We start from the raw sequence: 56,379 nt of genomic DNA on the forward strand, positions 1-56,379 counted from the left end.
CTTGGCGCGAATGACGTCCACTGCCGCAAATTCGCTCATGCCTGATCTTCCCAACGCTGCGGGATGCCCTCCGGGGCCTCTCCCTCGCCCGCCCAGGACAGACCGCCCTCGGCATCCACCACCACGACCCGCGGACTACGGACGAGACCCCACGCCACGGCGGCCGCCGCGGTCGGCAGGTTCGGGCCCTCCTCCAGGATGCCCTTCTCCTCGGTCGAGCCGGGCTCGCCCGACGAGCGCTCCCAGTAGCCGGTCCAGATCGTCGCCCCGCCGGACAGGTCGGGGTGGACGAAGACCGTGCCGCGTCCACGCCACTTGGCCAGCTCGGCGGGCACCTCGGCGCCACCGACCGGGCCGGTGACCCGCTCCATGTCCTCGTAGCCGAACGCGTGCGGCAGCAGCTCGGTCATCCGCAGCGGCCGGGGCACCGCCTCGACCAGCAGCTCCGGGCCGCCGTGCTCCCACAGCAGCTGGCGACAGCGGCCGCACGGCATCAGCGGGGCGCCGGTGGCGTCCACGCAGGAGATCGCCACCAGGCGACCGCCGCCGGTCGCGTGCAGCGAGCTGACCAGGCCGCACTCGGCGCACAGGGTCATCCCGATGGACGCGTTCTCCACGTTGCAGCCGACGATCACCCGGCCGTCGTCGACCAGGCCGGCCACCCCGACGGGGAAGTCGGATATCGGCGTGTACGCCCGCCGCATCGTCTCGATGGCGGCGGCGCGCAGGGCCGCCCAGTCGATCTCCATGTCACCGATTCTGCCGGGTTTGAAATGACTCGTTGCACTCAGCCCTTGATGTACGGCTGTCCGTCCGCGGCCGGAGCCCGCACCCGCCCGACCAGGCCGGCCACCGCGATCAGGGTCGCCAGGTAGGGCAGCATGTTCAGGAACTGGCTGGGCACCGGGCTGCCGATCGCGCTCAGGTAGGTGGCCAGCTTCTGCGCGAAGCCGAAGAACAGCGCCGCCCCGAACGCCCCGAACGGGGTGAACCGGCCGAAGATCAGCGCGGCCAGGGCGATGAAGCCCGCGCCGGCCGTCATGTTCTTCGTGAAGCTGCCGGTCGCCACGAGCGTGAAGTACGCCCCGCCGATGCCCGCCACCACGCCGCCGAGCAGCACGTTCAGGTAGCGCAGGCCGCGCACCCGGATGCCCACCGTGTCGGCCGCGGTCGGGTGCTCGCCGACCGCCCGGGTACGCAGGCCCCAGCGGGTCCGGCTGAGCCCGAAGTGAACCACCACGACCAGCACGAGCGCGACCCAGACCAGCAGGTTCGCCTCGAAGAACACCGGCCCGACGACCGGGATGTCGGCCAGGCCCGGGATCCGCCACTCCGGCATCTGCGGCGGCTGGTTGTACTCCTGCGCGTTGGGCTGCATCAGCCGCTCGTAGAGGAAGCCGGTGATGCCGAGCGCGAAGAGGTTCAGCACGATACCGACGACCACCTGGTCCACCAGGTAGCGGATCGCCATGACGGCCAGGATGGCCGCGATGATCACACCGCCGACGGCCGCGCTGAGCAGGCCCGCCCAGACGCTGCCGGCCATCGTGCCGACCAGGGCGCCGGCGAAGGCGCCCATCAGGAACTGGCCCTCGATCGCCACGTTGACCACACCGGTCCGCTCACCCAGCACACCCGCCAGGGCGCCCAGGATGAGCGGCAGCGCCAGCTCCAGCGTGCCGTCGGTGGTGTCCACCAGCGGCATGAACTCGCCCGCCACCTGCCAGCAGAGGAAGGACAGGAGGAAGGACAGGATGCCGGCCACCAGGAACACGTTGGACCAGCGCTTGAGCAGGCCGGCGAAGAGCACCCCGCCGGCCGCCGCGGTGAGCAGCCCGAACAGCACCGCGCCGAACTGGCCGTTGATGGCGAGCGCGGCGCCCGCGGAGTCCTCGCTCAGGGTGAAGCGGGCGTCCTCGCTCGGCGCCAGCGAACCGAACACCACGGCGGCCAGGCCGCCGATCAGGATCAGCGCCAGGCCCAGGTGGCGCTGCCGGGTCCAGAACGGCTCCGGCGCGGCGACCTCGGCCATCTCCTCCACAGTCGTGGTCGACATGTCCTCAGCCCTTCGCCAGCGAGGCGCCGAGCCCGGTGGCCCGGGAGGCGCGCAGTCGGAAGATCGCCTTCACCAGGGCGGGGGCGGCGATGAAGATGACGATGAGCGCCTGCAGCACGGTGACCAGCTCGAGCGAGATGCCGGAGAAGGACTGCATCCGGTTTCCGCCGGCCCGCAGCGCGCCGAACAGCAGCGCCGCGAACAGGGTGCCCCACGGCCGGGTGCGGCCCAGCAGGGCGACCAGCAGGCCGTCGAAGCCGATGTTGCCGGCCACCGACGGGGTGAGCGCGTGCGCGGTACCCAGTACCTGGGTGGCGCCGCCGAACCCGGCCAGGCCGCCGGCGACCGCCATCAGCAGCACGTACGTCTTGGCGACGCTGATGCCCGCGGTCTTCGCGGCGTGCGGGTTGGCGCCCACCGCCCGGATCTCGAATCCGAAGGCCGACCTGTTCAGCAGCCAGGCCACCCCGGCCGTGGTCAGCACGGCCAGGACGATGCCCAGGTGCACCCGCAGGACTCCGCCGGGCGACGGCAGGTGGGCGGACTCGGCGACCGCCTTGCTGATCGCGTCGCTGCGGCCCGGGGCCTGGATGCCCTGCTGGATGACCAGCCAGGCCAGGAAGAGACCGGCCGTGTAGTTGAGCATGATCGTGGTGATCACCTCGTGCGCCCCGGTACGCGCCTTGAGCAGGCCGGGGATGAAGCCCCACAACGCCCCGCCGAGGACGCCGGCGACCACCGCGATGATCAGGTTGAGCACGAGCGGCAGGCCGAAGGTGAAGCCGGCGATCCCGGCCGCGATGCAGCCGAGCACCGCCTGGCCCTGCGCGCCGATGTTGAACAGACCGCCCCGGAACGCGAGCGCCACCGAGAGGCCGGTGAAGACCAGCGGCGCGGCGTAGGTGAGCGTCTCCGAGATCGGGGCGAACGCCTGCTGCCAGGTGGCCTGCCCGGAGAACCAGGCGGAGAACACCGCGGGGTCACCGAGAGCGCCCTTGAGCAGGTCCGCGTAGGCCGTGCTGACCAGCAGCCAACTCGCCGAGACAGCGTCGCCCGGGCGGGCCGTGAAGTAGCCGAACTTCGCCAGGACGGTGGAGTCCGAGATGATGATCAGGACCCCGCCGATGACCACGGCCATGAGCATCGACAGGGCCGTGAGCGTGAAGTTGTTCGCCGACCAGAACCTCTTCACTTCGCCCCCTCCGGCGTGTCGCCGGTGATGCCGGCCATGAGCAGACCGATCTCCTCACGCGGTGTGTCCGGCGAGACGATGGCCAGGATGCGGCCGCGGTACATCACCGCGATCCGGTCCGCGAGGCCGACCACCTCGTCCAGCTCACTCGAGACCACCAGCACCGCGGTGCCCTGGTCGCGCTCGTGGATGATCCGGCTGTGGATGAACTCGATCGAGCCGACGTCCACACCTCGGGTGGGCTGCGACGCGATGAACAGGCGCAGCGGGCGGGACATCTCCCGGGCCACCACGACCTTCTGCTGGTTACCGCCGGACAGGGCGCCGACCAGGCTCGCCGGTGACTGGCACCGGATGTCGAACTGCTCGACGCGGTGCTTGGCATTGCTCGCCACGGAGCCGCCGTCGATCCGGAAGGCGTTGCCGAACGGGGCCCGGTCGTACATGTCGAGGATCAGGTTCTCCGCGACGGAGAACTCCTTGACGACACCGTCGTGGCTGCGGTCCTCGGGGACGTAGCCGACACCGGAGCGCAGGATCCGCTTGGTGGTCCGGCCGACCAGGTCCTCGCCCTCCAGGTGGACCGCGCCGGCCCGCACCTCGCGCAGGCCCATCACGGCCTCGACCAGCTCGGTCTGGCCGTTGCCCTGGACGCCCGCGATACCGAGCACCTCGCCGGCCCGGACCTCCAGGTCGACCCCGTCGACGGCACGCACACCGCGGTCGTCGTCGACCACCAGGCCGGAGATCTTGAGGATGCTGTCGCCCGGCTCGGCGGGCGCCTTCTCCACCTCGAGGCTCACGGCGCGGCCGACCATCAGGGCGGCCAGCTCCTCCTCGCTGGTGTCCGGGGAGGCGGTCCCGACGACCTGGCCGCGCCGGATCACGGTGATCCGGTCGGCGATCGCCTTGACCTCTTTGAGCTTGTGGGTGATGAAGACGATGGACTTGCCCATGGCGGTGAGCGAGCGCATCACCGTGAGCAGTTCCTCGGTCTCCTGCGGGGTGAGCACCGCGGTCGGCTCGTCCAGGATGAGCAGGTCGACCTCGCGGGTCAGCGCCTTGACGATCTCGACCCGCTGCTGGGCGCCGACCGGAAGGTCCTCGATCAGCGCGTCCGGGTCGACCGGCAGGCCGTACCTCTCGGAGGTCTCGATGACGTCCCGGCGGGACCGGCGGCGGTCGAGCCAGCCGAGCGGGCCGCCGCGCACCTCCTCCGCACCGAGCGCGATGTTCTCCGCCACGGAGAAGACAGGTACGAGCATGAAGTGCTGGTGCACCATGCCGATGCCGGCCGCGATGGCGTCTCGCGGGCTCTTGAAGACGCGGGGCTCGTCGTTGACGACGATCTGCCCCTCGTCCGGCTGGAGCAGGCCGTACAGCTGGTTCATCAGCGTCGACTTGCCCGCGCCGTTCTCCCCCAGCAGGGCGTGCACCTCGCCGGGTTCGACGGTGATGTCGATGTGGTCGTTGGCCACCAGGTCGCCGAAGCGCTTGGTGATGCCGCGCAGTTCCAGTTTCAGCGGAATCTCCCGGGGTTCGGTGACTGATCCTGGTGGACGGGGGAATGCGAGCCGCCGCTCGGCCACGGGTTTTGCCCGTGGCCGCGCGGCGGCCGAATGCTACTACCCGAAGGTCACTTAGGCGCGTTGGCCGACTCGACCTTGACGGTGCCGGCGATGATGTCCGCCTTCAGCTTGTCCAGCTCGGCCTTCAGGGCCGGGTCGACCTTGCTGTCGAACTGGTTGAACGGGGCGAGCGAGACGCCGTCGTTCTCCAGGGTGCCCAGGTAGCCCGGGCTCGCCGCGAGGGCCTCGCCCTTGGCGCCCTTGACGACGGCCTGCTTCACCGCGTCCTCGATGTTCTTGACGACGGTGCTCAGGAACACCTCGCAGTACTGCGCGGCGCTGGTGCAGCCGTCCTGGTCGACCCAGATGACCGCGAGCTTGCCGTTGGAGTCCTTGGCGACCTGCGCGGTGCCCAGGCCGGTGCCGCCGGCGACCGGCATGATCACGTCGGCACCCTGGCCGACCAGGGTGTCGGCGATGCTCTTGCCCTTGCTCTGGTCGATGAAGCTGTCGGCGAAGCTGCCGTTCTGGGCGGCCTTGTCCCAGCCGAGGACCTTGACGTCCTTGCCCTTGGCCTTGTTGTAATGGGCCACACCGTCGGCGAAGCCGTCCATGAAGATGGTCACCGGCGGGATCTTCATGCCGCCGTAGGTGGCCACCTTGCCCGACTTCGAGTAGCCCGCGGCCAGGTAGCCGGCGAGGAACGCCGCCTGGTGGGTCGCGAACTGCATCGGGTAGACGTTGGTGCTGCCGCTGGAGCTGTCGACGATGCCGAACTGCGAGTTCGGGCTGTCCTTGGCCACCTTCGTGGTCGACTCGCCCATCAGGCCGCCGACCGCGAGGATGAAGTTGCAGCCCTGGCTCACGAAGCCACGCAGGCCCGGCTCGTAGTCGGCCTCGGAGGAGGACGCCACGTACTTCGGGTCGACGTTGGGGGCCTCGGTCTTGGCGGCCTGGAGGCCGGCCCACGCGGAGGCGTTGAACGACTTGTCGTCGATACCGCCGAGGTCGGTAACCATGCAGGCCTTGTAGGCGGCGACCGCGGGCGTGCTGGAGCCGGTCGAGCCGGTCTCCTCCGGGGCCTCACCACATGCGGCGGCAGCGAGCGTCAGCCCACCTGCCGCGAGAATCGCCACGATCCGCTTCCCACGTACTGGGCGCAAGACGCCCTCCTTCCGCTGCACACCGAGGTTCCTGTATCTCGGGTGAATCTTCAGGCGGGAGCGTATCCCCGGGCCCGGACCCCGTCAGGACATCGGTACGGACTGTTGGCGCACCGTTATAGCTCCGCAACCACCATGCCCGCGGGTCGCTCCTTTCGGCTGGATCAGGAGGGAATTGCGCCTCTACCAGGAAACAGGAAGTTAATCTGCGGCCCGCCGCCAGGCCTTGACCCCGAGCACGCCCACCCCGGTCCCGATCGCCAGCGAGGCGGCGATCAGCACCGCGTGCACCCACAGGAACGAGGTCGGCGAGCCGTCGGCGAACGACCGCTCGTCCTTCCAGATGGCCAGCCCGAAACGCGGCCAGATCAGCCAGGTCCACACGCCGACCGCGATCAGGAACGCCGCCCACCGCTTGTTGATCACCACGGGGTGAGTATCTCAACCGGCCAATCGCGCCGCGATCCGCCGCCAGCCGGCCAGCACCTCGGCCGGCTCCGGCGGGGCGCCCGGCTGCTCGCGGGCCAGCTGCGGAGGGAAGTCCTCCTCCTCCCCGGTCCGGGCCAGCTCGATCTCCCGACGGATCGCGTCCACCCCGTCCAGCGGCAGCAGCGGCTCCACCACGGCCATCAGATCGTCGTCGGCCACCACGGCACGGGCCAGGGCCAGGGCGTGGGCGTGCTCGTACGGCCCGCAGACCACCGGTTCCCAGTCCTCCAGGTCACCGAGCGAACCGAAGGTGATGACCCACGGTCGATCGGCGATCGGCGAGCCGGGCGGCAGATGCAACGTCACCAGTGTCCCCACCGGCCCATCATCGCGGGCGGGAGTGCCGAATCCAGGCGTTTTGCCCCACCGGGGCGGTCTTGTCGTCTGCCGACAGATCGACCACCCGGCCGTGTGGGCTGGTCGCCGCCCAGGCCGCCCCGAAGAGCAGCAGCTGGTTGAAGACATAGAGGTAGACCAGCGCACCGACGGCCGAGCCGACCAGGCCGTACGCCGGATTCCGCTCGACCAGCGCGACGAACGACCTGCCCACCGTGTTGAGCAGCATGATGCCGATGCCCACCTGGAGCACCGGCGGCGTCATCCGGCGGGCGGTCATCCGCAGCCGGGGCACCGCGGCCAGCAGCGCCGCCGCCAGCAGCATGTTGACCGCCAGGGTGAGGGCCCAGCTGGCGATCGACAGCAGGGTGGCGAACCCGCCGCCGGCCAGCCAGTTCAGCAGGGTCTCCAGCCCGTACACGGCGAGCTGGGAGAGGGCGAGCAGCAGCAGCATGCCGATCAGCACGATCAGGTCGACGACCTGGCGTACGCCTATGTAGCCGGGCTGCTCGCGCAACTGCCAGATGAGCCGCTGCGAGGACCGGATCGACTCGACCCAGCCGATGCCGGTGAAGGTCAGGCCGACCAGGCCGACGATGCCGACCGTCCTCTTGCTGTCCAGGATCGCCTGCACGTCGAGGAAGGGCAGGTTCTCGGCCAGGAAGTCGCGCACCAGGTCGAACAGTTCGCTGTTGTTCGTGAGCAGGAAACCGAAGACCGAGTACCCGATCAGCAGCAGGGCGAAGACCGCGAAGAATCCGTAGTAGGCGATCGCCGCGGCCAGCCGGCCACCCTGGACGCTCTGGTACCGCAGGATGGCCCGGCACAGATGGTCGAAGTACGGCGATCGGTACCGCACCGCGGTGATCCGGGCCGTGGTCGCGTCGAAGGCCCGGTCGATCGGGTTCACCGGCAGACCGTAACCGACCGGTCAGCTTCCGAGCGGGAAGTCCCGCCGGGGCCGCCACGGGCCCTCGCCGCCGTGCGAGAAGAGCGTGAACGAGGCGACCTCGAACCTGGCCGAGAAGCCGGCCAGGTCCTCGAACACCGCGTCCAGCGCGCCGGCCGGCACGTCCTGCGCCACGGTCACGTGCGGGTGGTACGGGAAGCGGGTGTCCCGTCGCACGTCCTCCGACCGGGTGATCGCCTCGGCCAGCAGCTCGCACTCGCTGATGCCCTGCGCCAGCGCCACGAACACCACGTCGGTGACCGGCCGGAACGTGCCGGTCCCGCGCAGGTGGACGGTGAACGCCGGCTGCGCCGAGGCGATCTCCTCCAGGTGCTTCTCGATCGCCGGCAGCGCGTCGGCGGCCACCTCGGTGGGCCCGAGGAGGGTGACGTGCGCCGGCGTCCAGGCGGCCTGCGGGTCGCCGGCCTCGGCGCGCCGGCGGGTCAGCGCCGAACCCCAGGGTTCGGGGATGTCGATGGCGACGCCGATACGGGTGACGGCCGGGTCGGACACCGGGTCAGGCCCCGCGCACGGGGCTGAGGAAACCCACGTTCCGGTACGCCGTGGCGAGCGTGGCCGCGGACACCGCCCGCGCCTTCTCCGCCCCGATCGCCAGGACCTTGTCGAGCTGGGCCGGGTCGTCGAGGTAGAGCCGGGTGCGCTCCTGGATCGGCTTGACGAACTCGACCAGCACCTCGGCCAGGTCCTTCTTGAGGTCGCCGTAGCCGCGTCCCTCGTACGCCTCGAGAAGCTCGTCTATCGCCCGGCTGGTGAGGGCCGCGTAGATGGTCAGCAGGTTGCTGATGCCGGGCTTGTTCACCTCGTCGTAGAGGATCTCCCGCCCGGTGTCGGTGACCGCCGACTTGATCTTCTTGGCCGAGCGGGCCGGGTCCTCCAGCAGCTCGATGAGACCGTTCGGCGAGGAGGCCGACTTCGACATCTTGCTCGTCGGGTCCTGGAGGTCGGTGATCTTCGCGGTGTCCTTCACGATGTACGCCGAGGGCACGTTGAACGTCTTGCCGAACCGGGTGTTGAAGCGCTGCGCCAGGTCGCGGGTCAGCTCCAGGTGCTGCCGCTGGTCCTCGCCGACCGGCACCTGGTCGGCCTGGTAGAGCAGGATGTCGGCGGCCTGGAGGATCGGGTAGGTGAACAGCCCCACGGTGGTGCTGTCCTGCCCGGCCTTGGCCGACTTGTCCTTGAACTGGACCATCCGGCCGGCCTCGCCGAACCCGGTGATGCAGCTCAGCACCCAGCCGAGCTGCGCGTGCTCGGGCACGTGGGACTGCACGAAGAGGGTGCAGCGCTCCGGGTCGAGACCGAGCGCGAGCAACTGAGCGGCGGAGATCCGGCTACGGTTACGAAGAGTCTCCGGATCGTGGCCCATGGTGATCGCGTGCAGGTCGACGACGCAGTAGAAGGCGTCGTGCGTGTCCTGCATCGACACCCAGTTGCGCACCGCGCCCAGGTAGTTGCCGAGGTGGAAGGAATCGGCGGTCGGCTGAATGCCGGAAAGCACACGCGGGCGGCGGGCAACGTCGGACATGGCCGCCATTGTGTCAGCACCGGGCCTCGAACCGCGAATCCTCTCAGCGGGTGGCACGATGTTCGAACCTGTTGACCTATGAGCGATTCTGGGGAATTCTATGATCGTCTGACTACGGAAAGGGCCTGAACCGTGAAATTGCTCGTCACCGGCGGCGCCGGCTACGTGGGCAGTGTGACCAGCAGGCTACTGCTGGACGCGGGCCACGAGGTCGTCGTGCTGGACAATCTGCGGACCGGTTTCCGGCAGGCGGTCGCCCCCGGCGCCACCTTCGTGGAGGCGGACATCGCCGACGCCGCCCGGGTGCTCACCCCGGACGCCGGCTTCGACGCGGTCCTGCACTTCGCCGGCCTGATCGCGGCCGGTGAGTCGATGGCCAAGCCGGAGCTGTACTGGCACGAGAACATGGTGAAGTCGCTGGCCCTGCTGGACGCGGTGCGCGCCGCGCGGGTGCCGCGGTTCATCTTCTCGTCCACCGCGGCGGTCTACGGCAACCCGGTCGAGCTGCCCATCACCGAGTCCGCGATCAAGGCGCCGACCAGCACGTACGGCTCCACCAAGCTGGCCTTCGACCTGGCGCTGACCTCGGAGACGTTCGCGCACGGCCTGGCCGCCGTCTCGCTGCGCTACTTCAACGTGGCGGGGGCGTACATCAGCGACGGTCACGAGATCGGCGAACGGCACGACCCGGAGACCCACCTCATCCCGATCACCCTCCAGGTGGCCGCGGGGAAGCGGGAGAAGCTCCAGCTGTTCGGCGACGACTACCCGACCACCGACGGAACCTGCGTCCGCGACTACATCCACGTCGAGGACCTGGCCCGGGCCCACCTGCTGGCACTGGACGCGACGGTCGCCGGCGAGCACCGCATCTACAACCTGGGCAACGGCAACGGGTTCTCCAACCGGCAGGTCGTCGAGGCGGCCCGCGAGGTCACCGGGGCGGCCATCCCGGTCGAGATCGCCCCGCGGCGCGACGGCGACCCGGCCACCCTGGTCGCCTCGTCGGCCCGGGCCCGCGACGAGCTGGGCTGGACGCCCCGGAAGAACACCCTGGCCGACATGATCGGCGACGCCTGGACCTTCTACCGAAAGCACGTGGCATGAGCGTTTCAGCGGCTGCCACGGCGGCCTTCACCGAGGCGTACGGGACCGAGCCGGCCGGACTGTGGGCGGCGCCGGGCCGGGTCAACCTGATCGGCGAGCACACCGACTACAACGACGGTTTCGTGCTGCCCTTCGCGCTGCCGCAGCGCACCGTGGCGGCGGTCGGCCCGGCGCCGGACGGCCGCTGGTCGGTCTGCTCCACGCTGACCCCCGATCCGGTGACCTTCGGGGTCACCGAACCGGGTGAGGTCACCGGCTGGGGCGCGTACGTCGCCGGGGTGGTCTGGGCGCTGCGGGACGCCGGCTTCGAGGTGCCGCCGGTCCGGATCGCCCTCGCCTCGGACGTGCCGCTCGGCTCCGGGCTGTCCTCGTCGGCCGCGCTCGAGTCGTCCGTGCTGACCGCCCTGATCGACCTGGGCGGGCTGGACGTGCCGCTGGAGCGCCGGCCGGCCCTCGCCCAGCGCGCCGAGAACGTGTACGTCGGCGCGCCCACCGGCATCCTCGACCAGTCCGCGTCGATCCGCTGCCAGGAGGGCCGGGCGCTGTTCCTGGACTGCCGCAGCTACCGGATCGAGCAGATCCCGTTCGACCTGGCCGCCGAGGGCCTGGCCATCCTGGTGATCAACAGCAACGCGCCGCACCAGCACGTCGACGGGGAGTACGGCGAACGCCGCAAGAGCTGTGAGGCGGCGGCCGCGGCCCTCGGGGTGCCCGCTCTGCGCGACGTGTCCACCGCCGAGCTGGACGACGCCCTCCGGCGGCTGGACGACGACGTGCTGCGCCGCCGGGCCCGGCACATCGTCACCGAGAACCAGCGCGTGCTGGACACCGTCTCGCTGCTGCGGTCCGGCCGGGTCCGCGAGATCGGCCCGCTGCTGACCGCCTCGCACGCCTCGATGCGCGACGACTTCGAGATCACCGTCGCCCAGGTGGACGTCGCCGTACAGTCGGCTCTGGAGGCCGGGGCGTACGGCGCCCGGATGACCGGCGGCGGCTTCGGCGGCTGCGTGCTGGCCCTGATCGACGCCGACCGTGCCGAGGCGACGGCGGCCGCGGTCGCCGGCGCGTACGAGGAACGGGGTTTCACCGCACCGACCAGCTGGGTCGCGGTGGCCGGGCCGGGCGCCACCGCGCTCTGACGCCGGGACCGTCCCCGGGAGTGCCCGAGCGGCCTTCCGGGGCCACCCGTCCGGGGTTGCGTCGGCTTTCGCCTGATCACCCGCACGAGCGAGACCAGGGGCTCGGAAATCGGGCACGGGACTATCGTGTCCGGCATGGGGGTCAGCCCACCGTATCTTCGCGGTGACACCGAGCAAGGTGTCACCGTCAGCGTCGACTCCACGGAGGACGCCGCGGTCTCCCTCCTCACGGTGCGCGGACCGTGGGACGCGCAGCTGCGCTGGACCGCGTCGACGACGCTCCGCCGGTGTTTCACCGACCATCCGGACGGGCTCATCGTGGACCTGTCCGGGCTGCTCGACCCGCACAGCGAGAGCGCCTCGACCTGGATGACGGCCCGCCGGCTGGCGGCCGGCCTGCAACCGCCGGTGCACCTGGCCCTCTGTGTGCCCCCGGAGCTGCCGCTCGCCGACCGCATGCAGGGTCTGGACGCCGGGCGCTACCTGCCGGTCTACGCCAAGATCGGCCAGGCCCGGGTGGCCCTGGCCGGCCGGATCCCCGGCGACGAGCGGCTGAGCGCCACGCTACGGCCCGATCCGGACGCCCCCAGCGTGGCCCGCAACCTGGTGAGCGACGCCTGCCTGGGCTGGGGGCTGGTGGAGCTGCTGCACCCCAGCCGGCTGGTCATGTCGGAGCTGGTGACGAACGCGGTGGAGCATGCCGGCACCGACATCCGGGTGGTGGTGAGCCGCCGGGGCGCCGGGGTGCATCTGTCGGTGGCCGACAGCGACCCGCGCCTGCCCCGGCTGATCCGCCCCTCCTCGCCGCGCCCGGACCTGCCGCTCGACGAGCGGGGTCGCGGGCTGCGGACGGTTCAGGCGACCGCCGCCCAGTGGGGAGCCCTGCCGACCGAGGCCGGCAAGGTCGTCTGGGCGACGGTCCGGCTCAGCGAGCCTCGATGATCATTCCGGCGCCGACCGTACGGTTGGTGCTCTCGTCGATCAGGATGAAGCCACCGGTGGTCCGGTTGCGGCGGTACTCGTCGGCCAGCAGCGGCACCGTGGTGCGCAGCTTGACCCGGCCGATCTCGTTGAGCTTGAGCTCGCCGGCCGCCTCGTCCCGGTGCAGCGTGTTCACGTCCAGCCGGTACTGCAGACCGCGGACCACGGCACGCGCCGACCGGGTGGTGTGCTTGATCGAGTACTTGCCGCCGACCCGCAGCGGGGCCGACTCGTCCATCCAGCAGATCATCGCCTCGACGTCCTGAGCGGGCGTCGGGGCGTTGTGCGGGCGGCAGATCATGTCACCGCGCGAGATGTCGATCTCGTCGGCCAGGCGGACCGTCACCGACATCGGCGGGAACGCCTCGGCCACCGGGCCGTCGGCGGTCTCGATCGAGGAGATGGTGCTGGTCAGGCCGGAGGGCAGGACCATCACGTCGTCGCCCGGCTTGAGGATGCCGGAGGCCACCTGCCCGGCGTAGCCGCGGTAGTCGGTGACCGTGGTGGACTGCGGCCGGATCACGTACTGCACCGGGAAGCGCACGTCGACCAGGTTGCGGTCGCTGGCGATGTGCACATGCTCCAGGTGGTGCAGCAGGGACGGGCCCTCGTACCACGGGGTGTTCTCCGACCGGCTGGCGATGTTGTCGCCGTTGAGCGCGGAGATCGGGATGATGCTCAGGTCCGGCGCGTCGAGCTTGGCCGCGAACGAGGTGAACTCGTCGGCGATCCGGTCGAAGACCTCCTGGCTCCAGTCCACCAGGTCCATCTTGTTGACGCACAGCACCAGGTGCGGCACCCGCAGCAGGCTGGTCAGGAAGGCATGCCGCCGGGACTGCTCGACCAGGCCCTTGCGCGCGTCGACCAGGATCAGCGCCAGGTCCGCGGTGGACGCGCCGGTCACCATGTTCCGGGTGTACTGAATGTGCCCCGGGGTGTCGGCGATGATGAACTTCCGCCGCGGCGTGGCGAAGTAGCGGTACGCCACGTCGATCGTGATGCCCTGCTCCCGCTCGGCACGCAGGCCGTCGGTGAGCAGAGCCAGGTTGGTGTACTCGTCGCCGCGGGACGCGCTGGCGCTCTCCACCGCCTCGAGCTGGTCCTCGAAGATCGTCTTGGTGTCGAACAGCAGCCGGCCGATGAGCGTGGACTTGCCGTCGTCGACGCTGCCCGCCGTGGCGAACCGGAGCAGGTCCATGCCGCGGGAGGAAGCGGCGTCAGGCTCGAGAACTGCCTGGCTCATCAGAAGTAACCCTCTCGCTTGCGGTCTTCCATCGCGGCCTCGCTGACCTTGTCGTCGCCACGGGTGGCGCCGCGCTCGGTGATCCGGGTCGCCGCGACCTCGTCGATCACCTTCTCGACCGTGTCGGCCTCGGAGAGCACGGCCGCGGTCTGCGACGCGTCGCCGACCGTCCGGTACCGCACCCGGCGGACCTCGGAGGTCTCGCCGTCCCGCAGCCGGATGAACTCGTTGACCGCGTAGAACATCCCGTTGCGCTCGACGACCTCCCGGTCGTGGGCGTAGTAGATGCTCGGGAGCGGGATGTTCTCCTTGGCGATGTAGTGCCAGACGTCCAGCTCGGTCCAGTTGGAGAGCGGGAAGACCCGGATCGACTCGCCCGGGTGGTGCCGCCCGTTGTACAGCGCCCACAGCTCGGGCCGCTGGTTCTTCGGGTCCCACTGGCCGAACTCGTCGCGGAAGCTGAACATCCGCTCCTTGGCGCGGGCCTTCTCCTCGTCGCGGCGGGCGCCGCCGAAGAGGGCGTCGAACCGGTACTTCTCCACGGCGGCGAGCAGGACCGGCGTCTGGATCCGGTTGCGGGTGCCGTCCGGCAGCTCGCGGACCAGGCCGGTGTCGATCGCCTCCTGCACGCTGGCGACCACCAGGTTCAGGCCGAGCGAGGCGACGCGACGGTCCCGGTACTCCAGGACCTCCGCGAAGTTGTGGCCGGTGTCGATGTGCATGACCGGGAACGGGATGCGCGCGGGCGCGAACGCCTTCTCCGCTAGGCGCAACATCACGATCGAGTCTTTACCGCCGGAGAAGAGCAGCACAGGGCGCTCGAACTCGGCCATGACCTCACGCATGACGAAGATGCTCTCCGCTTCGAGAGCATCCAGATGCGATACGCGATAGGGCTTCGTCTGGCTCATGGGTTCTGTCCCCAGACCTTTCTCCGGTATCAGCCGGGCAGGGCAGACGTCATTCTGACGGAAGGTGCCTCTGCAGTGCAGCAAGCAACCGAGGAGCGAGATCTTTCCGACAAACCACCAGGTCAGGCAACTTGGGGTCTGCCTGGTTATAGGTGAGCGGGGTGCCGTCGATACGGCTCGCGTGCAGGCCAGTGGCCAACGCCACAGCCACCGGGGCGGCGGAGTCCCACTCGTACTGACCACCCGCGTGCACGTAGGCGTCCGCGTCGCCGTTGATCACCGCGGCGATCTTCACCCCGGCCGAGCCCATCGGCACCAGCTCGGCGCCGATCTCCTCGGCCAGAGCGGTGACGAAGGCGGGCGGGCGGGTCCGGCTCGCCGCGATCCGGATCGCCCCACCGGTCGCCGCTTCCAGGGGCATCGGGGGGTACGCCGGCGCGTGGTCGGTGGCCAGGGTGCAGTGCCGGGCCGGCATGGCCACGGCGCCCGCGGTCAGCCGGGCCGGCGCCGACGAGTCGGCGGTCCACAGGGCCACGTGTACGGCCCAGTCGTCCCGCCCCTCCTCGGAGAACTCGCGGGTCCCGTCGAGCGGGTCGACGATCCAGACCCGGTTCGCGTCGAGCCGGTCCGGCCGGGTCAGGGTGGGCTCGCCCTCGATCCAGGCGGTCCGGGAGTGCTCGTCCTCCTCGGAGAGCACCGCGTCAGCCGGGCGCCAGCGGGCCAGCTCGGCCCGGAGCAGCTCGTGGGCGGCCTGGTCGCCGGCCGTCTTGAGGGCTTTGCCGTCCGAGTACCCGGTGTCCTGGCGGACCTGGAGCAGCACCTGTCCGGCGCGGTCCGCGAGCCAGCGGGCGAAGGCGGAGTCGTTCACCGGGGGCGCTCCGCCCTCGCCGGCTTCCCGTGGCCCGGCAATGCGTGCCGACGTCTTCGTCTGCTCGCCCATCGTCTCGCTCCTTCGCTCCGTGTGCGAACTCAGTACGCCCCCGACGACCGCACCACCGCGGTCACCGTCCTGAGCAGGATCACCAGATCCAGGCTCAACGACCAGTTCTCCACATAGCGCAGGTCGAGCCGGACCGCCTCCTCCCAGGAGAGATCCGACCGCCCGGACACCTGCCAGAGGCCGGTCATCCCCGGCTTGACGGCAAGCCGGCGCCGCACGTCGTCGGCGTAGGCAGCGACCTCGGTCGGCAGCGGCGGCCTCGGACCGACCAGCGACATCTGGCCCGACAGGACGTTGAGCAGCTGCGGCAGCTCGTCGAGCGAGAACCGGCGCAACCACTGTCCGACCGGGGTGACTCGCGGGTCGTCGCGGATTTTGAAGAGCACACCATCGTGCTCGTTGAGATGCCTCAGCTCGGCAAGCCGGGCTTCGGCATCGAGGTACATGCTGCGGAACTTGAAGATCCGGAACAACCGGCCGTCACGTCCCACGCGCACCTGGCGAAAGAGTACCGGCCCGCGCGAGGTAAGGCCTACGCAGAGCGCCACGGTCAAGAGCACCGGGCTCAGAAAAATCAGAAGGAGGATCGCCCCGACCCTATCTACCAGGTCCTTGACCAGACGCGAGCCACCGTGCAGCCGGGGATGCTCGACGTGCAGCATGGGCAGCCCGTCGAACGGCCGGATCGTGGTCCGCGCCCCGGCGACGTCCACCAGCGCACTGGACACCACCAGGTCCACCTCGTCGCGCTCCAGCCGCCACGCCAGCCGGCGCACCGCGGCGCCGTCCAGCTCCGGGCAGCTCAGCACCACCACGGTGTCGGCATCGGCCAGTTCCACCGCGGTCGCCACGTCGTCGAAGGTGCCGAAGACCGGCAGATCGGTCAGCCCGACCCCGTCGGCACCGGGCGGCAGGCACGCGCCGACCACTTCGAGACCGTGGTAGCGCTCACGGCGCAGCTGGAGGGTCATGCCGATGATCGAGAGCTCGTGGCCGACCACGATCACCCGGCGCAGGTTCTCGCCCCGGGACCGGGCCAGATGCAGCCGCTTGCGCAGCACGAACCGCAACACCACGATCGCGACGATGGCCAGCGGGCACGCCACCAGGACGTAGGACCTGGCCAGATCAAGATTCAGGGCGTACGACACGACGGCCGCCCCGCCGACCAGACCGGCACCGCCGCGCAGCACGCGCTGGTACTCGTCGGAGCCGACGAACAGATAACGGCGCTCGTACGCCCGCGCCGCGACCAGCACCAGGAGCAGCGCCAGCGGCATGAGCGCCGACCACACCAGGTACTGCCGGTTGTACGCGGTGACATGGTCACCGAACCGGGTGAAGAAGGTGCCCGCCCCGGCCATCACGCCGGCGGTCAGGTCGGAGAGGACCAGCGACCGTACGTAGCGGCGCTCCCAGTCCTGCCGGCGGGACATGGCCGCGTGCCGGCCGCGGGCCCGCTGGAACGGGCGGACCGCCGTCGACCGGTTGCGGCCGGCCGGCTCGTGCCGCTGGACCGCCTGGTTCCGGGCCGGCACCGGCTCACCCCGGACGGCCTGTGGCGGGGCGTTCTCCACACCGGCCGCCGGTCCGGGGATCCGGGTGTTGAGGCCGCTGCGCCGCTCGGGCGCACGCTGTGGCCCCTGGTTCAGTCCGACGCCCCGCCCATCGACCGCCGGCAGGGTCACCGTGGGTTCGATCAACGCGTCCGCACGGTCCTCGGACACGTCCTGCGGCACCTCGAACCTCCCGTCACGTCAGCCAGCGCACCTGTTCGTGCGTCCGATTGACCAACGGGTCGGAGGCGGAACGCGTCACGGGATCGTTAGATGGACAAATCAGACACCATGGTACTTGTTCTGCGCCCATTCGACGCCTTCTTGGACGATCGCCTCCACCATGTCGGCCGCCCGGTCCACCAGGAAGTCCAGCTCCTTGCGCTCCGCCCCGGAGAAGTCGGAGAGCACGTAGTCGGCCGGATCCTGCCGCCCGGGGGGCCGTCCGATGCCGAAGCGCACGCGCGCGTACTCCTTGGTCGCGAGCGACTTGGACATCGAGCGGAGTCCGTTGTGACCGCCCTCGCCTCCACCCCTTTTCGCCCGAACCTGCCCGAACGGCACATCCAGCTCATCATGCACCGCGATCACCTGCGCCACCGGGACTTTGAAGAACTGCGACAGCGCCACCACCGGAGCACCGGAGAGGTTCATGTAGGTGAGCGGCTTCAGCAGGATCACCTTGGGCCCACCGAAGCCCAGCCTGCCCTCGGCGGCCTCCGCCTGCGCCCGCTTCGCCCGCCCGAACTTGCCACCGGTCCGGGAGGCCAGCAGGTCGGCCACCATGAACCCCACGTTGTGCCGGTTGCCGGCGTACTCCCGGCCCGGATTGCCCAGGCCGACCACCAGCCAGGGTGCCTCGTCGCTCATCCCTCTCGCCTCCCGCCGCATACACATCAGGGAAAGTGCCGGCCGGCACTTTCCCTGATATCTGGCTTACCGCTGCTGCGCGACAGAATTACTCCGCGCTCTCGCCCTCAGCGCCCTCAGCCGACTCCTCGGTGGCCTCGGCGTTGGTCTGCGCGGCGCTGATCACCGCGAGCACCAGCTCCGGGTCGGCGGCCAGCTCGACGCCCTTGGGCAGCTTCACGTCGCCGGCGGTGACGTGCGAGCCGGCCTCCAGGCCGTCGATCGAGACCTCGAGCTCGGTCGGCAGGTGCAGCGCCTCGGCGATCACGGCGACGGTGGTCGACTCGTTGACGATCAGGGTGTTCTTGGCGGCCTCGCCGGTCAGGTGCACCGGGATGTCGACCTGGACCTTCTCGCCACGCTTCACGATCAGCAGGTCCACGTGCTCGTACGTGTCCTTGATCGGGTCACGCTGGATCGCCTTCGGCAGCGCCAGGGTGGCGCCCGAGTTGCCGGCGATGTCGATCGTGAAGACCTGGTTCATGCCGCCGTGGCGGATGGCGGCCGCGAACTCACGGGCCGGCAGGGCGATGTGCTGCGGCGCCTCGCCGTGGCCGTACAGCACGGCGGGCACGAGACCGGCCCGGCGCGTGCGACGGGCACCACCCTTGCCGAACTCGGTACGGGGCTCGGCGCTGATCTTTACCTCGGACACGGGGAAACTCCTGAAACTCTTCGATGCGGGCTGCGGCTAAGTCTGCGGCTGCGGTATCCGGCAGTGCTGCGGTGGTGGCCGCCGACGGCGCGTGGCCGTCGAAGGCTTTAAGTGTTCCTGGCGCTGCCGGGCAAGGGGCGCGCTGGGCACAGGCCCGGAGCACCGCGTCGATGACGGCACCTCGAGTGGACTGCGAAACCTCAGCAGACCACGAGGCACCCTCGCCGTGGCAACCGCACCAGCTTACCTGGCACGATCGTGCATCAGTCAGCGGGTCCGTCCGGCTGGCGGCGTCCGCGAAAAAACAATGCTCCTGATGCAAGTTGCACCACATGCGAAAGCGCCCGCCGAGTCGACGGGCGCCTCACGAACCACACAGGTCAGCTCAAGCCACCGAACAAAGTGGTCACCGAGCCGTCGTCGAACACCTCACGGATCGCCCGGGCCAGCAGCGGGGCGATGGAGAGCACAGTGATCTTGTCGAGCTGCTTCTCCGGGGCGAGCGGCAACGTGTTCGTCACCACCAGCTCGCTGATCCTGCTGTTCTTCAGCCGCTCGGTGGCCGGGTCGGAGAGCAGCGCGTGCGTGGAGGCCACGATCACGTCGGCCGCGCCCTCCTCGAACAGGATGTCGGCCGCCTTGGCGATCGTGCCGCCGGTGTCGATCATGTCGTCGACGATCAGGCAGACACGGCCCTCCACCTCACCGACCACGCGGTTCGCCACCACCTGGTTGGGCTTCAGCGGGTCCCGGGTCTTGTGGATGAAGGCCAGCGGGCAGCCGCCCAGCCGGTCGGTCCAGCGCTCGGCCACCCGCACCCGGCCGGAGTCCGGTGCGACCACGGTCATCGGGCGGCCCGCGTACTTCTTCTGCACGTAGTCGGCCAGCGTGTCCATGGCGAACAGGTGGTCCACCGGGCCGTCGAAGAAGCCCTGGATCTGGGCGGTGTGCAGGTCCACCGTGAGGATCCGGTTCGCGCCCGCGGTCTTCAGCAGGTCGGCCACCAGGCGGGCGGAGATCGGCTCCCGGCCGCGGTGCTTCTTGTCCTGCCGCGAGTACGGGTAGAACGGCAGCACCACGGTGATCCGCTTGGCCGAACCACGCTTGAGTGCGTCGATCATGATGAGGGTCTCCATGACCCACCGGTTGACGCCCTCGGTCACCGACTGGACGACGAACGCGTCCGAACCGCGGACCGACTCCTTGAAACGAACGAAGATCTCACCGTTGGCGAACTCGTACGAGTCCGACGGGGTCGGTGCCACACCGAGCACCTGGCCGATCTCCTCAGCCAGTTCCGGGAAACCCCGGCCGGAGAAGAGCATCAGACTCTTACGGTTCTCGGCGACGATGCTGCCCATCGGCTCGCTGCTCCCGTGGATTAGGGGATGAGGTTCGCAGTGAAGTATCCCTTGCGGGAACGTAACCGCCACGTTTCGAGGGCCTCGCGTGGGATGGCTCACCCCCGCTGGATCACTCCTGCTCAGGGGTGGTATTTGCGGCCCTGGCGGCGGCGTCGGCGGAGGCCGTCCCGGGACGGGCACGCGCCACCCAGCCCTCCACGTTGCGCTGTGGCGCGCGGGTGATCCCGAGGTTGCCGGCCGGGACGTTCTTCTGCACCGCGCTGCCTGCCGCCACGTACGCCCCCGGGCCGATCTCGACCGGCGCGATGAGCACGGTGTCCGACCCGACGAAGGCCGCCTCGCCCACGGTGGTGTGACTCTTCTTCACCCCGTCGTAGTTGGCGAAGATCGTGCCGGCGCCGATGTTGGCCTTGGCCCCGATCGTGGCGTCACCCACGTACGTCAGGTGCGGCACCTTGGCGCCCACGCCGAGCTCGGCGTTCTTCGCCTCGACGAAGCCACCGATCTTGGACTTCTCACCCAGACGGGTGCCCGGGCGCAGGTACGAGTACGGCCCCACGGTCGCCGAGGGGCCGATCTCCGCCCCGATCGAGTGAGTCCGCAGAACCGTTGCGCCGGCCGCCACCGTGGTGTCGACGAGCGTGGTGTCCGGCCCGATCACCGCGCCGGTCGCGACCGAGCTGGTGCCGAGGATCTGCGAGTTCTGATCGACGGTCGCGTCCGGCTCGATCGTGGCGGTCACGTCGATCCAGGTGGTCGCCGGATCGAGAATCAGCACACCGGAGCGCATCCAGGCCTCGTTCACCCGGTCCCGCATCAGCACCCGCAGCCGGGCCAGCTCGGCGCGGTCGTTGCAGCCGAGGGTCTCGTACGCGAACTCGGCCACCTCGATCGCCACCGGGTGCCCCTGGGCGGCCAGGATCCCGAAGACGTCGGTCAGGTACTCCTCGCCCTGGGCGTTGTCGGTGGACAGCTTGCCCAGCGCCTCGCGCAGCAGCACCGCGTCGAACGCGTAGATCCCCGAGTTGATCTCGCGGATCCGCCGCTGCTCCTCGGTGGCGTCCTTCTGCTCGACGATCCGCTCCAGGTTGCCGTCGACGCCCCGGACGATCCGGCCCAGGCCGCCCGGCTCGGCCACCTCGGCGCTCAGCACGGTCGCCGCGGCGCCGGCCTTCTCGTGGGTGGCCAGCAGCGCCTCCACCGTCTCCGGGCGCAGCAGCGGCACGTCGCCGCTGAGCACCACCACGGTGCCGGTCAGGTCGGGCGTGGCGTCCAGCGCGATCCGCACCGCGTGGCCGGTGCCGTTCTGCTCGGCCTGCAGCACCGGGGTCGCCGCCGGGGCGGCCTCGGCCAGGAACGCGCCGACCTGGTCGGCCTTGTGGCCGACGACCACCACGGTGCGGTCGGTGTGAATGGCCTGGGCGACGGCCAGGACGTGCCCGAGCAGGGTGCGCCCGAGCAGCGGCTGGAGGACCTTGGGCGTCTGGGACTTCATCCGCTTGCCCTCACCGGCGGCGAGGACGACGACGGTACGGCTGGGGGCCTGGCTCACGCGGTAACTCCATCGATCGCAGTGGCATCTTGCATAGGTGGCGTCATGTCCACCCGCAGCCATCGGGGCTCACCACAGAAATTGCTCGGCCGCCAGGACTCGAACCCGGAACATCTGGACCAAAACCAGAGGTGTTGCCAATTACACCACGGCCGAATGTTGCTGGAGACAGACTAGCGTCCCGCTGAGCGATCGCGATAAGCGGACGAAGCCTGTCGAGTTGACGACAGGACCGGACTGGCAGGATGAACCGGGTGAGTGAGCACGGGGACGCCACCGACCGGCAGAGACGCGTCCGGATGTCGGCCGCCCAGCGCCGGGAGCAGCTGATCACGATCGGGCGACAGCTGTTCGCCGAGCGCGGTTACGACGCCACCAGCGTCGAGGAGGTCGCGGCCCGGTCGAAGGTGTCGAAGCCGGTGGTCTACGAGCACTTCGGCGGCAAGGAGGGCCTGTACGCGGTGGTCGTCGACCGCGAGGTGCGGGCCCTGCTGGACCGGATCACCACGGCGCTCACCGCGGGGCATCCGCGCGAGTTGCTGGAGCAGGCCGCGCTGGCGCTGCTCGACTACATCGACCAGGAGCCGCACGGCTTCCAGGTGCTGGTCCGCGAGTCGCCGGTGCTGTCCGCCTCGGGAAATCTCCAGAGCGTGCTGAGCGATGTGGCGCACCAGGTGGAGCACATCCTCGGCGCCGAGTTCAAGAACCGGGGCCTCGATCCGAGGTACGCCGCGCTCTACTCGCAGGCGCTGGTCGGGATGGTGGCGCTGGTGGGTCAGTGGTGGCGGGAGGAGCGCAAGCCCAAGAAGGAGATCGTCGCCGCGCACCTGGTCAATCTGGCCTGGAACGGCCTGTCCCATCTGGAGGCCAAACCAGGGCTGATCACCCGCCGGGTCCGCTGAGCGGTCCCGGCGGGTCACCCGGGGCGAGAATCAGGCGGTACGGGTACGGCCTTCGCGCACCTGCCGCGGCGCACCGGCCTGGGCCTTCGGGGCAGTCTTGCTGTACAGGCTCACGGTGATCAGCAGCAGGCCGACCAGGTAGGTGACGACCACGGTCGACATGGTAAACCCGAGGATGTTCAGGTCCTCGGTGCGCAGCACGGCCAGCGCGTAGGTGCCGACCACCAGCAGGCCCCAGCCGAAGAACTGGTCGACGGCGACGTCGATGTTGCGGCCGACCGCGGTGGCGAGCAGCACGATCGCGCCGAGCGCCAGCGAGATGATCGACCACAGCATGTTGCTGCCCTGTCCGAGCACCCGCACGCCGGGGCCGGTGAACTCCTCGCCGGAGGTGGTGATGAACCCGATGAGGCCGAACGCCACCAGGTACGCACCGGTGATGAAGCCGACGATCCGGTAGATCGGCCGAAGCGGGTGATTGACCGGGGTGTGCGCCATGGTTCCGTCTCCAAGGTCAGGTGTCTTCGAGCAGATTCTCGCGTATCCCCGACAACGGGCGCAGCCACACCCCCCGCTTCAGCTGTCCGACACCTGCTCCGCCAGCTCGAGCCAGGCCTCCTCGGCCTCGGCCTTCTCCTGCTGTACGGCCTTGAGCTGAGCCTCCAGCTCGATCAGCTTGTCGTAGTTGCTGCCGTGCTCGGCCAGGCTCTCGTTGATCTTCGCTTCCCGGTCGGACAGCTTCTCCATCTGCCGCTCCAGCCGGGACAGATCCTTCTTCGCCTGGCGCAGCTCGCCGGCGGAGAGCCCCGAGGCAGCGGACGGGCCGCCCGTCTTGCCCACCGTCGGCACGGCGCCCGGCACGGAGACCCGGGCCAGGTACTCGTCGATGCCTCCGGGCAGGTGCACCAGCCGACCGTCGCCGAACATGCCGTAGACCGTGTCGGTGACCCGCTCCACCAGGTAACGGTCGTGGCTGGCCACCACCATGGTGCCCGGCCACGAGTCGAGCAGGTCCTCCAGCGCGGCCAGGGTGTCGGTGTCCAGGTCGTTGGTCGGCTCGTCGAGCAGCAGCACGTTGGGCTCGGCGGCGAGCAGGCGCAGCATCTGGAGCCGCCGCCGCTCACCGCCGGAGAGGTCGCTGACCGGCGTCCAGATCCGCTTGTCGGTGAATCCGAACACCTCGGCGAGCTGACCGGCCGACAGCTCCCGGTCGCCCAGCTTGACCCGCTTCGCGACCTCCTCCACGGCCTCCAGCAGGCGCAGCTGCCCGGGCAGCTCCTTGAGCTCCTGGGAGAGGAAGGCCGACCGGACCGTCGAGCCGGTGACGAGCCGGCCGCCGTCCGGTTTCGTCACCCCGGCGAGCAGCCTCAGCAGGGTGGTCTTGCCGGCCCCGTTGGCGCCCAGGACGGCGATCCGGTCGCCGGGGCCGACCTGCCAGGTCAGGCCCTGGAAGATGCTCTTCGGACCGGCGTTCAGCTCGACCTGCTCCAGGTCGTAGACCTGCTTGCCGAGCCGGGTGGTGGCGAGCCGCTGGAGGCTGACCGTGTCGCGGACCGGCGGGACGTCGGCGATCAGCTCGTTGGCCGCGTCGATCCGGAACTTCGGCTTCGACGTCCGGGCCGGCGGGCCACGGCGCAGCCAGGCGATCTCCTTGCGCAACAGGTTCTGCCGGCGGGCCTCGACGGCCGCGGCGACCCGCTGACGCTCGGCGCGGGACAGCACCCAGGCGGCGTAACCACCCTCGTACGTGTGCACCTGCTCATCCACGACCTCCCAGGTCATGGTGCAGACCGCGTCCAGGAACCAGCGGTCGTGGGTGACCACGAGCAGCGCGCCCCGGCGGGTCAGCAGGTGCTTGGCGAGCCAGTCGACACCGGCCACGTCCAGATGGTTGGTGGGCTCGTCGAGGATCAGCAGGTCGCTCTGCCGGACCAGCAGGGCGGCCAGGGCGACCCGGCGGCGCTCGCCACCGGACATCGGCCCGACCGGTGTGTCCAGCCCGAGGTAGCCCATGCCGAGGCCGTCGAGGATGGTGCGCACCCCGGCGTCGCCGGCCCACTCGTGCTCGGCGCCCATGCTCTGCGGCAGCCAGGCGGTGCCGAGCACGACGTCCCGCACGGTGGCCTCGCCGGCCAGGGTGAGGGTCTGCGGCAGCGACGCGACCCGCAGGTCACGGCGGTGGGTGACCCGGCCGGAGTCCGGCTCCTCGGTCTTGGCGAGCATGCGGAGAAGGGTCGATTTGCCGGCGCCGTTGAGACCGACGATCCCGATGCGGGCGTCGTCGTCCAAGCCGAGCGACACGTCGGTGAGCAGCTGACCGGCGGCGCCGTAACCCTTGCTGACCCGGTCCAGGTTGATGATGTTGGCCACGATGGTTCTAGATTACCCGCGCGCCCGGCTGCGGTCCGCGCGCGGTGACCGCCGCCCGGCACACCCCGGCCTCGGTGAGCCCGGCCGCGACCCGCTGCGCGTGGTTGGCGTCGGCGGCCAGGAAGACACAGGTGGGGCCGGAACCGGAGACCAGCCCGGCGATGGCGCCCGCCTCCTGGCCCGCGTTCAGCACGTCGGCCAGCTGCGGGCGCAGCGCGAGCGCGGCCGGCTGGAGGTCGTTGCCGAGCGCCGCGCCGAGCACCTTGGGATCGCGCTGGCGCATGGCGGCCATCAGCTCGTCCGGACCGCCGAGCGGCTCGGGCGGGCCGGAGGCGGCACGCAACCGGTCCAGCTCGCGGTAGACGGCCGGGGTGGAGAGCCCGCCGTCGGCGATCGCCACCACCCAGTGCCAGGTGGTCGGGCGGGCCAGGATGGGGCTGACCGCCTCACCGTGGCCGGTGCCCAGGGCGGTGCCGCCGTGCAGCAGGAACGGCACGTCCGAGCCCAGCTCGGCGCCGACCTCGGCCAGCTCGTCACGGGACATGCCGAGACCCCAGAGCATGTCGCAGGCGATCAGGGTGGCGGCCGCGTCGGCGCTGCCCCCGGCCAGGCCACCGGCCAGCGGGATGCTCTTGCGCAGGTGCAGCCGCGCGTAGGCCGGGACCCGGCCGCGGGCGGCCAGCGCCCGGGCCGCCCGGATGATCAGATTCGACTCGTCCAGCTCCAGCTCACCGGTGCCCTCGCCCTCCATGGTGAGCGTGAGGGTGTCGCCGCGGCGGGCGGTCAGCTCGTCGAAGAGGCTGATCGCGTGGTAGACGGTGTTCAGCTCGTGATATCCGTCCGGGCGCAGCGGACCGACCCCGAGATGCAGGTTGATCTTCGCCGGCACACGCACCTTCACCGGACCGTGATGCGGGCGCGGCTCGTCATCGTCCGGTCCCCACGCCTCCGTCACGGAGCGAAGTCCCGGATAGCTTCCGTGGTCATGAGTTCTTCTCCTCGGGCTCTGCGCCGGACGGGCTGAGCTTACCGCCGTACCCCTGCTGTTGGGCCTCCGCCGCGATCGCGGCGAACTCACCCACCGTGAGCGACTCTCCCCTGGCCTGCGGGCTGACCCCGGCCGCCCGCAGCACCGACTCGGCCCGGTCCGGCCCGCCCGCCCAGCCGGCCAGCGCGGCCCGCAGCGTCTTGCGGCGCTGCGCGAAGGCGGCGTCGACCACCGCGAACACGGCGGCCCGCGGGATGTCGGACGGCGGCTCCCGCCGGGTGAAGGCGACCAGCCCCGAGTCCACGTTGGGCACCGGCCAGAACACCGCGGGCGGCACCTTCCCGGCCGGTCTCGCCTCGGCGTACCAGGCCAGCTTGACCGACGGCACGCCGTACACCTTCGAGCCCGGACCGGCGGTGAGCCGGTCGGCGACCTCCTTCTGCACCATCACCAGCCCGCCGCGCAGGGTGGGCAGCTCGGCCAGCAGGTGCAGCACCACCGGGACCGCCACGTTGTACGGCAGGTTGGCCACCAGCATGGTGGGCGCCGGATCGAACCGGTCGCCGGTCACCCTGAGCGCGTCGGCCGGGTGCACGGTGAGGTGCGCCGCGGTGACGGTGCCCGGCAGCGCCGCGGCCAGGGCCGGGTCGATCTCCACGGCGTGTACGTGCCGGACCGCGCCGACCAGGCCCAGCGTCAGCGAGCCGAGCCCCGGGCCGACCTCCAGGGCCACGTCGTCCGGGCGCAGGGCGGCCGCCGCCACGATCCGGCGGATCGTGTTCGGGTCGTGCAGGAAGTTCTGGCCGAGCTTCTTGGTCGGCGCGACGCCGAGGCGCGCGGCCAGTTCCCGGATCTCCGCCGGGCCGAGAAGTGCATCAGCCATGGCCAGAGCCTACGGTGACCTCATCGCCAGCCGCCGAAGACCTCCTCGCCGTTCGCCGAGATCGCCGCGCAGAGTGTGTCGAGGTCGGTGCCGGTCGCGGTGGCGAGCGCCCGCATGGTCAGCGGAACCAGGTACGACGCGTTGGGCCGCCCCCGGAACGGTGCCGGGGTGAGGTAGGGCGCGTCGGTCTCCACCATCATCTGCCCGGGCGGTGTGATCGCGGCCGCCTCCCGCAGGCCGGCGGCGCTCGCGAAGGTGACCGTACCGGCGAAGCTCAGGTAGTAGCCACGGCGTACGCACTCGGCCGCGAACTCGGCGTCCCCGGAGAAGCAGTGCAGCACCACCCGGTCCGGCGCGCCCTCGGAGTCGAGCACCCGCAGCACCTCGGCGTGGGCGTCCCGGTCGTGGATGATCAGCGCCTTGCCGTAGCGCTTCGCGATGGCGATGTGCGCGCGGAAGCTCTCCTCCTGCGCGGCCCGGCCCTCCTCCCCGGTACGGAACGTGTCCAGCCCGGTCTCACCGATCCCCCGCACCCGGGGCCGGGCGGCCAGCGACTCGATGGCGCGCAGCGCTTCGTCCAGATCGGAGAGTCGCGGCGCCTCGTTCGGGTGAAGGGCCACCGCCGCCAGAATCGACTCATGGCGCTCGGCCAGGTCGGCGCCCCAGCGGGACGAGTCGACGTCCACTCCCACCTGGACCAGCCGGTCCACACCGCTCTTGGCGGCCGCGCCGATCAGCGCCCCGACCGGGTCGCCGGCGCCGTCCCCGGGCACGCCCGCCTCCTGAACCGTGAGGTCGAGGTGGGTGTGGCTGTCGAAGACCGGGACCGCGAGCGGCTCGGGCGGCGGCGGGAACTCCCCGGCCCGGCGGGCTTCCTTGGCGCGGCGCCGGTCTGATGGGGACTGACCCGAGGGAGACGAAGGCATGTGAGACATTCTGCACGCCGAGTTTTCCGGTAACCGGGCGTTCATCCGATATCCACCGCGATCACTTAGGTTGCGCCCCGTGACCGTGACCGGTGAGGACAGCGAGCTGGGCATCGACCCGCTCGACCCGCCCTTGATGGCCCCGCTGCGCCGCGACCTCACCTGGCAACAGGTGCAGTCCATGAGCCAGTCGGTGGGCCACCGGGACGACCCGGTGCTGCGCCGGATCCGGGCCACCGCGGCGATCCGCCGGGGCACCCGGATGACCAAGGTGCTCTCCGCCGCCCAGGTCGCCGGTCATCTCGGCGGCTGGCTACCGTACGGGTTCTGCTACCGCTCCTGCGACATCGCCCACCTGCGCGAACCCGACCAGCTGGCGCTGCTGCGCACGGACGGCGCGACCGACTCGCAGGTGACGTTCGCGCTGCGCTGGCGGGCCACCGATCCGCTGGACTTCGAGGTCCCCGGCGCGGGCCCGAACTCGGGGCTGACCGCGCTGCCGGCACACTCCCGGATCGGCGCCATGGTGCTCGGCACCGGCTTCACCATGAGCGTCGACGACCTCATCCCGGAGTACGTGACGGCCGGTTTCGCGGACCTGCCGATGCCGGCGAACGCGCAGCTCCTGGCGTATGTGCCGGGCGGGGACGAGGTGGTGCTGTACACGTACCAGCCGGAGCAGCACGGCTGGCTGCGTCTCGCCGGGCCGCGCTGGCGGAGCCTGCTGGGCGAGATCCCCGACGGCAGCCCGGACCGGGAGTACGTGCCGTGCACGGCGACCGGCTCGTCCCGGCTGGTCGGCTCGATCGACGGCAAGGAGTACGAGGCGGTCGCCGACCCGCCCGGCGAGTTCCGGGTGCGGGCGCTGACCCGCGCGGCCCGCTATCCGGTGCAGACCCTGAGCCGCCGGGCCGAGCAGGCCCTGTGGCGCGGGGCCTCCTGCTGGGTGTTGCAGCGCGACGAGACCTGGGCCCGGCTGCGGCTGCTCCGCCCCGAGGTGGACGAGATCAACACGACCGGCGCCCGGTGCTACGAGCGTGGCGTCTACGAAGCGTGGGCGCCGGTGGACGAGTTGACCGACCACCACATCGCGGAGACCACTTACCAGATGTAGGTCAGGCCTTGTCGAGGGTGACCTGCCGGGCCCGCTCGGTCAGGTTGCCGGCCCGGTCGAACGTCCAGGCGTAGACCAGGAACTGCCCGCGGGTCACCCCGGCCGGCAGCTTGACCGACCATCTGCCCTTGCTGACGGTGACCCGGACCCCGGAGTTCGAGCAGTAGGCCAGGAACTGGGCGTCGGTGTAGAACCGCTTCCACTTCCGCTGCGGGGTCAGGCAGTACAGCTTGCCGCTCGCGGTGGAGCGGGCCACGGTCATCCACACGTGGGTCACGCCGGACGCCTTGTCGGAGGCCGTGCCCCGGACCGTCTTCCACGAGCTGACCCGGTTCGACTTCGACGGCTTGGTGATGGTCAACGACGGTTTCACGGCGTCGGCGTAGACCCGGACCGTGCCGATGGCCTGGTAGGCGCTCCACCCGTTCGCGTTCCAAAAAGCGATCTTCAGGGTACGGGCGCCGGTGATCTTCCTGCTCAGGTCCCACTGGCGGCCGGCGGCGTCCCAGTCGTACAGGAGCGAGGTGTTGTAGGTGCCGGTCTTCGGCGACAGGCTGGACCGGTAGTTGTTGCCCCAGTCGATCGACATGTACCGGGTGCCGGCCGGCAGGCCGCTGATCTTCACAGCGAACGGGTAGCCCTGGTAGACACTGGCCCGGCTCAGTGAGTACTTCCCGGACGGTTTGGTCACCGCGACGGCCCGGGTGAGGGTGCGGGCGTTGCCGGCCCGGTCGGTCATCGTCACGGTGATCGTGAACGACGCGACCCGGGAGTACTGCTTGGTCGCACCGACGGCGCCGGCCGCGAGCGTCTGCGGCGCCGATCCGTCGCCCCAGTTGACGACCCGGGTGACCTGCGCGTCCGTGTCGGTGTCGTCCTGGAAGTCCGCGGCGGTCTGGCTGAGCTGCACCGACTGGCCGAGCCAGAGCGAGGTGGCGTTCACCCGGAACGAGCCGGTCGGCGCCCCGGTGTCACCGGCCGGCGGCGTCGTGGTGGTCGGCCCGGTGGTCGGCGCGGTCGTCGTGGGGTCCGTGGTGGGCGGCGTCGTCGTGGGTTCGGTCGTCGGCGGCGTCGTGGTCGGATCCGTCGTCGGTTCCGTGGTCGTCTCGTCCGGAGTCGGCGAGGTGGTCGTCTCGGTCGGGTCCACGGTGGGGTCGGTCGACTCGTCGGCCAGGTTGACCACCGTGGTGGCCGGGCCGACCGCCGACGCCGGGGACGTGACGACCACGCCGCCGGCCACCAGCACGCCACTGACGATCGCGGCCACGAGCGGGCGGGTGTGCCGTGACTTCAACTTCGACTCCTTCGGTGCGGAACCACACGAAGGACACGCGAAACCCAGGCCTCCCCGTGGTTGTCGCGACGCTACCCCAGCCCAGGATCCCGATCAATCCTGCGGAAGGCCTGGAAAACAGCGATGCCCGCCGGTTTCTCACCGGCGGGCATCGGACGATCAACTGCGCGTGATCTCCGCGGTGCGGTAGGTCTCGCGGAAGTAGTTCGCGTAGTCGTAGACCCAGGCGTCGACCGCGAAGTACTGGTTCTTGCCGAGGCCGGCGGGCAGCTTCAGCGACCACTTGCCGTTCTTGATCTTCACCTTGACGCCGGTCGCGTAGCAGTACTTGTCGACGTCGGCGTCGCTGTAGTACCGCTTCCACTTCCGCGCCGGAGTGAGGCAGTAGGCCTTGCCGCTCTTGGTGATCCGGAAGGCGGTGACCCCGAGGTGCCGGACGCCGGAGCCCTTGTCGCCGACGGTGCCGGTGATCGTCTTCCAGGAGCTCGCCCGGTTGGTGCTGGACGGCTTCTTGATCGTCAGGGTCGGCTTCCACTTGTCCTTGAGGACGTTGATGGAGCCGATCGTCTGCCAGGTGCCGTAGCCCTTGTCGTTGCCCCAGGCGATCCGCAGCGTGCGGACGCCGGAGAGGCGGGCGTCACTGACCTTGACGTACTGCCGCAGCGCCGTGTCCCACCGCCACCGGTAGAGGATGCGGCCGGAGAGCGACTTGGTCGTCGACCAGTAGGACGAGTCCCAGCCGTCACTCCAGTCGATCTTGTACATCGTCGCCCCGGCCGGGACCTTGCCGATGTTGATGTTGAAATACGCGCCCTGGTAGACGCTCTTGCGGCTGAGCGAGGCCTTGCCGGCGGGCACGGTGACCGCGACGGTACGGGCCGGGATCGCGGAGGTGTTGCCGGCCGGGTCGGTGATGGTCACCGTGACCTTGAAGCTGCCGGCACGGGTGTACGACTTCGTGGCGGTGTAGGTGGTCGAGCTCAGCTCCGTGCTGGTGCCGTCACCCCAGCTCACCACTCGCTTGAGGTTGTCCCGGGCGTCGCCCGGGTCGTTGTATTCCCAGTACTCCTGGATGACCTTGATCTGCTGGCCGGTCCAGACCGAGGTGTAGTCGAGCGCGAACGTGCCGGTCGGCTTCGTCGTGTCCGGGCCCGGGTCGGTGGACGTCGGCGTCGGGGTCGGATCCGTCGGCGTCGGCGTGGGGTCGGTGGGGGTCGGCGTCGGGTCGCTGGGGGTCGGCGTCGGGTCGACCGCGTCCAGACCGGTGGCGGACTCGTCGATGACGGCCGACGGGTTCCTCCCGGAGGGCGCGTCGGCTGCCGAGTCCGGGATCGCGTAGGCCGGCGCTCCGATGAGCGTGCCGCCCGCGATGAGGGCGCCGCTCACGACGGCGACGGCAAGGCGTGTTTTCACAGAACTCCTTCAAGGGGATGCTTGCCACCTGAAGGAGCGAATAGGTCGTTACCGAAACGTACCGACGACACGCCCCCGTCCCCGTGGCTCTGTGAAGATACCGAACCGAAGATGAGCGATCAACGCATTTGACAACGACGATGCCCACCGGATTGATCACAATCCGGTGGGCATCGACTGTCGACTCAGGACTCGTCGCCACCCAGGCGGGCCAGCTCCTCCTCGACCACCGACGGGTCGAGCTTGCGGAACACCGGCGTCGGCGCGGCCAGCGGGGTGCCGGGCACCAGCGGCACCGACTCCCAGCGGGCGCCGACCTTGTAGTCACCGGTCAGCACCGGGTAACCGGGGCCGCCGTCCAGGTCCTCGACCTCCTCGATACGCGGCATCGGGGCGTGCACGCCCTCGCCGCCGAGCAGCTCGAACACCTTCTGCGCGGAGTGCGGCAGGAACGGGGTGAGCAGCGTGTTGGCGTCGCTCACCACCTGGAGCGCGACGTGCAGGACGGTGGCCTGGCGCGGCTTGTCCTCATCGGACTTGAGCTTCCACGGGGCCTGCTCGGACAGGTACCGGTTGGCCTCGGCGACCACCCGCATGGCCTCGCCGATCGCCGCCTTCTGCCGGTGCTTGCCGATCAGCTCGCCGACCGTCGCGAATCCGGTCTTCGCCACCTCGAGGACCGCCTCGTCCTCCGGCGTCAGCGGGCCGGCCGCCGGGATCTCGCCGAAGTTCTTCGCGGTCAGCGAGATCGACCGGTTGACCAGGTTGCCCCAGCCGGCCACCAGCTCGTCGTTGTTGCGCCGGACGAACTCGGCCCAGGTGAAGTCGGTGTCGTTGGACTCCGGCCCGGCCGCCGCGATGAAGTAGCGCAGGGCGTCGGCGTCGTACCGCTCCAGGAAGTCGCGCACGTAGATGACCACCCGGCGGGACGAGGAGAACTTCTTGCCCTCCATCGTCAGGTACTCGCTGGAGACCACCTCGGTGGGCAGGTTGAGCTTGCCGAACTCGCCGGCCGTGCCGCCCTTGTCACCCTCGCCGGAGTAGCCGAGCAGCAGGGCCGGCCAGATCACCGAGTGGAAGACGATGTTGTCCTTGCCCATGAAGTAGTAGCCGAGGGCGTCCTTGCCCTGCGCGTCGGCCGACCACCACTGCCGCCAGGCCTCCGGGTCACCGCTGCGCCGGGCCCACTCGATGGATGCGGACAGGTAGCCGATGACCGCGTCGAACCACACGTAGATGCGCTTGTCGTTGCGGTCCCGCCAGCCGTCCAGCGGGATCGGCACGCCCCACTCCAGGTCCCGGGTGATGGCCCGGGGCTGGAGGTCGTCGAGCAGGTTGCGGGAGAACTTGAGGACGTTGGGCCGCCAGTTCTCCCGGCGGTCCAGCCAGCCGCCGATCGCCTCGGCGAAGGCCGGCAGGTCGAGGAAGAAGTGCTCGGTCTCGACGAACTTCGGGACCTCGCCGTTGATCCGGGAGCGCGGGTTGAGCAGCTGCTCCGGGTCGAGCTGGTTGCCGCAGTTGTCGCACTGGTCGCCGCGGGCGCCGTCGTAGCCGCAGATCGGGCAGGTGCCCTCGATGTACCGGTCGGGCAGGGTGCGGCCGGTGGACGGGGAGATCGCGCCGAGGGTGGTCCGGGCGACGATGTACCCATTCCGGTGCAGCCCCTCGAACAGCTCCTGGACGATCGCGTAGTGGTTGCGGGTGGTGGTCCGGGTGAACAGGTCGTACGACAGGCCGAGCCCGTGCAGGTCCTCCACGATCACCCGGTTGTACCGGTCGGCGAGCTGACGCGGGGTCACCCCGTCGGCGTCGGCCTGCACCTGGATCGGGGTGCCGTGCTCATCCGTGCCGGAGACCATGAGCACGTCGTGGCCGGCCATCCGCATGAACCGGCTGAAGACGTCGGACGGCACCCCGAAGCCGGAAACATGACCGATGTGGCGGGGGCCGTTGGCGTAGGGCCAGGCAACCGCGGCGAGAACGTGACTCATGGTGTCCAAGCGTAGTGACCGCTCCCAGGGGTTCGCGAACGGATTGCCTCCTCCCGCGCTGGTATGCCGATTTGTCCCGACACGCCCCATCAGGAACGTGATCACCGACGGGCCGGGGCATTCAATGGGCAAATGACCGGAGACGCTCCACAGCCCGCGGAACCGCCCCGTGACCAGGGCAACCCGTGGACCCTGTCCGACCCCGACGGCGCCTGGTGGCACGGCGAGGACGACCGGGACCGGCCGGACGCCGAAGATCCGTCGTCGGCCGCCGCCCACGTCGCCGGGGTCCGCGACCTCACCGAGCACCTGAACCGTCTGGAACACCTGGATCGCCGGGACGGCCGGGACCGCCGGGAACATCGGGACCGCCCGGAACCCGCCGAGGAGCCGGGCCCGCCCGCCCGGCTGACCGAACCGGGCGCCGCGCCCGGCGGCTCCCGGCTCGCCACCGCGGGCGAGCTGATGATCGTCGAGGCCGGCCCGGAGCGGGAGCAGCCCCGGCCCGGGGTCACGCCGCTGCCCGAGGTGATCGGCTGCCCCGACGTCGAGGCCCGCCTGGAACGGATGGAGAACTCGCCGTTCTGGCTCTCCGAGGAGGAGCGCGCCCGCAACGACACGGCACGCGCCGACCACCGGCCCGGGCGGCGCCGCCGGCCGCCCGCCCACAACCCGCTGAGCGCGCTGCTCGCGCTGATCTCGCTGAGCCTGGTGGCGGCCTTCTTCGGCTGGGTCAGCGCGGAGCCGTTCTGGCTGGCGGTGGGGCACGGCGACCGGGGGTACGCGACCACCACCCACTGCCGCGGCGACGGGCTGGCCCAGCGCTGCGCCGGGCGGTTCGCCTCGCTCGACGGGCACTACAGCGTCTCCCGGGTGACGCTGCTCGGCATCTCCGGCGCGGGACGGCAGACGGGCGCGGTGTCCTCGGCCCGGATGGTCAGCCCGGAGAGCGACCAGGCCTACGCGGCGCCGGCCGGGGCGCTCATGCACCTGCGCTGGGGGCTCGGCTTCCTGCTCGTGCTGATCTGCGGCTACGGCATCGCCGAGGCGACCGGGGCACGGCGGCTGCCGTCCCGGCCCACCCGGCGCAGTGCCCTGATCGCCAGCTTCCTCGGCCCGCTCCTGCTACTGAGCGGCTTCCTGGCCGCGGCCTACTGAACCGTCGGCTGGGCGGGACCCCGCTTCGCGTATTTTCCGGAAATCGGTTCGGGTAGGCGTACGAATCAATGGTGTATCAGGGCGTAGACGTCGCGTTTGCGCAGCTGATAAGCGTCGGCCACCGACTGGATCGCGTCCCGGCGGGAAGCGCCGGCGGCCTCCCGCCGGGCGACCTCGGCACGCAGCTCGTCGTCGCCGGGCCGTTCCGGCGGCCCGGCCGGCGCGCCCGCGATCACCAGGGTGATCTCGCCGCGCGGCGGATCCGCCGCGGCGCTCGCGGCGAGCTCGGCGAGGGTGGCCCGGCGGATCTCCTCGTACGTCTTGGTGAGCTCCCGGCAGAGGGCGGCCGGCCGGTCCGCCCCGAAGATCGCGGCCAGGTCCTCGAGCGCGCCGGCGATCCGGTGCGGCGCCTCGAAGAACACCAGCGTGCGCGGCTCGCCCGCCAGTTCGCGGAGGCGGGAGCGGCGGTTCGAGCCGGACCGGGGCAGGAAGCCCTCGAAGACGAACCGGTCGCTGGGCAGGCCGGAAAGGGCCAGCGCCGTGGTGACCGCGCTCGGGCCGGGCGCCGAGGTGACCGGGAAACCGGCGTCGAGCGCCGCCCGGACCAGCCGGAAACCGGGGTCGGAGACGCTCGGCATGCCGCCGTCGGTGACGACGGCGACGACCGAGCCGTCGCGCAGCGCCTCGACCAGTTCGGGGGTACGCCGTTCGTCGTTGCCCTCGAAGTAGGAGACGATCCGGCCGCGCACGGTGACATCGAGGTCCCGGGCGAGCCGGCCGAGCCGCCGGGTGTCCTCCGCGGCGATCACATCTGCCGAGGCCAGGACCTCGCGCAACCGGGTCGAGGCGTCGCCGGTGTTGCCCAGCGGGGCGCCCACCAGGATCACTCGGCCGCCGGCTTCTTCGTCATCAGGCATCGCAAAAGTCCATCACATGGCAAGAGGTGGTGATGGCGGGCACCGGTTCTCAGGCTTCCGTCCTACGATCTCGGGGTGACGACGGCGGCGACAGCTGACACAGACCTCACCCCCGCGGACCCCCCCGCCGGGACGGGGTCATCCCCAGGCGTGCGTGATGTGCCCGAGATCGTCCGGCGTCGGCTGTCGACGCTGGACCAACGGTTCAATCCCTACTCGTGGCTCATCACCCTGATCATCGTCGTGGTGGCCGGCATCCTGCGGTTCGCCGGGCTGGACAAGCCGAAGGGTTACATCTTCGACGAGGTGTACTACCCGACCGACGCCTGGGACATGCTCCAGCACGGCTTCGAGTGGGACGAGAAGGTCAACGGCGCGGCGTACGTCGTGCACCCCCCGCTCGGCAAGTGGCTGATCGCGCTCGGCGAGACGGTGTACGGCAACACCGAGCTGGGCTGGCGGTTCTCCACCGCGGTCGCCGGCACGCTGATGGTGCTGATCCTCATCCGGATCGCGTTCCGGCTGTTCCACTCGATCGTGCTGGCCGGGATCGCCGGTCTGCTGATGACGCTGGACGGCTTCCAGCTGGTCCTCTCCCGGACGTCGCTGCTGGACATCTTCATCGGCCTGTTCATCCTGATGACCTTCGGCGCCCTGGTGCTGGACCGGGACCACTACCGCCGCCGCTGGCTGCGGGCGCTGGAGCGGGGCTACGACCCGGAGAAGACGCCGACCGTGCCGCTGATCGTGCCGTGGTGGCTGCTGGTCGCCGGGATCACCTTCGGCATGGCGTGCAGTGTCAAGTGGAGCGCCGTCTTCTTCGCGCCGTTCTTCGCGGCCCTGGTGATCGTCTGGCGGGTGCAGGCGCGGCGCTCCGCCGGGGTGCGCGGGCCGGTGCTGGCCGGGATCCTCGGCGACCTGGGCTGGCTGCTGCTCTGCTTCGGTCTGGCCATCGGCGTCTACCTGGCCAGCTGGACCGGCTGGTTCGTCACCGACAACGGCTACTTCCGGCACTACCGGGCGGACAACGGCTGGAGCGAACCGCCGGTCGTCGGCGCGCTGCTGAACCTGGCCCACTACCACTCCGAGGCGTTCAACTTCCACACCGGACTGACCGAGAAGCACACCTACCAGTCGTGGCCGTGGCAGTGGCTGCTGCTGGGCCGTCCGGTGGCCTTCTACTGGAGCACGGCCGGCAACTGCGGTGCGCCGAGCTGCGCTGCTGAGATCCTGCTCCTGGGCACGCCGGTCCTGTGGTGGTCGTTCCTGCCGGCGCTGGGCGCGCTGGCCTGGTTCGGGATCGCCCGGCGGGACTGGCGGGCCTACGCGATCATGACCGGCGCGGTGGCCGGCCTGCTGCCGTGGTTCTACTTCGCGGTCAAGGACGGGCGCACGATGTTCGCGTTCTACGTGATGCCGGCGCTGCCGTTCCTGATCCTGGCGGTGGTCTACGTGCTCGGGGCGATCATGACGCCCCCGGGCGGGATGGCGACGGGGGCGAGCCGTTCCGACCGGCAGCTCATCGGCGCCGTCGCGGTGTCCACCTACGTCGTGCTGGTCGCGCTGTGCTTCGCCTACTTCTACCCGGTCTTCGTGGGCACACTGCTGCCCTACGACGACTGGTCGGTGCGCATGTGGCTCGGGGGCCGCTGGATCTAGCGGCGACAGCCCGGAAACAGAAGGGCGCGCCCCGATCGCCTGCCACGGGGGAAGCGGGCGATTGGGGCGCGCAACAAGAGCTTAACTAGGTCGGATGGCGTGCACAACGGGTGCGGCCAGGAGTTTGTCGTGTCGCTCCCACCATCACAGCGATTCAGACATTAAGTTCTTACTTCTCTTATCGGTTTTATCCTTTCGCGAGAAATGCTCGATCACGCAGTCGGGAATACGACAGTAAATTGCTTCGGACAAGGGCATAACGTCTGTCGATCCGACGCCGCGCCGCTGGTCAACGAAACGGGTTCACACCCCCTCCGACCGGCCAAATCACCCCGCCTAGCATTTCGTCCCATTTCAGAGGATCAGTCGACTGTCCCCCTTGTGAGTGATCTGTGCCAAGATCGCGATAAATGTTCTTAAGCTCGCCGCGTGACTTCGCAGGAGCCCAGAGACCCACACGACCCCCACTCCCCCACGGAAGTGATCACCGTGCCGGAGCCGGCGCCGGTGTTCGTGGACTCCACCGGACGCCGCAGCCGGTTGCTCCGGCGCCTCGCACTGGCCTTCGGCATCCTTCTCGTCGTGTACGGCGGTCTGGTGGGCATCAGCCTGGCCGGCGGTCCGGTGAGCTCGAGCGCGGTGTTCCCGCTGCCCGGACTGGACGAGGACGACGAGGACGAGGAGCAGGAGCCCACCGCCAGTCCCACCCCGGCGCCGACACCCACGCCGAACGCCACCCCGACCCGGCACGTCGAATCGGTGGAGCGGCGTACCGGCGGCACCGAACGGCGTACCGCGAGCCAGTCCGCGAAGACCTCCAGCGAGCCGGCGCAGTCGGCCACCCAGCCGTCGGCCACCGGAACGCCCAGCGCCACGGCCACCAAGACGCTGGAGTCCACCACGACGCCGACGCCGACCCCCACCACGACGATCACCCCGGACCCGGACCCGACCGTGCCGGTGCCGCCGGCCCCGCCGGTCGCGCCCGACTCCGGCGGCACCGGTGGTGGCGGCCCGGCACCGGCCGACGACACCGCCACGCCCACAGCCCCGCCGTCGCTGCCTCCGGTCGCCGACGACCCGGCCGACAGCGCCCCGCCATCCACCCGGGCCGCCCCGTGACTCCCCCGTCCCGCCGGGCCCGCAACCGGCGCCGCATCGTGCCCCCGCCGCGCGTGCTGCTCGGCACGCTCCTGGTCGGGTTCTTCACGGCGGTGCTGTTCGTGCAGACGTACATCAACCCGAAGTTCACCGGCGACCACGTGGGGAGCAAGGCCGGCGACCACGCCGGGGTGCCGGCGACGATCCGCGACGGCGGCCCGATCATCAACGCCACCGGCGGCCAGGAGAGCACCAGCCGGCTGCCGGAGCGCACCATCGCGCTCACCTTCGACGACGGACCGGATCCGGTGTGGACGCCGAAGATCCTGGAAGTGCTGCGCGAGCAGGACGCCCACGCCACCTTCTTCGTCGTCGGCGCCCAGGTCGCCAGGCAACCCGAGCTGACCGAGCACATCGTGGACGGCGGCCACGAACTGGGCCTGCACACCTTCACCCATCGCAACATGCAGAAGCTCGCCCCGTGGCGGCGGGAGCTCGAGCTGTCCCAGAACCAGGTGGCGATCGCCCGGGCCGCCGGGGTGCACACCAACCTGGCCCGGTTCCCGTACTCGTCCAAGAACCCGGCCATCGACAGCGAGAACTGGAAGCTGGTCAAGGAGGCCGGCGCCCTCGGCTACCTGGTCGTGGTCAACGACAGGGACAGCCGGGACTGGGAGCGCCCCGGAATCGACGAGATCATCGCCAACGCCACCCCGACCGACGGCCAGTCCGCGATCGTCCTCTTCCACGACGCCGGAGGCGAGCGCTCGCAGACCGTCGCGGCGCTGCGCGAGTTCATCCCGCGGATGAAGGCCCAGGGCTACCGCTTCACCACCGTCACCGAGGGGCTCAACCTGGGCCTCGCCGGGCGCACGGACGCCCCCGCGGCGGCGCTGCCGGTCAACCCCGAGGCGCCGGCCAGCGACAAGTGGCGCGGCATGGCCCTGATCTGGACGGTCAGCCTGGCCGACGGCATGGTCACCGCGATCGCCGTGCTCTTCCTGGTGGTCGGGCTGCTGACCATCGGCCGTACGCTGCTCATGCTCGCGCTCGCGACGCGCAACGCCCGGCAGCGGCGCAAGCCCGGCTGGAGCTGGGGCCCTGAGGTGTTCGAGCCGGTCTCGGTGATCGTGCCCGCCTACAACGAGAAGGAGGGCATCGAGGCCGCGGTCCGCTCACTGGCCGGCGGCAACCATCCGATGATCGAGGTGGTGGTGGTCGACGACGGCTCCACCGACGGCACCGCCGACCTGGTCGACCGGATGGACCTGCCGCACGTGCGGGTGGTCCGGGTGCCCAACGGCGGCAAGCCGAACGCCCTCAACACCGGCGTGGCCCTGGCGAAGCACGACCTGATCGTGATGGTCGACGGCGACACCGTCTTCGAACCCGATGCGCTGCACCGGCTGGTCCAGCCGTTCGGCGACCCGTCGGTGGGCGCGGTGGCCGGCAACGTCAAGGTCGGCAACCGGGAGACCATGGTCGCCACCTGGCAGCACATCGAGTACGTGATCGGCTTCAACCTGGACCGCCGCCTCTACGAGGTGCTGAACTGCATGCCCACCGTGCCCGGCGCGATCGGCGCGTTCCGGCGGGAGGCGCTGGCCCAGGTGGGCGGGGTCAGCGACGAGACCCTGGCCGAGGACACCGACGTCACGATGGCGCTGTGCCGGAAGGGGTGGCGGGTCGTCTACGTGGAGGACGCCCTGGCCTGGACCGAGGCGCCGACCACGCTGGAGCAGCTGTACCGCCAGCGGTACCGGTGGAGCTACGGGACCATGCAGGCGATGTGGAAGCACCGCCGGTCACTGTTCGAGTCCGGGCCGTCCGGCCGCTTCGGGCGGGTGGGGCTGCCGTTCCTCGCCCTCTTCGGGGTGGCGCTGCCGATGCTGGCGCCGGTGGTCGACATCATGCTCGTGTACGGCCTGGTCTTCTGGGAACGCCAGGAGACCGTGGCGGCCTGGCTCGGCATGCTGGCCCTCCAGCTGTTCACCGCGGGGGTCGCGTTCCGCCTCGACAAGGAGTCGTTCAAGCCGCTGCTCCGGCTGCCGTTGCAGCAGTTCGCGTACCGGCAGCTGATGTATCTGGTGCTGTTGCAGTCGGCGACCACGGCCCTGACCGGTGGGCGGTTGCGCTGGCACAAGCTCAACCGGGCCGGGCTGGCCCCGCGCTCGCCGGTTCCACCGCCGGAGGAGCCGGCGCCGATGCCGCCCGGGCAGCGGATGGCGCCCGAGGTGGACACCTTGCCGCCGAGCACGCACGGAAGGCCACCGGTACGGCGATGAGACCGGCCCGCCCCCGACCGAACTGCAGCCGATCGGGGGCGGGTTCCGCTCGTACTCAGGCGATGGCCAGGTCCCGGACCATCTCGGCCGGGGTCATCTCGGCGTACGGGAACACGACGTGCAGTGACGTCCCGTCGCCCGGCCGGTCGGAGAGGGCCACGGTGGCGTGATGGGCGTCCAGGATTCGTTTGGCGACGGCCAGCCCCCGGTCCGGCCCCGGTACGTCGGTCGGGTTGGCGATGGCCCCGTAGTACAGGTGCGGGAACAGGTCGGGCCGTACGCCGTCGGGCAGGTCCATGTCGTCCAGCCGTACGGTCGGGCCGGACTCCATCTCGGTGCCGACCCGTACCCGGCCGCCCTCCGGCGTGTACTTGACCGCGGCGAACAGCAGATGGGTCAGGACCTGCTCCAGGCGCACCGGATCGGCGATGATCGGCAACGACGGGCCGCCCGCCTGGTTGAGGATCCAGATGTGCTTGCTGGCGGCGATCGGGCGTACCGCCTCCACCGCCCGCTGGGTGACCCGGGTGAGGTCGCACTGCCGCATGTGCAGGCTGTCCCCGCCCAGCCCGGCGTCGGCCATCGTGGTGAGGTGCTCGATCAGCTCGCGGAACCCCCGTACGTGTGCCGCCGTGGCCCGCCCGACCAGGTCCGCCATCTCGGCGTCGTGGTAGCCGGTGTCGCCCAGCCGTTCCAGGTACCCCGACATGAGCCGCAGCGACGACCGCAGCTCCCCGCCGACCAGACCGGCCAGGTCGTCCTTGCGGCGCTCCAGCTCCTGGAGCCGGGCCGTGGTGTTGGCCAGCGCGAAGGCGTACCGGCGCAGCTCCAGTTGGGCGGTCACCTGCCGGGCGAGGGCGCGCAGCGCCTGCTGCTGCTCCATGTCGAGCCGCCGCGGTTCGAAGTCCGTGACGCAGAGGGTGCCGAGCGCGAACCCGTCGGTGGTGAGCAGCGGCATCCCGGCGTAGAACCGGATGCCCCCGGTCGCGGCCACCGCCGGCATGTCGGCGAACCGGTCGTCCAGCCGGGTGTCCGGGACGACGAGCAGGTCACGGCCGAGGATGGCGTGGGCGCAGATGGACACGTCCCGGGAGGTCTCCGCCACCTCGGAGCCGGTCCGGGCCTTGGCCCACTGCCGGTCGGCGTCGACCAGGCTGACCATCGCGATGGGCGCCTCACAGACCCCGGCCGCCAGCGCGACGATGTCGTCGAAATCCTTCTCCGGGGGGCTGTCGAGGATGTCGAGCGAGTACAGCGCCGCCAGCCGCTCGATCTCGTTGTCGGGCAGTGGTGCTTTCATGTGACGTCACCTCCGAGACTTGATTCAGAGGTACCACCCAAAAGTAGCAAGACTCGCTTTTCACCCAGATCAGGCACCTGCGGCGGCTGTGCCGACCGTCACTACCGGGGCCGCCCGTATGCTTCGCGGCCATGAGCACCGAGCAGTTCTCCTGCGGCACGTGCGGGGCCTTGCACGACGGCCCGCCGCTCAGTTTCGCCGCCCCGGCCCCGGATTTCTGGCAGCCGGACATGGCGGACCAGGAAGGCTGCCTGCTGGACGCGGACCTGTGCGTGATCGCCGGGGAGCAGTTCTTCGTCCGTGGCCTGATCGAACTGCCGGTCTGGGACACCGGAGAAATTTTCACCTACAGCATGTGGGTGTCGCTGAGCCGCGACAGCTTCACCCGCGCGGTCGACGTCTGGGAACAGCCCGGCCGCGAGAAGGAGCCGCCCTACTTCGGCTGGCTCTCCAACATCATCGCCGGGTACGAACCGTCGACGCTCAACCTGCGGACGAACGTGCACACCCGGGCCGTCGGACAGTTGCCGTACATCGAACTGGAACCGACCGGCCACCCGCTCGCCGTCGAACAACTGGCCGGCGTCACCCGGACCCGGGTGGAGGAGATCGCCGCCTTCCACCTGCACCGCTAACCTGCCGGAATGCATCTGCGCAAGGTCGACCCGGACAACTACGAGGCGGCACTGTCCCTCTCCGTCCGCCCCGACCAGGACGACCTGGTCGCGCCGGTGGTCAAGTCCCTCGCCGAGGCATACGTCTACCCCGAATACGCCTGGCCACGCCTGATCTACGACCGCGACGAGCTGGTCGGCTTCGTGATGGCCTTCCTCGACACCCCGTGGGGCGAACCCTCCGACCCCACCGACCTGCGCTCCGGCCTCTGGCGCCTCAACATCGCCGCCGGCCGCCAGGGCCACGGCTACGGCACCTTCGCGGTGGAGGCCGTCTGCGCCGAGATCCGCTCCCGCGGCGAAACCCGCGCCTACGTCACCTACGAGCCCCGCGAGGGCGGTCCCGCGCCGTTCTACGCCAGGCTGGGCTTCATCCCCACCGGCGAGATCACCGCAGACCAGACGGTAGCGGTCAAAACCCTTACTTAGGGTACGTCTGGAGCCTGTTTCCCGGTTGCGGGTGGCCGCGATGTCACGTCGCGCCTTCGGATGGCCATGGCGTCATCCCGACTCGCGAGCCAATCTTGGTCGATCTGCCACCGTTTCGGGTGGCCAATCGTTCAAGATCGCATAGCGTCGGCATATAAAGCGGGCGAAACGGGCACCCTTTGCCGCGACCACCCGCCCGAAGTCCAGCGGTAGAGCCACCTCGGGCAGCGTGACGGCCGCGGCCATGTCACCGTCGGATTCCTGAGCGGCCGGCGCTCGATCGCCAGCCGAACTCGCGCAAGCACCGCCGGGCCAACTCCAGCAGCCGCTCGCGGTTCGGTTTCGCCTGCCGTTCGGTCCATTCGAACAGTGCTGAAAACCGAACGACGTCACCCTCTGCTGACAAACCAAAAACGCCCGAACCGAAGTTCGGGCGTTTCCAAAGGGTGGAGCTGTGGGGATTTGAACCCCAGACCCCCTCGATGCGAACGAGGTGCGCTACCAGACTGCGCCACAGCCCCTTGGCCCTCGATGATCGCTCACCGTGGAACCGAGGAAAGGTTAACAGGTCGTCCATGCGCCTCGCGAACCGCCCTACCGAGAAGCGGCAGGGCAGCCCCGCCCGGATGCGGGCGGCACCGGCTGGACTGGCAGCCAGGTCGCCGGGGCCGGCGGGACGGGGTCGATCGTCGGGGGCGGCGTAGGCCGTACCCCGCTATGAAGCGTGATGATGCCGGCCGCCGGCCTCGTAGGGGCGACCACGCAGCCCGCCGCGCCTCCGATAGGAGACCGAGCCGCCGTTGGCGGCGACGGGCAGGTCGGAGGGTTCCCGGTCGAGGCCCATGGCGGCCCGCCGGACGGCTTCGCGCTGGGCGGCGAGGCGGCGCTGGGCCTCGCGGCGGGCGGCGGCGCGGCGGGCCTGTTCGCGGCGGACCTCGGCCTGGCGGGCGGCGAGCCAGGCGGCTTCGCGGGCCTGGACGCGCCGGCGGCGGCGGTCGGCGATGGCGCGGTTGCGCAGGTGTACGAGGTACAGGCCGAGGAGGCTGCCGGTGACGGCGAAGCTGATCCAGAATCCGGGGCCGACGACCAGTACGCCGACCAGCTCGATGGCGTTGAGCAGCACCAGGGCGGCGAAGACCCGGCGGCGGCGGACGACGGCGGGTGTGCCGCGGCGGCGTGGGATGCGGCGTGGCCGGCCGGTGACGAGGCGGAGCCTGCGTTCGGGTGGCGTGGGATCACTCGATGGGGCCGGAACCGTAACCGTGACCTGGCGGGCGGGGTTTATCGGTCGGCGTCCGGGCACGGTGCGCGGACGGCGGCGGCGTTGCAGCACCCGCGCCGTCGATGACGCCCGCTCCGCGGCGAGGCGCTCGGCGGGATCGTACCGGCGGGCCAGCGCCGGAGCGAGAGCGAGCAGACCCGCCGCGGCGAGGACCGCAAGGAGCACCGAGGTCGGCACCCTCAGGCCTCCGATCCGCCACGGAAAAGGACACGACGAATGCGAGGTTACGGGCGGTAGCCGTGATATTTCGCGCGCCGCGCCGGAGGCTCTCCGACCTTCAAGATCATTTAGAGGTACGGGCGCGCCGCCACCGCGCCAGCAGGCCACCCTCGCCGGCGACCTCTTCGCTCGTCATCGCGTAGCCGAGGTGATCCCGCCAACCACCGTCGATGTGCATGTACCTCTGGTGGTAGGCCTCCTCGCGGAACCCCAGCTTCTCCACCACCCGGCGGCTCGGCCCGTTCTCCGGCCGGATGTTGACCTCGATCCGGTGCAGCCCGCCCGGCCCGAACGCGTGGTCCACGGCGAGCGCGAGCGCGGTCGGGATCACGCCCCGGCCGGCCACCCGGTGATCGACCCAGTAGCCCGCGTACGCCGACGCGAACGCCCGCCGCACGATGTTGCCCAGGTTGACGTGGCCGACCAGGCGTTCCCGCCCGTCCTCGACCAGGCAGACGGCGAACGGCATGCTGTCGCCGTTGCGGGCGGCCCGTTTCATGTCGCGGTAGACGTAGCCGTAGGCGCGGGGCGAGTTCATCTCCGCCCACGGTCCGGGCGGCGCCGACTCCCAGGGCGCCAGCCACGCCTGGTTCGCGATCCGCACCTCGGACCAGGCCCGGGCGTCACCCCGCTTGTACGGCCGGAGCAGCACGGCCCCGTCCGAGAGCACAGCGGGCCATCCGGGTGTGGTGGCCCCGAGCATTCATCGCCTCCGGTCGAGCAGCAGTACGTCGACGGTCGAGCCGGCGGCCGCTGTGGTGACCCGTTCGCCGAGCACCAGCAGGCCGTTCGCCTCGGCCAAACCGGAGAGAGTGTACGGCCCTCCGGCGAGCGGCTGCACCGTGTAACCGCCACCGCGCCGCTCGGCGACGTGCGCCGGCCGGAACTCGCGCAGCCCACCGGGCGAGGAGACGGTCTCCAGCAGGTGTGCCTTGACCCCGGGACGGAACACCGGTTCGGCGCCGGCGAGCAGCTGGATCACCGGCCGGGCCAGCACCTCGAAGCCGATCAGGGCGGCGCCCGGCTCTCCGGGCAGGCAGACCACCGGCACCTCCTCGCCGCCGACGGTGCCGAAGCCGAGCGCGGTGCCCGGGCAGAGGGCGACGTCGGTGAACTCGACGGTGCCGCGGCTCGGACCGGGCCGGGACAGCACCCGGCGCAGCATGTCGCCGGGGCCGGTGCCGGTCCCGCCGGTCGTGATGATCAGGTCGGCGCGCAGCGTCTGGTCCTCCAGCAGGCCGCGCAGCCCTTCCGGGTCGTCGTCACAGATCCCGATCCGGTACGCCAGCGCGCCCGCCTCCACGGCCGCCGCGGTGAGCGCGTGCGAGTTGGCGTCCACCACCTGGCCTGGCTGGCTGGGCCGGCCCACGTCGACCAGCTCGTCGCCGGTGGCCACGACCACCACCCGGGGGCTGGGCCGGACCAGCACGTGGCCGATCCCGGCGGCGGCGAAGACGGCGACCATGGGCGGGGCGACGTACGACCCGGCGGCGGCGAGCAGCTGCCCGACGGCGAACTCCTCACCGGCCCGGCGGACCCCGGAACCCCGTTTCGGGGCGTGCAGGATCTCGACGGCGGCCATGCCCTGATCGGTCCAGTGGACCGGGACGACCACGTCGGCGCCGATCGGCAGCGGCGCCCCGGCCGCCACCGAGAAGCAGGTGCCCGGGGTGATCCGGACCGGCCGCCAGTGTGCCGCGCCCATGTCGCCGACCACGTTCAGCCGGACCGTACGGGCGGTGTTCTCGAACTGCCCGAACGACGGGTGCGACCCGATGCGCCCGGCGCCGGCCAGGTCTTCCCATCGGGCCGCGTACCCGTCGATCGCGGCCTGGTCGAACGCCGGGAACGGATGCGGCGCCACCACGTCGGCGGCGAGCACGTTCCCGTGCGCCTGGGTGAGGTCGAGGTCGAGCGGAGGCAGCGCGCGGAGCCTGCGCAGCACGCTGCCCAGGTACTCGGCGAGAGGCATCAGCTCGTTGGAAGCGGCCGCCTCGCGATCGGCCGTGGCGGTCATCCCTTCCGGCCGCCGATGAATTCGGTGAGCCAGGCCCGGAACTCCTCGCCCAGGTCGGGTCGCTGCACCGCGAGCTGGACGACGGCCTGGAGGTAGCCGAGCGGCATGCCGGTGTCGTACCGGTGGCCGCGGTAGACGATGCCGTGCACCGGCACCCCGTCGGCCAGCATGGCGGCCATCGCGTCGGTCAGCTGGATCTCGCCGCCGTTGCCGGGCTTCGTGTCGGCGATGACGTCGAAGATCGAGCCGGGCAGCACGTACCGGCCGAGGACCGCGAGGTTGCTCGGGGCATCCCCCGGCGCCGGCTTCTCCACCAGGCCGGTCACCTCGACGACGTCCTCGCCCAGGTCGCTCTCCCGGATCGAGGCGATGCCGTACCGGGAGGTCTCCTCCGGCGCGACCTCCATGAAGGCCAGGACGATGCCGCCGGTCCGCGCCTGGAGGTCGAGCATGGCCGGGAGCAGCGGCTTGTCCTCCTCGACGAACTCGTCGCCGAGCAGCACCGCGAACGGGTTGTCGCCGACGTGCGAGGCGGCGCAGCCGACCGCGTGCCCCAGCCCGAGTGGCTCACCCTGCCGGCAGGTGTAGATGTCGGCCAGCTCACTGGACCGGCGCACCGCGGCGAGACGCTCGTGGTCGCCCTTCTCCTCGAGCCGGGCCTCGACATCCGGCCGCCGGTCGAAGTGGTCCACCATGGCGGTCTTGCCACGGCCGGTGACCAGCAGGACGTCGGTGATGCCGGCGGACGCGGCCTCCTCGACGATGTACTGGAGAACCGGCCGGTCCACCACCGGCAGCAGTTCCTTGGGCACCGCCTTCGTGGCCGGGAGGAAGCGGGTCGCGAGTCCCGCCGCGGGAATCACCGCCTTGACGGCGCGCTTCGTCGTCATTCAGTCACTTCACCTTCACTGGGTTCGTGGCCGGGCATGCCGCGAGACTATCGGCCGTGGCCGTGTCGCGGCGGCTGCGGCCCACCTGTGGTGGCGGTCGCGGCGTCCAGATGCCCCTCCGCCCCGGCCCGGGAAACCCGTTCCGCGAGCCGATAGGTGTCCCGCCCGGCGTGCTTCGCGGCGTACAGCGCCTCGTCGGCGGCGTCCAGCACCTGCTGGGCGGTGCCGCCGTGCTCGGGGAAGACGGCGATCCCGATCGAGACGCTGATCGAGATCCGGTCGTCGAGCCCGGGCCGGCGCGGATCGACCGGCACCGGCCGGTCCCGTACCGCGGCGCCCAGCCGCTCGGCGACGATCACACCGCCGTACGCGTCCGTCTCCGGCAACAGCACCACGAACTCCTCCCCGCCCTGGCGGAACGCCACGTCGACCTCCCGCAGCCCGATCCGGATGCGCCGCGCGAACTCGCCCAGCACCTGATCGCCCGCGGTGTGCCCGTACGTGTCGTTCACCTCCTTGAAGTGGTCCAGGTCGAGGACCAGGACGGTGAGCATCCGGCCGAACCGGCTGGCCCGCTCCACCTCGCGGCGCAGCACCTCACGCAGATAACGGTAGTTCCAGAGGCCGGTCAGCGGATCGGTCAGCGAAAGACGCTGTGCCTCCTCATGGACCCGGACGTTGTGCACGGCCACCCCGGCCTGCCCCGCGAAGGTCCGCAGCGTCCGCAGGTCGGTGTCCTCGAACGCGGGCCCGCCCAGCCGGTCGTAGAGGGCCAGCACCCCCAGCGTGCCCGGCTCCGGATCGGTCTCCGGATCGGCCGGCGGCGCGCAGATCGGCACCGCGAGATACGACTCGCAGACCGGCTCGTCCGGGCTCTGCCCGCCGGTCCCGCGCATCGGCCGGCCGGTCGACGCCACCGTCCCCAGCACGCCGAGGCCCGGCGGCAGGCGGCGCTGCACCAGCTCGGCCGGCGTCAGATCCCACGCGCCGGTCAGCCCGGCGCCGCAGCGGGCCGCCAGCCGCCCGTCCGACGGGTCGGCGAGCAGCAGCAGCCCGGCCCGGGCGCCGGTGGCGGTCATCGCGGTGCGCAGGATCACCGGCAGGATCCGGTCCAGGTCGTGCGTACTGGACAGGGTGTCCCCGAGGATGGCCAGATGACGGCGCAGCTGATCCCGGCTCGCGGTCAGCGCCTGCACGTAGGACTGCAGCTCACGGGTCATCCGGTTGAAGGTCGCGGCGAGCCGGCCCAGCTCGTCCGGGCGCGGGATCGGCACCCGGGTGTCCAGATCACCGTTCGCCACCCGGTCGGCGGCCCAGGCCAGGTCACCGAGCGGACGGGTGGTCGACCGGGCCAGCCAGCGGGCGGCCAGGACCGCCACCGCGGCGGTGACCAGCACGATCAGGAACAGGAACGCGTACCGGAGGGTGGGTTCGCCGGTGGGCACGCTCAGCGTGAGCGGCAACGGCTGGCCGGGCACCGCGGTCAGCTGCCGGGTCGTGCGGGGGCCGGGATCCGGCGCCGGCACGCCGATCGCCACAGCCACCCCGGCGGCATCAGCGAGCCGCTCCATCAGGGCGGGATCGACGCCCTGGGCGGCGACCACGGTCACTTCGTCGGCGTACGCGTAAGCCGCGAACGCCGTGGCCGTCCCCCCGGGCACCGGGTCGGCACAGCTGAGCGGCCCGGTCGTCCCGTTCCCGCTGTGGGCCGCCGCACGCCCCAGCAACGGCTGATTCGGAACGGTCACGTCCACCGTCGTGGCCAACCCGCGGGCGACCAGCTGATCGGCGACGGCGACCCGGTTCTCGGCCGGAACCACCGCCACCGCGTCGGCTGCGGCCTGCAACTGGCGGCAGAGAGCACCCACGGCGGCGCTCACGGTGGTGGCCGCGTGGTCCAGGCGTTCGGTGGTCCGATCACGGTTGACGGCACTCACGGTCAGTGCGACGAAAATCGCCCCGAGCAGGACCGGACCGAGCACGACGACCAGGAATGCACTGGTCAGCCGGCCTCGAAGTGTCACACATCCTCCCGGGAGCGACCTTCTCTTCCAGCGATGCTGACATAGTGTGCACCGTTTGCCGCATTTCAAAAGGGGGTGTTGCATGTCGGATTTAACCGGTGATGCGGAAAAATCACTGCAAATCAAGATCGCGCTGCGCGCACAGCTCCTCACGGTCCGTCGATCACTCTCGGACAAGGCGCTCGCTGCCGCGGCGGCCAAACTTCAAGATCAAACCCTTGCTCTGGTACGGGCGGAGCACCCGATCACGATCGCCGCCTATGTCCCGATCGGCTCCGAACCCGGGGGCCTCGATCTCCCGTACCGCCTGGCCGGGGCACTCCCCGCCGGTGGCCGCCTGCTGCTGCCGGTCCTGCTCCCCGACAACGACCTGGACTGGGCCGAATTCACCGGCGACCTGGCCCCCGCCGCCCGGGGCCTACGGGAGCCCACCGGCCCCCGACTGGGCCCGGCCGCCCTGCGCGCCGCCGACCTCGTCCTGGTCCCCGCCCTGGCCGTAGCCCTGGACGGCACCCGCATGGGCCGCGGCGGCGGCTCCTACGACCGAGCCCTGTCCCACCTGGACGCCTCCCACCACGGCGTGGCCATGCCCCGCTCCGGCCCACGGATCGTGGCGCTCCTCCACGACGGCGAGGACGTCGACACCGTTCCCGCCGAGCCGCACGACCGCCGCGTCCACGCCGTGATCACCCCGACCGGCGGCCTCTCCGTCCGCCCGGCCCCGAACCACCGGGTGTGACCAGCCCCACTTCGACCCGCGTGAGCGGCCGCATACACCCGCCCGCTTCTCCCTCAGGCCGGGCCCGGAGTGGACGAACTGACCTCCGATGCCGCAACATTGGCACTCGGAGTTGGCGAGTGCCAAGAGCCGATCGATCCGGAGGAGCCGTGCCTACCTACCAGTACTCCTGCACCGAGTGCGGTGAGCAGCTCGAAGCCGTGCAATCCTTCTCCGACCCGGCACTCACCGAGTGCCCGAACTGCCACGGCAAACTCCGCAAGGTGTTCAACTCGGTCGGTATCGTCTTCAAGGGTTCGGGCTTCTACCGCAACGACTCCCGCTCAGGCAGCGTGAGCGCCGAGAAGCCGGGCGGCGGCGACGCCCCCGCCAAGAAGCCGGAGACCTCGAGCAGCACCTCGACCTCCACCTCGACGACGTCGCCCCCTTCGACCTCCTCCTCCACCAGCGGCAGCTCGACCTCCTCGTCGAGCAGCGGTGGGGCAAAGGCCGCGGCCGCTTCCTGAGCGCACCGCCACCACCCTGACGCGAAGCGCCGAGCCGGCAACCGGCTCGGCGCTTCGCTGTTCCCACCCCGAACCCGGCTCGGCGCTGCTCTGTCTCACCCCGAACCCGGCTCGGCGCTTCGCTGTTCTCACCCGAACCCGGCCACCGCCTCGATGCGCCGCTGGTTCCCCTCGCCGTAGCAGGTTTCCTGGCGAGGCGGGGGTTTTCCACATTCGCCCGTCCTCCACAGGCGCCCGCACGGCACCGGGCCACCCGTGCCTAACGTCGATGCGGTCGCTCTTCCGGCGGCCCGATGTCGACGCGGCCGTTCCCACGACAGCTCGACAGGGTGCGGCGAATCCCTGGAGGCCCTCATGCCCCGCGCGGCTCCGGCACGGTCCGGCGAGCGCCTCGATCCCGTGCGATGGCGCCGGCCGAGCCGAGGCATGTTGCTCCGGCTGGCCACGGCCACGGTGCTGTTGATCACAGCGGCCGCGGTCCTGTGGATCGAGCCGTCCGGCTGCGTGCCGACGGCGGCGACGCCACGGTCGTCTTCGTCCGCGACCGGCGAACCGTCGGCGACGGCTTCCGGGCAGTCCGCCGCCCGGCCGATCCCACCGGGCAGTGTCGGAGTGCCGGTCCGCCTGGCCGACCCGACAGCCCTGACCGTGGTCCGCCCCGGTAACCGGGTGGACCTGCTGAGAATCGACGGCGACCGGGACCGGCCCACTCCGGTGGCGAGTTCGGCCCTGGTCCTCGATGTGACCGGAGCCGACGACCCGGTGACCGGCGGTCTACTTCTGGCCCTCACCCCTGACGAGGCAGACCGCGCGGTAAACACTCCGGCCCGGGGTTTCGCCATCCTGATCCGCCCCGGCTGATCCGCCGAGACGCCCCGGGAGACCGGGCCGGGCGGTCAGTCCCAGTGGGGCGGGCGGTCCTCGAGCAGGCGGTCATCGTTGGAGTGGCTGCGCTCACCCCAACCGCGCTCGGTGTCATCACGGGTCTGGTCGGGCAACACCGGTGCCTCTTCGGATTCGAAGTCGACCTCGCGCTCGGCGTCGTTGTCCCGCTCCGGCTCGTCCAGGATGTCCACGACTACGAGGGTAAGCCGCGAGCGTTGCGGCCGTCGTCCCCCTCCGGCTGTACCGTCGGTGAACGTGAGTTCCCCCACGCGCCCTCCGGACGACGACGCCTACTGGCAGCGGCCAGACCCGTCCACCGATCCACTGGACCGGCCCGAGCCGGCACCCGAACCGGAGACGCCGCCGTACCCGGGCCCGCCCCGAGCCGAGCCGCCCCCCGCCGACTGGCGCCCGCCGACGATCGCCCACCCGCCGCCGCCGCGCACCCTGCCCCCGCAGGACATGGACGCGCTGGACGAGGCGGAGGGCTCCGCCCGCACCGTCACCTACGGCGTGGGCCTGGTCGTCGGCGCGATCGCCCTGGTCGTCATCTGCCTGCTCTGCGCCCGGGTCGTGCTCTGACCGCTCGCGAAACCCGCCACCCGCGCGCTCGGGAGGTCGGTGCCGGGTCAGTAGGTGCCCCAGACGGCCGTGGCTCCGGAGTCTCCGGTCTGGTAGAGGTAGTAGCCGCTCAGGGCCGCCAGCACCACCAGGACCACGGCAAAGCCGATGTCGGCGGCCTTCGGCAGGGCACGGGGGTCACGGAAGGTGAGGGCGACCAGGACCAGGGTGACCACGCCGAGGCCGAGGGTGAGCCAGAAGGTGAGCGTCCCGTTCGCCATGTGGCCGTCGAGGATCTCCTTGCCGGCCGGGGAGACCCGCTCCTTGCTGAGCAGCCGGTCGTAGAACTCGGAACCGGAGAGCATGGTGATCAGGGCGGCGAGCGGCGCCGTGACGGCCAGCAGGCCCACGGCCCAGCCGATCCGGGAGCGCAATGGCGTGGCGAGGGCGTAGACGATCGCGCCGAGAGCCAGCAGGGGCACGAAGATGACGGCGGCGTGGAGCACGAGGACATGTACCGGCAAGCCATTGACCTGGTCTAACACCAATTCCTCCTCGATCCGGGGTGTGGCTAGCTTAGGAGTTGCGTGACGCCGCAAACATCCCCTGGCGGCGATTGCCAGCGAAGCGTGACCGAACCACGCCCTACTCCCTCGACGATCTCAGTGTGATCACCGCCTGTTGGTGAATCCGCGTACCCGTGTTGTCATGGACGGATGTCCACAGGTGCGGAACTCCTGCGTGCGCACGGGTTGCGTGTCACCCGCCCCCGGCTGGCCGTGCTGGACATCCTCACCGACGGCGGCCACCTCGAGGTCGACGAGATCGCCCAGCAGGTTCGCGCCCGGCTGGACTCGGTCTCCACCCAGGCCGTCTACGACGTGCTGGGTGCCCTGTCCCGGGCCGGCCTGGCGCGCCGGATCGAGCCGGCCGGCAGCCCCGCCCGCTACGAGGCCCGGGCCGGCGACAACCATCATCACATCGTCTGCCGGGGTTGCGGCGCGATCGCCGACGTCGACTGTTCCGTCGGCCGCCGCCCATGCCTGACGCCCAGTGAGACCCACGGCTTCGACCTGGACGAAGCCGAGATCACCTTCTGGGGCCTGTGCCCCGCCTGCCAGACCCGCCGCCAAGCCGACCGATCCGACCTCGCCTGAGCCCAGCCGCACCCAAGCCCGGCCGCGTCCAAGCCCGACCGCGCTTGAGGCCGTGCCGTAACAGATCGACGGCGGCGGGGGCCGGGGAAAGCCGCGACGCCATGGCAGGCTGAAGGGCATGACGGGAGACGTCGGGCTGTTCGGACCGGACTCGGTCACCTGGAAACTGCACCGCGAACCCATCCTGATGCTCGGCGGCCTGCGCTCGCTCTATCTCCAGGCGCTGCATCCGCGAGCGGTGGCCGGTGTGGCGCAGAATTCCGGCTATCGGGCCGACCCGTGGGGTCGCCTCATGCGCACCTCGGACTATGTCGGGACGGTCATCTACGGCACGACCGACGAGGTGCGGCAGGCGGCGAGCCGGCTCCGGCGGCTGCACGCCCGGATGTCGGCGACCGATCCGCGGACCGGGGAGCGCTTCCGGATCGACGAGCCGGACCTCCTGCGCTGGGTGCACGTGGCCGAGGTGGAGTCGTTCCTGACCACCGCCGTGCGTGCCGGGGTGGACCTCACTCCGGAGGAGATCGACGGCTACTACACCGAGCAGCTGCGCTCCGCCGAGCTGGTGGGCCTCGACCCGGCGACCGTCCCGGCGACCGCGGCCGAGGTGGCGGCCTACTTCACGGCGATGCGCCCGGAGCTCGGCCTGACCAGGGACGGCGCGGAGGCCGCCGTCTTCCTCACCGTGCCACCGATCCCCGGCCACTGGGGTGGGTTGCCGTTCCGGCTCGGCCTGACGCTGGGCCCGGCCCGGTGGGCCTACTTCGGCATCGCCGGGACGGCGCTCGGCCTCCTGCCCGCCTGGGCCCGCAAGATGTACGGCGGCCTCGGCTGGCCCACCACCGACATGGCCGCCGCCCTCTCGGTCCGCGGTCTGCGCGCCCTGATCGCCGGCGTCCTGGCCACCCTGCCCGAGCAGTACCGCACGGCCCCACTGCGCCGAGCCGCCATGGAACGAGCCGGCCTGACCTGACCCCACCAGACGATCAACCAGCCAGGCGGGGCCGGGCAGGCTGAAGGTGGCCTAGGTGGTCAGGTGCTCGACCGCTGTCCACGGCTCCTTGGCCACGGCCTCGGCCCCGGCCGGGCACACCTTGCGGAAGTCGCACCACCCGCACAGCGACCCCGGATTGACCGGGAACTGCTCGTCCGGGTCAGCACCCGCCGCCACCGCCTTCTCGGCCGCCATGATGTCGAGGGCGGTCTCCTCGGCCCGGCGCACCTGCCGGGCCAGTGACTCCTCGGTGTGCTCGTGGACGGCCACCGTGCCGGTGGGCAGGTGGTGCAGCTCGACGCGGCGGCACGGACGCCGGAAGACCCGCTCGGCGGCGTACGCGTACAGCGCGAGCGCCTGCGAGCCCCGGGCGTCGTCGGAGCTGAGCCCGGACCGCCCGGTCTTGTAGTCGACGATGACCGCCTCGGGCCCCCGGGAGTCGATGCGGTCGGCCCGCCCGTTCAGGGCCAGCACCGAGGTCTTGGTGGCGACCACCCGCTCGACACCGAGTGGCTCCTCCTCCGGGTCGAGGGTCGCCACATAGCTCTCCAGCCAGTCGAGCGCCCGGCGGTAGACGACCCGCTCCTGCTCGACGTCGCGATAGCCTTCCCGCACCCAGGTGGCTTTGAGCAGGGTGGGCAGCGCCTCGGGCTCGCGCCGCTCGGGGGCGAGGGCGAACCAGTTCTTCAGCGCCGTGTGCACGCTGGCGCCGAGGGAGTTGTGCGCCCACGGCGGGCCTTTGGGCGGGCTGGGCCGGTCGACGTAGGAATACCGATACCGGCGTGGGCAGTCGGCATAGGCCCCGAGCTTGCTCGGCGTGCAGACGAAGAGCCGCTCGGGCATGCCGGCGAAGCCGAGCTGCTCGGGGACCGCTGACCTGGTGGCACGTGATCGGGTGGGGGGCACGGAACAATCCTGCCAGCACTCCCGGCAAAACTCAGACCATGCCCGCGTGGGACTGCACGAAGGCGAACACCGCGTCGGCGATCAGCTGTACGGCGATGGCGGCCAGCAGGAGGCCGGCGATGCGGGTGAGCACCTCGATGCCGGCCGGGCGCAGCAGCCGGACGATCAGCCCGGAGAACCGCAGGACCAGCCACACGCAGGCCATCACGGCCAGGATGGCGGCGGCCAGGAGGAGGTATTCGTCGGTGCTCTCGGCACGCTGTACGAACAGCATGGTGGCGACGATGGCGCCGGGCCCGGCGAGCAGTGGGGTGCCGATCGGCACGAGTGCGACGTTGCTGGTGCCGGCCTGTTCGGCGGGCTCGTCGGTCTTGCCGGTGAGCAGTTGCAGCGCGACCAGCACGAGCAGCAGGCCACCGGCCGCCTGTAGGGCCGGGAGCTCCACGTGCAGGTAGTCGAGGAGGGTCTGTCCGGCGACCGCGAACCCGATGATCACGCCGAGGGCGAGCAGCACGGCCTGGGTGCCGGCCCGGTTCCGGGCTTTCGCCTGCATGGCGCCGGTGAGCGCGAGGAAGACCGGGACCATGCCGGGCGGGTCGACGATCACCAGGAGCGTCACGAAGAACTCGCCGAACAGCTTGACATTCACCCGATCAAGGTAGGTGCCGGGATGCTCCGGCGCTGGCCGGTGCGTCGAGTGTCACCCCAGGACCGGTACTCCGGCCGCCGCCGAGACGATCTTCTCGTACGCCTCGGGGTCGGTTTTGAACGCTCCCAACTGGACCGGCTTGTGCGTACCGTGAAAGTCGGATGATCCGGTGACGACCAGGCCGAGCCGGTCGGCGAGGGCCCGCACCTGGGCCCGCTCGGCGGGCGTGTGGTCCTCGTGATCGGCCTCCAGGCCGAAGAGACCGGCCCGGGCCAGCTCGACGATCAGCTCGTCGGGCACCACCCGCCCGCGCTTGCTCGCCCGCGGATGAGCGAAGACGGCCACCCCACCAGCCTCACGCACCGACCGCACCGCTTCGAAAACGTCAAGATCAGACTTTGGTACGAAGTACCGCGCGCCCAGCCACGCGGAGGCGAACGCCTCGGTGGTGGTCCGCACGAGACCGGCTCTGATCAGCGCCTGGGCGATGTGC

At 70.8% G+C, this 56,379-nt stretch carries 56 protein-coding genes and 2 tRNA genes (2 of these 58 only partly in view); 17 read left to right on the forward strand and 41 right to left on the reverse strand.

From position 1 onward, the window contains the following. From BJ964_RS06815 to trpS, 11 genes are all read right to left on the reverse strand, one after another. Positions 1–39, reverse strand: partial view of a thymidine phosphorylase gene (locus BJ964_RS06815; protein WP_188119886.1) — the start only. Its footprint begins 1,239 nt before the window's first position; 39 of the gene's 1,278 nt are visible here — the first part of the coding sequence; its start codon is at positions 37–39; its stop codon lies off the left edge, out of view. Further along, on the reverse strand, positions 36–749 hold the full coding sequence (locus BJ964_RS06820; protein ID WP_183222618.1) for a cytidine deaminase: 714 nt from the start codon (positions 747–749) through the stop codon (positions 36–38). The genes BJ964_RS06815 and BJ964_RS06820 overlap by 4 nt, the downstream gene beginning before the upstream one ends. 38 nt (positions 750–787) lie before the next feature. Beyond that, complete coding sequence (locus BJ964_RS06825) at positions 788–2,056, reverse strand: ABC transporter permease (RefSeq protein ID WP_188119887.1); 1,269 nt, start codon at positions 2,054–2,056, stop codon at positions 788–790. Positions 2,057–2,060: 4 nt separating this feature from the next. Continuing rightward, positions 2,061–3,248, reverse strand: a complete 1,188-nt coding sequence (locus BJ964_RS06830) for an ABC transporter permease (RefSeq protein ID WP_188119888.1) — start codon at positions 3,246–3,248, stop codon at positions 2,061–2,063. Further along, on the reverse strand, positions 3,245–4,837 hold the full coding sequence (locus tag BJ964_RS06835) for an ABC transporter ATP-binding protein (protein ID WP_275407657.1): 1,593 nt from the start codon (positions 4,835–4,837) through the stop codon (positions 3,245–3,247). Before BJ964_RS06835 ends, BJ964_RS06830 begins: the two co-directional genes overlap by 4 nt. A 47-nt stretch (positions 4,838–4,884) precedes the next feature. Beyond that, complete coding sequence (locus tag BJ964_RS06840; RefSeq protein ID WP_188119889.1) at positions 4,885–5,979, reverse strand: BMP family lipoprotein; 1,095 nt, start codon at positions 5,977–5,979, stop codon at positions 4,885–4,887. Positions 5,980–6,180: 201 nt separating this feature from the next. Next, positions 6,181–6,408 carry an SCO4848 family membrane protein gene (locus tag BJ964_RS06845; protein ID WP_188119890.1) on the reverse strand — a complete coding sequence of 76 codons (228 nt, stop codon included), beginning with the start codon at positions 6,406–6,408 and terminating at the stop codon, positions 6,181–6,183. 12 nt (positions 6,409–6,420) lie between these two features. Continuing rightward, complete coding sequence (locus BJ964_RS06850; protein ID WP_188119891.1) at positions 6,421–6,786, reverse strand: hypothetical protein; 366 nt, start codon at positions 6,784–6,786, stop codon at positions 6,421–6,423. 7 nt (positions 6,787–6,793) lie between these two features. Continuing rightward, a complete protein-coding gene (locus BJ964_RS06855) occupies positions 6,794–7,714 on the reverse strand; it encodes a YihY/virulence factor BrkB family protein (protein WP_188119892.1) in 921 nt (306 codons plus the stop codon). A 21-nt stretch (positions 7,715–7,735) separates the two neighbouring features. Next, on the reverse strand, positions 7,736–8,266 hold the full coding sequence (locus tag BJ964_RS06860) for a 2'-5' RNA ligase family protein (RefSeq protein ID WP_188119893.1): 531 nt from the start codon (positions 8,264–8,266) through the stop codon (positions 7,736–7,738). A gap of 4 nt (positions 8,267–8,270) precedes the next feature. Continuing rightward, complete coding sequence (gene trpS, locus BJ964_RS06865; protein WP_183222610.1) at positions 8,271–9,296, reverse strand: tryptophan--tRNA ligase; 1,026 nt, start codon at positions 9,294–9,296, stop codon at positions 8,271–8,273. Positions 9,297–9,428: 132 nt separating this feature from the next. On the opposite strand from trpS, the gene galE reads away from it, so the two are divergent. The 3 genes from galE (at position 9,429) to BJ964_RS06880 (ending at position 12,484) form a co-directional block, all read left to right on the forward strand. After that, entirely contained in the window at positions 9,429–10,403 is a 975-nt protein-coding gene (gene galE, locus BJ964_RS06870) for a UDP-glucose 4-epimerase GalE (RefSeq protein WP_188119894.1), read from the forward strand. Then, positions 10,400–11,542 carry a galactokinase gene (gene galK, locus BJ964_RS06875; RefSeq protein ID WP_188119895.1) on the forward strand — a complete coding sequence of 381 codons (1,143 nt, stop codon included), beginning with the start codon at positions 10,400–10,402 and terminating at the stop codon, positions 11,540–11,542. The genes galE and galK overlap by 4 nt, the downstream gene beginning before the upstream one ends. A gap of 135 nt (positions 11,543–11,677) precedes the next feature. Beyond that, positions 11,678–12,484 carry an ATP-binding protein gene (locus BJ964_RS06880; RefSeq protein WP_188119896.1) on the forward strand — a complete coding sequence of 269 codons (807 nt, stop codon included), beginning with the start codon at positions 11,678–11,680 and terminating at the stop codon, positions 12,482–12,484. Here BJ964_RS06880 and cysN read toward each other — a convergent pair. The 9 genes from cysN to BJ964_RS06925 form a co-directional block, all read right to left on the reverse strand. Continuing rightward, the gene (gene cysN, locus BJ964_RS06885; RefSeq protein ID WP_188119897.1) at positions 12,468–13,766 is read right to left on the reverse strand and encodes a sulfate adenylyltransferase subunit CysN; all 1,299 of its coding nucleotides are present in this window, start codon (positions 13,764–13,766) and stop codon (positions 12,468–12,470) included. The two genes, BJ964_RS06880 and cysN, sit on opposite strands and share 17 nt — an antisense overlap. Then, a complete protein-coding gene (gene cysD / locus BJ964_RS06890) occupies positions 13,766–14,677 on the reverse strand; it encodes a sulfate adenylyltransferase subunit CysD (RefSeq protein ID WP_188119898.1) in 912 nt (303 codons plus the stop codon). The genes cysN and cysD overlap by 1 nt, the downstream gene beginning before the upstream one ends. A gap of 49 nt (positions 14,678–14,726) precedes the next feature. Continuing rightward, entirely contained in the window at positions 14,727–15,617 is an 891-nt protein-coding gene (locus tag BJ964_RS06895) for a 3'(2'),5'-bisphosphate nucleotidase CysQ (RefSeq protein ID WP_188119899.1), read from the reverse strand. 29 nt (positions 15,618–15,646) lie between these two features. After that, positions 15,647–17,053, reverse strand: a complete 1,407-nt coding sequence (locus tag BJ964_RS06900; RefSeq protein WP_407650836.1) for a sugar transferase — start codon at positions 17,051–17,053, stop codon at positions 15,647–15,649. Positions 17,054–17,455: 402 nt separating this feature from the next. Further along, positions 17,456–18,043, reverse strand: a complete 588-nt coding sequence (gene pth / locus BJ964_RS06905) for an aminoacyl-tRNA hydrolase (protein ID WP_188119901.1) — start codon at positions 18,041–18,043, stop codon at positions 17,456–17,458. Between the two features lie 88 nt (positions 18,044–18,131). Further along, entirely contained in the window at positions 18,132–18,737 is a 606-nt protein-coding gene (locus BJ964_RS06910) for a 50S ribosomal protein L25/general stress protein Ctc (protein ID WP_188119902.1), read from the reverse strand. A 380-nt stretch (positions 18,738–19,117) separates the two neighbouring features. Then, positions 19,118–20,098, reverse strand: coding sequence for a ribose-phosphate diphosphokinase (locus tag BJ964_RS06915; RefSeq protein ID WP_188119903.1), 981 nt, complete (start codon positions 20,096–20,098; stop codon positions 19,118–19,120). A 112-nt stretch (positions 20,099–20,210) separates the two neighbouring features. Further along, positions 20,211–21,653, reverse strand: coding sequence for a bifunctional UDP-N-acetylglucosamine diphosphorylase/glucosamine-1-phosphate N-acetyltransferase GlmU (glmU, locus tag BJ964_RS06920; protein ID WP_188119904.1), 1,443 nt, complete (start codon positions 21,651–21,653; stop codon positions 20,211–20,213). Positions 21,654–21,737: 84 nt separating this feature from the next. Further along, a tRNA-Gln gene (locus BJ964_RS06925) sits at positions 21,738–21,809 on the reverse strand. An 89-nt stretch (positions 21,810–21,898) separates the two neighbouring features. Here BJ964_RS06925 and BJ964_RS06930 point away from each other — a divergent pair. Then, the gene (locus tag BJ964_RS06930; protein WP_188119905.1) at positions 21,899–22,555 is read left to right on the forward strand and encodes a TetR/AcrR family transcriptional regulator; all 657 of its coding nucleotides are present in this window, start codon (positions 21,899–21,901) and stop codon (positions 22,553–22,555) included. A gap of 30 nt (positions 22,556–22,585) precedes the next feature. Here BJ964_RS06930 and BJ964_RS06935 read toward each other — a convergent pair whose 3' ends face one another. The 5 genes from BJ964_RS06935 to BJ964_RS06955 all read right to left on the reverse strand — a co-directional run bounded on the left by BJ964_RS06935 (position 22,586) and on the right by BJ964_RS06955 (position 27,731). Then, positions 22,586–23,053, reverse strand: a complete 468-nt coding sequence (locus BJ964_RS06935; protein ID WP_188119906.1) for a DUF4383 domain-containing protein — start codon at positions 23,051–23,053, stop codon at positions 22,586–22,588. A gap of 78 nt (positions 23,054–23,131) precedes the next feature. Beyond that, a complete protein-coding gene (locus BJ964_RS06940; protein WP_188119907.1) occupies positions 23,132–24,925 on the reverse strand; it encodes an ABC-F family ATP-binding cassette domain-containing protein in 1,794 nt (597 codons plus the stop codon). Positions 24,926–24,932: 7 nt separating this feature from the next. Further along, positions 24,933–25,880 (reverse strand): 4-(cytidine 5'-diphospho)-2-C-methyl-D-erythritol kinase, encoded by a 948-nt coding sequence (locus BJ964_RS06945; RefSeq protein ID WP_188119908.1) that lies wholly within the window; start codon positions 25,878–25,880, stop codon positions 24,933–24,935. A gap of 28 nt (positions 25,881–25,908) precedes the next feature. Continuing rightward, positions 25,909–26,796 carry a 16S rRNA (adenine(1518)-N(6)/adenine(1519)-N(6))-dimethyltransferase RsmA gene (gene rsmA / locus BJ964_RS06950; protein WP_188119909.1) on the reverse strand — a complete coding sequence of 296 codons (888 nt, stop codon included), beginning with the start codon at positions 26,794–26,796 and terminating at the stop codon, positions 25,909–25,911. 20 nt (positions 26,797–26,816) lie between these two features. Continuing rightward, positions 26,817–27,731 (reverse strand): TatD family hydrolase, encoded by a 915-nt coding sequence (locus tag BJ964_RS06955; protein ID WP_407650792.1) that lies wholly within the window; start codon positions 27,729–27,731, stop codon positions 26,817–26,819. Between the two features lie 70 nt (positions 27,732–27,801). On the opposite strand from BJ964_RS06955, the gene BJ964_RS06960 reads away from it, so the two are divergent. Next, the gene (locus BJ964_RS06960; RefSeq protein ID WP_188119911.1) at positions 27,802–28,836 is read left to right on the forward strand and encodes a hypothetical protein; all 1,035 of its coding nucleotides are present in this window, start codon (positions 27,802–27,804) and stop codon (positions 28,834–28,836) included. A 1-nt stretch (position 28,837) separates the two neighbouring features. Here the strand turns inward: BJ964_RS06960 and BJ964_RS06965 are convergent, their stop codons facing one another. The 3 genes from BJ964_RS06965 to metG all read right to left on the reverse strand — a co-directional run bounded on the left by BJ964_RS06965 (position 28,838) and on the right by metG (position 33,534). Further along, positions 28,838–30,130: an Ig-like domain repeat protein gene (locus BJ964_RS06965; RefSeq protein WP_188119912.1), complete on the reverse strand. Its 1,293-nt coding sequence runs from the start codon at positions 30,128–30,130 to the stop codon at positions 28,838–28,840. 159 nt (positions 30,131–30,289) lie between these two features. After that, positions 30,290–31,543: a PKD domain-containing protein gene (locus BJ964_RS06970; protein WP_188119913.1), complete on the reverse strand. Its 1,254-nt coding sequence runs from the start codon at positions 31,541–31,543 to the stop codon at positions 30,290–30,292. 185 nt (positions 31,544–31,728) lie between these two features. Further along, positions 31,729–33,534: a methionine--tRNA ligase gene (gene metG, locus BJ964_RS06975; protein ID WP_188119914.1), complete on the reverse strand. Its 1,806-nt coding sequence runs from the start codon at positions 33,532–33,534 to the stop codon at positions 31,729–31,731. A gap of 132 nt (positions 33,535–33,666) precedes the next feature. On the opposite strand from metG, the gene BJ964_RS06980 reads away from it, so the two are divergent. Then, complete coding sequence (locus BJ964_RS06980) at positions 33,667–34,692, forward strand: hypothetical protein (RefSeq protein ID WP_188119915.1); 1,026 nt, start codon at positions 33,667–33,669, stop codon at positions 34,690–34,692. Between the two features lie 65 nt (positions 34,693–34,757). On the opposite strand, the gene rsmI is transcribed toward BJ964_RS06980, so the two are convergent. Further along, positions 34,758–35,609 carry a 16S rRNA (cytidine(1402)-2'-O)-methyltransferase gene (gene rsmI / locus BJ964_RS06985; RefSeq protein ID WP_188119916.1) on the reverse strand — a complete coding sequence of 284 codons (852 nt, stop codon included), beginning with the start codon at positions 35,607–35,609 and terminating at the stop codon, positions 34,758–34,760. A gap of 75 nt (positions 35,610–35,684) precedes the next feature. Here rsmI and BJ964_RS06990 point away from each other — a divergent pair, with 75 nt between their 5' ends. The 3 genes from BJ964_RS06990 to BJ964_RS07000 all read left to right on the forward strand — a co-directional run bounded on the left by BJ964_RS06990 (position 35,685) and on the right by BJ964_RS07000 (position 40,654). Continuing rightward, entirely contained in the window at positions 35,685–37,268 is a 1,584-nt protein-coding gene (locus BJ964_RS06990; RefSeq protein ID WP_188119917.1) for a dolichyl-phosphate-mannose--protein mannosyltransferase, read from the forward strand. A 429-nt stretch (positions 37,269–37,697) separates the two neighbouring features. After that, complete coding sequence (locus BJ964_RS06995) at positions 37,698–38,390, forward strand: hypothetical protein (protein ID WP_188127574.1); 693 nt, start codon at positions 37,698–37,700, stop codon at positions 38,388–38,390. Next, complete coding sequence (locus BJ964_RS07000) at positions 38,387–40,654, forward strand: bifunctional polysaccharide deacetylase/glycosyltransferase family 2 protein (RefSeq protein WP_203832495.1); 2,268 nt, start codon at positions 38,387–38,389, stop codon at positions 40,652–40,654. The genes BJ964_RS06995 and BJ964_RS07000 overlap by 4 nt, the downstream gene beginning before the upstream one ends. Positions 40,655–40,709: 55 nt before the next feature. On the opposite strand, the gene BJ964_RS07005 is transcribed toward BJ964_RS07000, so the two are convergent. Then, on the reverse strand, positions 40,710–41,954 hold the full coding sequence (locus BJ964_RS07005; protein ID WP_188119918.1) for a GAF domain-containing sensor histidine kinase: 1,245 nt from the start codon (positions 41,952–41,954) through the stop codon (positions 40,710–40,712). 131 nt (positions 41,955–42,085) lie between these two features. On the opposite strand from BJ964_RS07005, the gene BJ964_RS07010 reads away from it, so the two are divergent. Beyond that, positions 42,086–42,589: a DUF2199 domain-containing protein gene (locus tag BJ964_RS07010; RefSeq protein ID WP_188119919.1), complete on the forward strand. Its 504-nt coding sequence runs from the start codon at positions 42,086–42,088 to the stop codon at positions 42,587–42,589. A 9-nt stretch (positions 42,590–42,598) separates the two neighbouring features. Next, on the forward strand, positions 42,599–43,057 hold the full coding sequence (locus BJ964_RS07015) for a GNAT family N-acetyltransferase (protein ID WP_188119920.1): 459 nt from the start codon (positions 42,599–42,601) through the stop codon (positions 43,055–43,057). Between the two features lie 447 nt (positions 43,058–43,504). Here the strand turns inward: BJ964_RS07015 and BJ964_RS07020 are convergent. The 6 genes from BJ964_RS07020 to BJ964_RS07045 all read right to left on the reverse strand — a co-directional run bounded on the left by BJ964_RS07020 (position 43,505) and on the right by BJ964_RS07045 (position 49,489). Beyond that, positions 43,505–43,578 (reverse strand) — tRNA-Ala (locus tag BJ964_RS07020). A 194-nt stretch (positions 43,579–43,772) separates the two neighbouring features. Next, positions 43,773–44,522, reverse strand: a complete 750-nt coding sequence (gene sepX / locus BJ964_RS07025; RefSeq protein ID WP_188126828.1) for a divisome protein SepX/GlpR — start codon at positions 44,520–44,522, stop codon at positions 43,773–43,775. A gap of 100 nt (positions 44,523–44,622) precedes the next feature. Continuing rightward, positions 44,623–45,261: a GNAT family N-acetyltransferase gene (locus BJ964_RS07030; RefSeq protein ID WP_188119921.1), complete on the reverse strand. Its 639-nt coding sequence runs from the start codon at positions 45,259–45,261 to the stop codon at positions 44,623–44,625. Further along, entirely contained in the window at positions 45,262–46,575 is a 1,314-nt protein-coding gene (locus tag BJ964_RS07035) for a molybdopterin molybdotransferase MoeA (RefSeq protein WP_188119922.1), read from the reverse strand. Beyond that, complete coding sequence (locus BJ964_RS07040; RefSeq protein ID WP_188119923.1) at positions 46,572–47,465, reverse strand: UTP--glucose-1-phosphate uridylyltransferase; 894 nt, start codon at positions 47,463–47,465, stop codon at positions 46,572–46,574. Before BJ964_RS07040 ends, BJ964_RS07035 begins: the two co-directional genes overlap by 4 nt. Before the next feature lie 47 nt (positions 47,466–47,512). Continuing rightward, entirely contained in the window at positions 47,513–49,489 is a 1,977-nt protein-coding gene (locus BJ964_RS07045) for a GGDEF domain-containing protein (RefSeq protein ID WP_188119924.1), read from the reverse strand. A gap of 82 nt (positions 49,490–49,571) precedes the next feature. Between BJ964_RS07045 and BJ964_RS07050 the strand changes: the two genes are divergently transcribed. The 3 genes from BJ964_RS07050 (at position 49,572) to BJ964_RS07060 (ending at position 51,595) form a co-directional block, all read left to right on the forward strand. After that, complete coding sequence (locus BJ964_RS07050; RefSeq protein ID WP_188119925.1) at positions 49,572–50,228, forward strand: 5-formyltetrahydrofolate cyclo-ligase; 657 nt, start codon at positions 49,572–49,574, stop codon at positions 50,226–50,228. Positions 50,229–50,377: 149 nt separating this feature from the next. Next, positions 50,378–50,734, forward strand: coding sequence for an FmdB family zinc ribbon protein (locus BJ964_RS07055; protein ID WP_188119926.1), 357 nt, complete (start codon positions 50,378–50,380; stop codon positions 50,732–50,734). Between the two features lie 426 nt (positions 50,735–51,160). Continuing rightward, a complete protein-coding gene (locus BJ964_RS07060; protein WP_229806602.1) occupies positions 51,161–51,595 on the forward strand; it encodes a hypothetical protein in 435 nt (144 codons plus the stop codon). A 35-nt stretch (positions 51,596–51,630) separates the two neighbouring features. Here the strand turns inward: BJ964_RS07060 and BJ964_RS07065 are convergent, their stop codons facing one another. Continuing rightward, a complete protein-coding gene (locus tag BJ964_RS07065; RefSeq protein ID WP_183222573.1) occupies positions 51,631–51,810 on the reverse strand; it encodes a hypothetical protein in 180 nt (59 codons plus the stop codon). A 64-nt stretch (positions 51,811–51,874) separates the two neighbouring features. Here BJ964_RS07065 and BJ964_RS07070 point away from each other — a divergent pair, with 64 nt between their 5' ends. Beyond that, the gene (locus BJ964_RS07070) at positions 51,875–52,201 is read left to right on the forward strand and encodes a translation initiation factor 2 (protein WP_229806603.1); all 327 of its coding nucleotides are present in this window, start codon (positions 51,875–51,877) and stop codon (positions 52,199–52,201) included. A 47-nt stretch (positions 52,202–52,248) separates the two neighbouring features. Here the strand turns inward: BJ964_RS07070 and BJ964_RS07075 are convergent, their stop codons facing one another. Further along, positions 52,249–52,704 (reverse strand): DUF2231 domain-containing protein, encoded by a 456-nt coding sequence (locus BJ964_RS07075; protein ID WP_229806604.1) that lies wholly within the window; start codon positions 52,702–52,704, stop codon positions 52,249–52,251. Positions 52,705–52,896: 192 nt separating this feature from the next. Between BJ964_RS07075 and BJ964_RS07080 the strand changes: the two genes are divergently transcribed. Together BJ964_RS07080 and BJ964_RS07085 are read left to right on the forward strand one after the other, a co-directional pair. Then, positions 52,897–53,337 (forward strand): Fur family transcriptional regulator, encoded by a 441-nt coding sequence (locus tag BJ964_RS07080; protein WP_188119930.1) that lies wholly within the window; start codon positions 52,897–52,899, stop codon positions 53,335–53,337. A 118-nt stretch (positions 53,338–53,455) separates the two neighbouring features. Continuing rightward, a complete protein-coding gene (locus tag BJ964_RS07085) occupies positions 53,456–54,310 on the forward strand; it encodes an oxygenase MpaB family protein (protein ID WP_188119931.1) in 855 nt (284 codons plus the stop codon). 51 nt (positions 54,311–54,361) lie between these two features. Here the strand turns inward: BJ964_RS07085 and BJ964_RS07090 are convergent, their stop codons facing one another. The 3 genes from BJ964_RS07090 to BJ964_RS07100 all read right to left on the reverse strand — a co-directional run. After that, entirely contained in the window at positions 54,362–55,174 is an 813-nt protein-coding gene (locus tag BJ964_RS07090; protein ID WP_223149970.1) for a RecB family exonuclease, read from the reverse strand. A 94-nt stretch (positions 55,175–55,268) separates the two neighbouring features. Then, positions 55,269–55,886 carry a MarC family protein gene (locus BJ964_RS07095; RefSeq protein ID WP_188119933.1) on the reverse strand — a complete coding sequence of 206 codons (618 nt, stop codon included), beginning with the start codon at positions 55,884–55,886 and terminating at the stop codon, positions 55,269–55,271. A gap of 51 nt (positions 55,887–55,937) precedes the next feature. Further along, positions 55,938–56,379 carry the 3' portion of a PHP domain-containing protein gene (locus tag BJ964_RS07100; RefSeq protein ID WP_188119934.1) on the reverse strand. The gene runs 410 nt beyond the window's last position, so 442 of the gene's 852 nt are visible here — the last part of the coding sequence; the start codon falls outside the window, past its right edge — the gene reads right to left on this strand; it ends in the stop codon at positions 55,938–55,940.

Source organism: Actinoplanes lobatus, from assembly GCF_014205215.1.
GTDB classification, from domain to species: Bacteria; Actinomycetota; Actinomycetes; order Mycobacteriales; family Micromonosporaceae; genus Actinoplanes; species Actinoplanes lobatus.

What these genes read in the sequence shown, in the direction of transcription:
- BJ964_RS06935 (WP_188119906.1), bottom strand. Translation starts at nt 23,053, where the DNA reads ATGGCGCACACCCCGGTCAATCACCCGCTTCGGCCGATCTACCGGATC.
- BJ964_RS06880 (WP_188119896.1), top strand. Translation starts at nt 11,678, where the DNA reads ATGGGGGTCAGCCCACCGTATCTTCGCGGTGACACCGAGCAAGGTGTC.
- BJ964_RS07035 (WP_188119922.1), bottom strand. Translation starts at nt 46,575, where the DNA reads ATGACCGCCACGGCCGATCGCGAGGCGGCCGCTTCCAACGAGCTGATG.
- BJ964_RS06930 (WP_188119905.1), top strand. Translation starts at nt 21,899, where the DNA reads ATGAACCGGGTGAGTGAGCACGGGGACGCCACCGACCGGCAGAGACGC.
- BJ964_RS07010 (WP_188119919.1), top strand. Translation starts at nt 42,086, where the DNA reads ATGAGCACCGAGCAGTTCTCCTGCGGCACGTGCGGGGCCTTGCACGAC.
- BJ964_RS07030 (WP_188119921.1), bottom strand. Translation starts at nt 45,261, where the DNA reads ATGCTCGGGGCCACCACACCCGGATGGCCCGCTGTGCTCTCGGACGGG.
- BJ964_RS06980 (WP_188119915.1), top strand. Translation starts at nt 33,667, where the DNA reads ATGACCGGAGACGCTCCACAGCCCGCGGAACCGCCCCGTGACCAGGGC.
- trpS (WP_183222610.1), bottom strand. Translation starts at nt 9,296, where the DNA reads ATGTCCGACGTTGCCCGCCGCCCGCGTGTGCTTTCCGGCATTCAGCCG.
- cysD (WP_188119898.1), bottom strand. Translation starts at nt 14,677, where the DNA reads ATGAGCCAGACGAAGCCCTATCGCGTATCGCATCTGGATGCTCTCGAA.
- galK (WP_188119895.1), top strand. Translation starts at nt 10,400, where the DNA reads ATGAGCGTTTCAGCGGCTGCCACGGCGGCCTTCACCGAGGCGTACGGG.
- BJ964_RS06955 (WP_407650792.1), bottom strand. Translation starts at nt 27,731, where the DNA reads ATGTCTCACATGCCTTCGTCTCCCTCGGGTCAGTCCCCATCAGACCGG.
- BJ964_RS07015 (WP_188119920.1), top strand. Translation starts at nt 42,599, where the DNA reads ATGCATCTGCGCAAGGTCGACCCGGACAACTACGAGGCGGCACTGTCC.
- BJ964_RS06915 (WP_188119903.1), bottom strand. Translation starts at nt 20,098, where the DNA reads ATGGGCAGCATCGTCGCCGAGAACCGTAAGAGTCTGATGCTCTTCTCC.
- BJ964_RS07050 (WP_188119925.1), top strand. Translation starts at nt 49,572, where the DNA reads ATGTCGGATTTAACCGGTGATGCGGAAAAATCACTGCAAATCAAGATC.
- rsmI (WP_188119916.1), bottom strand. Translation starts at nt 35,609, where the DNA reads ATGCCTGATGACGAAGAAGCCGGCGGCCGAGTGATCCTGGTGGGCGCC.
- BJ964_RS06825 (WP_188119887.1), bottom strand. Translation starts at nt 2,056, where the DNA reads ATGTCGACCACGACTGTGGAGGAGATGGCCGAGGTCGCCGCGCCGGAG.
- BJ964_RS07085 (WP_188119931.1), top strand. Translation starts at nt 53,456, where the DNA reads ATGACGGGAGACGTCGGGCTGTTCGGACCGGACTCGGTCACCTGGAAA.
- pth (WP_188119901.1), bottom strand. Translation starts at nt 18,043, where the DNA reads ATGAGCGACGAGGCACCCTGGCTGGTGGTCGGCCTGGGCAATCCGGGC.
- BJ964_RS06900 (WP_407650836.1), bottom strand. Translation starts at nt 17,053, where the DNA reads ATGTCCCGCCGGCAGGACTGGGAGCGCCGCTACGTACGGTCGCTGGTC.
- rsmA (WP_188119909.1), bottom strand. Translation starts at nt 26,796, where the DNA reads ATGGCTGATGCACTTCTCGGCCCGGCGGAGATCCGGGAACTGGCCGCG.
- BJ964_RS07090 (WP_223149970.1), bottom strand. Translation starts at nt 55,174, where the DNA reads ATGCCCGAGCGGCTCTTCGTCTGCACGCCGAGCAAGCTCGGGGCCTAT.
- BJ964_RS07060 (WP_229806602.1), top strand. Translation starts at nt 51,161, where the DNA reads ATGTTGCTCCGGCTGGCCACGGCCACGGTGCTGTTGATCACAGCGGCC.
- BJ964_RS06820 (WP_183222618.1), bottom strand. Translation starts at nt 749, where the DNA reads ATGGAGATCGACTGGGCGGCCCTGCGCGCCGCCGCCATCGAGACGATG.
- cysN (WP_188119897.1), bottom strand. Translation starts at nt 13,766, where the DNA reads ATGAGCCAGGCAGTTCTCGAGCCTGACGCCGCTTCCTCCCGCGGCATG.
- BJ964_RS06895 (WP_188119899.1), bottom strand. Translation starts at nt 15,617, where the DNA reads ATGGGCGAGCAGACGAAGACGTCGGCACGCATTGCCGGGCCACGGGAA.
- BJ964_RS07005 (WP_188119918.1), bottom strand. Translation starts at nt 41,954, where the DNA reads ATGAAAGCACCACTGCCCGACAACGAGATCGAGCGGCTGGCGGCGCTG.
- BJ964_RS07040 (WP_188119923.1), bottom strand. Translation starts at nt 47,465, where the DNA reads ATGACGACGAAGCGCGCCGTCAAGGCGGTGATTCCCGCGGCGGGACTC.
- metG (WP_188119914.1), bottom strand. Translation starts at nt 33,534, where the DNA reads ATGAGTCACGTTCTCGCCGCGGTTGCCTGGCCCTACGCCAACGGCCCC.
- BJ964_RS07080 (WP_188119930.1), top strand. Translation starts at nt 52,897, where the DNA reads ATGTCCACAGGTGCGGAACTCCTGCGTGCGCACGGGTTGCGTGTCACC.